Annotated in this window: 45 protein-coding genes and 1 tRNA gene (1 of these 46 only partly in view); 31 read left to right on the top strand and 15 right to left on the bottom strand. The window is 69.8% G+C overall.

The window, feature by feature from the left end; all coding sequences use genetic code 11:
• The 3 genes from AC5Y5E_RS28020 to AC5Y5E_RS28010 all read left to right on the top strand — a co-directional run.
• Positions 1-5,059 (top strand): SDR family NAD(P)-dependent oxidoreductase (locus AC5Y5E_RS28020; RefSeq protein WP_499906859.1); only part of this gene is annotated, 5,059 nt, incomplete at its 5' end.
• Between the two features lie 2 nt (positions 5,060-5,061).
• Positions 5,062-8,136, top strand: a complete 3,075-nt coding sequence (locus tag AC5Y5E_RS28015) for a type I polyketide synthase (RefSeq protein ID WP_499906857.1) — start codon at positions 5,062-5,064, stop codon at positions 8,134-8,136.
• A gap of 180 nt (positions 8,137-8,316) precedes the next feature.
• Positions 8,317-9,378: a type III polyketide synthase gene (locus AC5Y5E_RS28010; RefSeq protein ID WP_499906856.1), complete on the top strand. Its 1,062-nt coding sequence runs from the start codon at positions 8,317-8,319 to the stop codon at positions 9,376-9,378.
• Positions 9,379-9,393: 15 nt separating this feature from the next.
• On the opposite strand, the gene AC5Y5E_RS28005 is transcribed toward AC5Y5E_RS28010, so the two are convergent.
• From AC5Y5E_RS28005 to AC5Y5E_RS27975, 7 genes are all read right to left on the bottom strand, one after another.
• Positions 9,394-10,671, bottom strand: a complete 1,278-nt coding sequence (locus AC5Y5E_RS28005; protein WP_499906900.1) for a cytochrome P450 — start codon at positions 10,669-10,671, stop codon at positions 9,394-9,396.
• Between the two features lie 14 nt (positions 10,672-10,685).
• On the bottom strand, positions 10,686-12,458 hold the full coding sequence (locus tag AC5Y5E_RS28000) for an ABC-F family ATP-binding cassette domain-containing protein (RefSeq protein WP_499906855.1): 1,773 nt from the start codon (positions 12,456-12,458) through the stop codon (positions 10,686-10,688).
• 7 nt (positions 12,459-12,465) lie between these two features.
• Positions 12,466-13,179 carry a PAS and ANTAR domain-containing protein gene (locus AC5Y5E_RS27995; RefSeq protein WP_499906853.1) on the bottom strand — a complete coding sequence of 238 codons (714 nt, stop codon included), beginning with the start codon at positions 13,177-13,179 and terminating at the stop codon, positions 12,466-12,468.
• A 92-nt stretch (positions 13,180-13,271) separates the two neighbouring features.
• Positions 13,272-14,384 carry an enolase C-terminal domain-like protein gene (locus AC5Y5E_RS27990; RefSeq protein WP_499906851.1) on the bottom strand — a complete coding sequence of 371 codons (1,113 nt, stop codon included), beginning with the start codon at positions 14,382-14,384 and terminating at the stop codon, positions 13,272-13,274.
• 8 nt (positions 14,385-14,392) lie between these two features.
• Positions 14,393-14,836 carry a hypothetical protein gene (locus AC5Y5E_RS27985; protein WP_499906849.1) on the bottom strand — a complete coding sequence of 148 codons (444 nt, stop codon included), beginning with the start codon at positions 14,834-14,836 and terminating at the stop codon, positions 14,393-14,395.
• Positions 14,833-15,837, bottom strand: coding sequence for an SDR family oxidoreductase (locus AC5Y5E_RS27980; protein WP_499906848.1), 1,005 nt, complete (start codon positions 15,835-15,837; stop codon positions 14,833-14,835). The genes AC5Y5E_RS27985 and AC5Y5E_RS27980 overlap by 4 nt, the downstream gene beginning before the upstream one ends.
• 19 nt (positions 15,838-15,856) lie before the next feature.
• Positions 15,857-17,647 carry a glycoside hydrolase family 15 protein gene (locus AC5Y5E_RS27975; RefSeq protein ID WP_499906846.1) on the bottom strand — a complete coding sequence of 597 codons (1,791 nt, stop codon included), beginning with the start codon at positions 17,645-17,647 and terminating at the stop codon, positions 15,857-15,859.
• Positions 17,648-17,999: 352 nt separating this feature from the next.
• Between AC5Y5E_RS27975 and AC5Y5E_RS27970 the strand changes: the two genes are divergently transcribed.
• The 3 genes from AC5Y5E_RS27970 to AC5Y5E_RS27960 all read left to right on the top strand — a co-directional run bounded on the left by AC5Y5E_RS27970 (position 18,000) and on the right by AC5Y5E_RS27960 (position 21,653).
• Positions 18,000-18,332 carry a hypothetical protein gene (locus AC5Y5E_RS27970; protein ID WP_499906844.1) on the top strand — a complete coding sequence of 111 codons (333 nt, stop codon included), beginning with the start codon at positions 18,000-18,002 and terminating at the stop codon, positions 18,330-18,332.
• A gap of 94 nt (positions 18,333-18,426) precedes the next feature.
• The gene (locus AC5Y5E_RS27965; RefSeq protein ID WP_499906842.1) at positions 18,427-21,438 is read left to right on the top strand and encodes an acyl-CoA synthetase; all 3,012 of its coding nucleotides are present in this window, start codon (positions 18,427-18,429) and stop codon (positions 21,436-21,438) included.
• Entirely contained in the window at positions 21,438-21,653 is a 216-nt protein-coding gene (locus AC5Y5E_RS27960; protein WP_499906840.1) for a Trm112 family protein, read from the top strand. Before AC5Y5E_RS27965 ends, AC5Y5E_RS27960 begins: the two co-directional genes overlap by 1 nt.
• Here the strand turns inward: AC5Y5E_RS27960 and AC5Y5E_RS27955 are convergent.
• Genes AC5Y5E_RS27955 through AC5Y5E_RS27945 form a run of 3 tightly spaced genes read right to left on the bottom strand, consistent with a single transcriptional unit; the run spans position 21,619 to position 23,760 of the window.
• Positions 21,619-22,242: a TetR/AcrR family transcriptional regulator gene (locus AC5Y5E_RS27955; RefSeq protein WP_499906838.1), complete on the bottom strand. Its 624-nt coding sequence runs from the start codon at positions 22,240-22,242 to the stop codon at positions 21,619-21,621. The genes AC5Y5E_RS27960 and AC5Y5E_RS27955 overlap by 35 nt on opposite strands.
• Position 22,243: 1 nt before the next feature.
• On the bottom strand, positions 22,244-23,062 hold the full coding sequence (locus tag AC5Y5E_RS27950) for an ABC transporter permease (protein ID WP_499906836.1): 819 nt from the start codon (positions 23,060-23,062) through the stop codon (positions 22,244-22,246).
• Entirely contained in the window at positions 22,996-23,760 is a 765-nt protein-coding gene (locus tag AC5Y5E_RS27945; protein WP_499906834.1) for an ABC transporter ATP-binding protein, read from the bottom strand. The genes AC5Y5E_RS27950 and AC5Y5E_RS27945 overlap by 67 nt, the downstream gene beginning before the upstream one ends.
• Positions 23,761-24,012: 252 nt before the next feature.
• On the opposite strand from AC5Y5E_RS27945, the gene AC5Y5E_RS27940 reads away from it, so the two are divergent.
• Positions 24,013-26,253 carry an NHL repeat-containing protein gene (locus tag AC5Y5E_RS27940; protein WP_499906832.1) on the top strand — a complete coding sequence of 747 codons (2,241 nt, stop codon included), beginning with the start codon at positions 24,013-24,015 and terminating at the stop codon, positions 26,251-26,253.
• Here AC5Y5E_RS27940 and AC5Y5E_RS27935 read toward each other — a convergent pair.
• Complete coding sequence (locus tag AC5Y5E_RS27935; RefSeq protein WP_499906830.1) at positions 26,250-27,524, bottom strand: ammonium transporter; 1,275 nt, start codon at positions 27,522-27,524, stop codon at positions 26,250-26,252. The two genes, AC5Y5E_RS27940 and AC5Y5E_RS27935, sit on opposite strands and share 4 nt — an antisense overlap.
• A gap of 69 nt (positions 27,525-27,593) precedes the next feature.
• Here AC5Y5E_RS27935 and AC5Y5E_RS27930 point away from each other — a divergent pair, with 69 nt between their 5' ends.
• Positions 27,594-28,205 carry a DNA-3-methyladenine glycosylase gene (locus AC5Y5E_RS27930; protein WP_499906828.1) on the top strand — a complete coding sequence of 204 codons (612 nt, stop codon included), beginning with the start codon at positions 27,594-27,596 and terminating at the stop codon, positions 28,203-28,205.
• On the opposite strand, the gene AC5Y5E_RS27925 is transcribed toward AC5Y5E_RS27930, so the two are convergent.
• A complete protein-coding gene (locus AC5Y5E_RS27925; RefSeq protein ID WP_499906898.1) occupies positions 28,202-29,131 on the bottom strand; it encodes a bile acid:sodium symporter family protein in 930 nt (309 codons plus the stop codon). The genes AC5Y5E_RS27930 and AC5Y5E_RS27925 overlap by 4 nt on opposite strands.
• A 77-nt stretch (positions 29,132-29,208) precedes the next feature.
• Here AC5Y5E_RS27925 and tyrS point away from each other — a divergent pair, with 77 nt between their 5' ends.
• The 13 genes from tyrS to xerD all read left to right on the top strand — a co-directional run bounded on the left by tyrS (position 29,209) and on the right by xerD (position 42,167).
• Positions 29,209-30,483, top strand: a complete 1,275-nt coding sequence (tyrS, locus tag AC5Y5E_RS27920; RefSeq protein ID WP_499906827.1) for a tyrosine--tRNA ligase — start codon at positions 29,209-29,211, stop codon at positions 30,481-30,483.
• A gap of 43 nt (positions 30,484-30,526) precedes the next feature.
• Positions 30,527-30,886 carry a DUF732 domain-containing protein gene (locus tag AC5Y5E_RS27915; protein ID WP_499906825.1) on the top strand — a complete coding sequence of 120 codons (360 nt, stop codon included), beginning with the start codon at positions 30,527-30,529 and terminating at the stop codon, positions 30,884-30,886.
• Between the two features lie 45 nt (positions 30,887-30,931).
• Positions 30,932-31,723 (top strand): tetratricopeptide repeat protein, encoded by a 792-nt coding sequence (locus tag AC5Y5E_RS27910; RefSeq protein ID WP_499906823.1) that lies wholly within the window; start codon positions 30,932-30,934, stop codon positions 31,721-31,723.
• Positions 31,724-32,722, top strand: coding sequence for an HAD-IIA family hydrolase (locus AC5Y5E_RS27905; RefSeq protein WP_499906821.1), 999 nt, complete (start codon positions 31,724-31,726; stop codon positions 32,720-32,722).
• Positions 32,723-32,734: 12 nt separating this feature from the next.
• Positions 32,735-32,920: a hypothetical protein gene (locus tag AC5Y5E_RS27900; RefSeq protein ID WP_499883094.1), complete on the top strand. Its 186-nt coding sequence runs from the start codon at positions 32,735-32,737 to the stop codon at positions 32,918-32,920.
• 8 nt (positions 32,921-32,928) lie between these two features.
• Positions 32,929-33,738 carry a TlyA family RNA methyltransferase gene (locus AC5Y5E_RS27895; protein ID WP_499906819.1) on the top strand — a complete coding sequence of 270 codons (810 nt, stop codon included), beginning with the start codon at positions 32,929-32,931 and terminating at the stop codon, positions 33,736-33,738.
• Positions 33,735-34,655, top strand: coding sequence for an NAD kinase (locus AC5Y5E_RS27890; RefSeq protein ID WP_499906817.1), 921 nt, complete (start codon positions 33,735-33,737; stop codon positions 34,653-34,655). Before AC5Y5E_RS27895 ends, AC5Y5E_RS27890 begins: the two co-directional genes overlap by 4 nt.
• A gap of 7 nt (positions 34,656-34,662) precedes the next feature.
• Entirely contained in the window at positions 34,663-36,414 is a 1,752-nt protein-coding gene (gene recN / locus AC5Y5E_RS27885; protein ID WP_499906815.1) for a DNA repair protein RecN, read from the top strand.
• A 185-nt stretch (positions 36,415-36,599) separates the two neighbouring features.
• Positions 36,600-37,781, top strand: coding sequence for a putative cytokinetic ring protein SteA (gene steA / locus AC5Y5E_RS27880; RefSeq protein WP_499906814.1), 1,182 nt, complete (start codon positions 36,600-36,602; stop codon positions 37,779-37,781).
• 23 nt (positions 37,782-37,804) lie between these two features.
• Positions 37,805-38,749 (top strand): copper transporter, encoded by a 945-nt coding sequence (locus AC5Y5E_RS27875; protein WP_499906812.1) that lies wholly within the window; start codon positions 37,805-37,807, stop codon positions 38,747-38,749.
• A 112-nt stretch (positions 38,750-38,861) separates the two neighbouring features.
• Positions 38,862-40,616 (top strand): CTP synthase, encoded by a 1,755-nt coding sequence (pyrG, locus tag AC5Y5E_RS27870; RefSeq protein WP_499906810.1) that lies wholly within the window; start codon positions 38,862-38,864, stop codon positions 40,614-40,616.
• Positions 40,609-41,232 (top strand): NUDIX domain-containing protein, encoded by a 624-nt coding sequence (locus AC5Y5E_RS27865; RefSeq protein WP_499906808.1) that lies wholly within the window; start codon positions 40,609-40,611, stop codon positions 41,230-41,232. The genes pyrG and AC5Y5E_RS27865 overlap by 8 nt, the downstream gene beginning before the upstream one ends.
• Positions 41,229-42,167 (top strand): site-specific tyrosine recombinase XerD, encoded by a 939-nt coding sequence (gene xerD, locus AC5Y5E_RS27860; RefSeq protein WP_499906806.1) that lies wholly within the window; start codon positions 41,229-41,231, stop codon positions 42,165-42,167. Before AC5Y5E_RS27865 ends, xerD begins: the two co-directional genes overlap by 4 nt.
• 49 nt (positions 42,168-42,216) lie before the next feature.
• Here xerD and AC5Y5E_RS27855 read toward each other — a convergent pair whose 3' ends face one another.
• A complete protein-coding gene (locus AC5Y5E_RS27855) occupies positions 42,217-42,981 on the bottom strand; it encodes an O-methyltransferase (RefSeq protein WP_499906804.1) in 765 nt (254 codons plus the stop codon).
• Positions 42,982-43,168: 187 nt separating this feature from the next.
• Here AC5Y5E_RS27855 and AC5Y5E_RS27850 point away from each other — a divergent pair, with 187 nt between their 5' ends.
• The 10 genes from AC5Y5E_RS27850 (at position 43,169) to AC5Y5E_RS27805 (ending at position 51,026) form a co-directional block, all read left to right on the top strand.
• The gene (locus AC5Y5E_RS27850; RefSeq protein WP_499906802.1) at positions 43,169-44,032 is read left to right on the top strand and encodes a ParA family protein; all 864 of its coding nucleotides are present in this window, start codon (positions 43,169-43,171) and stop codon (positions 44,030-44,032) included.
• Complete coding sequence (locus AC5Y5E_RS27845; protein WP_499906801.1) at positions 44,029-44,829, top strand: segregation/condensation protein A; 801 nt, start codon at positions 44,029-44,031, stop codon at positions 44,827-44,829. Before AC5Y5E_RS27850 ends, AC5Y5E_RS27845 begins: the two co-directional genes overlap by 4 nt.
• Before the next feature lie 20 nt (positions 44,830-44,849).
• Positions 44,850-45,536, top strand: a complete 687-nt coding sequence (gene scpB / locus AC5Y5E_RS27840) for an SMC-Scp complex subunit ScpB (protein WP_499906896.1) — start codon at positions 44,850-44,852, stop codon at positions 45,534-45,536.
• Positions 45,536-46,279 (top strand): pseudouridine synthase, encoded by a 744-nt coding sequence (locus tag AC5Y5E_RS27835; RefSeq protein WP_499906799.1) that lies wholly within the window; start codon positions 45,536-45,538, stop codon positions 46,277-46,279. The genes scpB and AC5Y5E_RS27835 overlap by 1 nt, the downstream gene beginning before the upstream one ends.
• Complete coding sequence (gene cmk, locus AC5Y5E_RS27830) at positions 46,276-46,947, top strand: (d)CMP kinase (RefSeq protein WP_499906797.1); 672 nt, start codon at positions 46,276-46,278, stop codon at positions 46,945-46,947. Before AC5Y5E_RS27835 ends, cmk begins: the two co-directional genes overlap by 4 nt.
• On the top strand, positions 46,944-48,344 hold the full coding sequence (gene der, locus AC5Y5E_RS27825; RefSeq protein WP_499906795.1) for a ribosome biogenesis GTPase Der: 1,401 nt from the start codon (positions 46,944-46,946) through the stop codon (positions 48,342-48,344). Before cmk ends, der begins: the two co-directional genes overlap by 4 nt.
• Before the next feature lie 202 nt (positions 48,345-48,546).
• Positions 48,547-49,305, top strand: coding sequence for an SDR family NAD(P)-dependent oxidoreductase (locus AC5Y5E_RS27820; protein WP_499906793.1), 759 nt, complete (start codon positions 48,547-48,549; stop codon positions 49,303-49,305).
• Positions 49,306-49,318: 13 nt separating this feature from the next.
• Positions 49,319-50,149, top strand: a complete 831-nt coding sequence (locus AC5Y5E_RS27815) for a cyclase family protein (RefSeq protein ID WP_499906791.1) — start codon at positions 49,319-49,321, stop codon at positions 50,147-50,149.
• Positions 50,146-50,892 carry an IclR family transcriptional regulator gene (locus AC5Y5E_RS27810; RefSeq protein WP_499906790.1) on the top strand — a complete coding sequence of 249 codons (747 nt, stop codon included), beginning with the start codon at positions 50,146-50,148 and terminating at the stop codon, positions 50,890-50,892. Before AC5Y5E_RS27815 ends, AC5Y5E_RS27810 begins: the two co-directional genes overlap by 4 nt.
• A 60-nt stretch (positions 50,893-50,952) precedes the next feature.
• Positions 50,953-51,026, top strand: a tRNA-Pro gene (locus AC5Y5E_RS27805).
• 302 nt (positions 51,027-51,328) lie between these two features.
• Here AC5Y5E_RS27805 and AC5Y5E_RS27800 read toward each other — a convergent pair.
• Positions 51,329-51,811: a hypothetical protein gene (locus AC5Y5E_RS27800; RefSeq protein ID WP_499906788.1), complete on the bottom strand. Its 483-nt coding sequence runs from the start codon at positions 51,809-51,811 to the stop codon at positions 51,329-51,331.
• Positions 51,812-51,879: 68 nt separating this feature from the next.
• On the bottom strand, positions 51,880-52,461 hold the 3' portion of the coding sequence (locus AC5Y5E_RS27795) for a trypsin-like peptidase domain-containing protein (protein WP_499906786.1). It continues 2,883 nt past the right edge of the window; only the last 582 of its 3,465 coding nucleotides appear in the window; its start codon lies off the right edge, out of view; its stop codon occupies positions 51,880-51,882.

Raw genomic sequence — 52,461 nt, 5'->3', positions numbered from 1 at the left:
ACCCTGGCCGGCGGGCGACCGGCCGCGCCGGGCCGGCGTGTCGTCGTTCGGGATCAGCGGAACCAATGCCCACGTGATCGTCGAGGATCCTCCCGCGCTGGAAGGCGCTGCGGTTGAGCGGGATACGCCCCGGGACACCGTCGTGGTGCCCTGGGTGTTGTCCGCTCGTTCGCCCGAGGCGCTGGGGGTGCGGGCCAAGCGGCTGCTGGCGCGGGTCAGCGCCGACGAGGGTCTGGGCGTGACCGATGTCGGGTGGTCGTTGGCCACGACGCGCTCCACATTCGAACATCGCGCCGTGGTGGTGGGTGACGACCGCGAGACCATGCAGCTGAGCCTGGTGCAGCTGGCCGCGGGCGACCCCGGCCCGGATACGGTGGCCGGGCGGGCCCGGGCGGTGGGCAAGACGGTGTGGCTGTTTCCCGGTCAGGGCTCGCAGCGCCTGGGGATGGGCGCGGCGCTGTACCGGCGCTTCCCGGTGTTCGCCCAGGCCTTCGACGAGGCCGCGCAGGCGCTGGACGACCACCTGCGGTTGCCGCTGCGCCAGGTGGTGTGGGGCGATGACACAAACCTGTTGGAAAGCACCGAGTTTGCCCAGCCGGCATTGTTTGCCGTCGAGGTCGCGCTGGCCGCGCTGTGGCGGTCCTGGGGCGTGGTGCCCGACGTGGTGATGGGCCATTCCGTCGGGGAGATCGCGGCCGCCCATGTCGCCGGGGTGTTGTCGCTGGCCGACGCGGCCAAACTGGTGGCCGCGCGAGGCCGGTTGATGGGCGCACTGCCCGCCGGCGGGGTGATGGTCGCCGTGGCCGCCGGCGAGGCCGAGGTCGTGCCGCTGTTGACCGAGGGCGTCGGCGTGGCGGCGGTCAATGGGCCTAGCGCCGTGGTGATTTCGGGCGAGCAGGCCGCGGTGGACGCGGTGGCCGACCGGCTGGCCCGGCAGGGCCGGCGGATACACCGGCTGGCCGTCTCGCACGCCTTCCATTCGCCGTTGATGGAGCCCATGATCGAGCGGTTCGCGGAGCTGGTCGGCCAGGTGGCGCCGGCCGAGCCGCGGATCTCGTTGATATCCAACGTGACCGGTCAGTCGGCCGGTCCGGGGTACGGCTCGCCGGACTACTGGGTCGAGCATGTCCGCGCGCCGGTGCGCTTCGCCGACGGCGTCCAGCTGGCCGAGACGCTCGGGGCCGGGGTGTTCCTCGAAGTGGGTCCCGGCAACGCGCTGACGGCGGCCGTGGCGCAGTCGTTGACCACCGAGGCGCTCGCGGTGGTGAGCGTCGCCAAAGACCGGGCCGAGGTCGAGTCGCTGGTCACCGCGGCGGCACGGCTGTTCGCCGCCGGGGTGCGGGTGGATTGGGCGGCGACGTTCGCCGGCCTTGACCCGCAGCGCGTCGACCTGCCCACGTACCCCTTCCAGCGCCGCAGGTTTTGGCTGTCGGCGGAGATGGTGGGCTCTCGTGACGTCGACGGGCTGGGCCTGACCGGGACCGACCATCCCCTGCTGGGTGCCGTCGTGGAGCGGCCCGATTCGGGCGAGGTGGTATTGGCGGGCCGGTTGGCGCTGGCCGCGCAACCGTGGCTGGCCGATCACGCGGTGGGCGGAGTGGTGCTGCTGCCCGGGGCGGGCTTCGTCGAGTTGGTGCTGCGCGCCGGCGACGAGGTCGGCTGTTCGGCGATCGAAGAGCTGACGTTGTCGGCGCCCCTGGTGTTGCCGGCAACCGGCGGGGTCCAGGTGCAGGTGGTGGTGGGGGTCGCCAGCGAGTCGGGCTCGCGCAGCGTATCGGTGTATTCCTCTGGCCCGCAATCGGATTCGGGATGGATGCTGCACGCCGAGGGCGTGCTGACGACGAGGCCGGTGGGGCCGATCGTGGATTCCTCGGCGTGGCCGCCGGCGGGCGCGGTCGCCGTCGACGTCGGCGGCGCCTACGAGCGGCTGGCCGGGCGCGGCTACGGCTACGGCCCGGCGTTTCGGGGGCTGCGGAGCGTGTGGCGGCGCGGGACCGAGATCTTCGCCGAGGTCGCCGTGCCACAGGACGCCGGAGTGGCGTTGGGAGGCTTCGGGATTCATCCGGCATTGCTCGACGCGAGCCTGCACGCGCTGGGCATCGGCGGCGACCAGGCCCAGATCGTGCTGCCGTTCTCCTGGCAGGGTGTGACCTTGCACGCCGCGGGCGCGGCGCACGTGCGGGTCCGGATTGCGCCCGCCGGGCCGGGGGCCATGTCGCTGGAGATCGCCGACGCCGCGGGGCTACCGGTGTTGTCGGTGCGCGAGTTGGTGGTTCGCCCGGTGTCGCCCGAGCAGCTCGCGGCGGCGGCCCGTCCCGGCGGCGGCCTGCTCGAGGTCACGTGGTCCCCAATCTCGTTGGAAGGCGATACCGTCGGCCCGGCGGAGGTATGGGAATGTGCCGCCGGCAACGGGAATGCGATGGAGTCGGTGCACGCGGCCACCGCGGAGGCGCTGCAGGTGTTGCAGTCGTCGCTGGCCGCGGATCGAAGTGGCCCGTTGGCGGTGTTGACCCGTGGGGCCGTGGGGCTTTCCGGCGAGGACGTCACGGACCTGGCCGGCGCGGCGGTATGGGGTTTGGTGCGTTCGGCGCAGGCCGAACATCCGGGCCGGGTGGTCCTGGTCGATTCCGACGGGTCGCTCGACGTCGAGTCGGTGATCGGCTGTGGCGAGCCGCAATTGGTGGTGCGCAACGGCGCCGCCTACAGGGCGCGGCTGACCCCGGTGGACGCGGGCCCGGTGCTGGACCTTCCGGCGGGCGAATGGCGGCTCGCCGCCGGAAGCGGGGGCACGCTGGAGGACCTGGTGGCCGAGCCGTGCCCACGGGCGGAACTGGCCGCCGGCCAGGTGCGCGTCGAGGTCGCCGCGGTCGGCGTGAATTTCCGGGACGTGCTGGTGGCGCTCGGCATGTATCCGGGCGCGGCGCAGTTGGGCGCCGAGGGCGCCGGGGTCGTCGTCGAGGTCGGCCCGGAGGTGACCGGCCTGGCCGTCGGCGACGCGGTGATGGGGATCCTGGGCCTGGCGGGCTCCGAGGCGGTCGTGGATCAGCGGTTCGTGGTGCCGGTGCCGTGGGGCTGGTCGCTCACCGACGCCGCGGGTGCGCCGGTGGTGTTCTTGACGGCGCTGTACGGGTTGTCGGTGCTGGCCGGAGTGCGTGCCGGGCAGCGGGTGCTGGTGCACGCCGCGACCGGCGGCGTTGGCATGGCGGCCGTCCAGCTGGCCCGGCACTGGGGCGCGGAAGTGTTCGTCACGGCCAGTCGCGGCAAGTGGGACACGCTGCGCGCCATGGGGTTTGACGAGGACCACATCGGCGACTCGCGGTCGCTGGAATTCGAACGGAAGTTCCTGGCTACCACCGGCGGGGCCGGAGTGGACGTGGTGCTGAACTCGCTGGCCGGGGAGTTCACCGACGCGTCGCTGCGGTTGCTGGTGTCCGGCGGGCGCTTCATCGAGATGGGCAAGACCGATCTGCGGGACCCGCAGGCGATCGCGGCGCACCATCCCGGCGTGAAATACCGGGCGTTCGACCTGATGGAGGCCGGCCCGCAGCACATCCAGGAGATGTTGGTCGAGCTGGTCGGGCTGTTCGAGGCCGGCGCGTTGCGGCGGTTGCCGCTGACGGCCTGGGACGTGCGCCGCGCCGTCGAGGCCTACCGGTTCGTCAGCCAGGCCCGCCACATCGGCAAGGTGGTTCTGACCCTGCCCGACAGGCCGGGCGTCGGGCTGGCCGGCGGCACGGTGTTGGTCACCGGCGGCACCGGCACGGTCGGCGGGCTGATGGCCCGGCATCTGGTCAGCCGGTACGGAGTTCGCCATATCGTCTTGGCCAGCCGTCGCGGCCAAACCGCCGGCGGCGCCGACGAATTGGTGGCCGACTTGACGCGGGCGGGTGCCACGGTGCAGGTGGTGTCCTGCGACGTGAGCGATCGCGCGGCGGCCGCGGAGTTGTTGGCGGGGCTGTCCGAGCGGCCTCCGTTGAGCGCGGTCATCCACGCGGCCGGGGTGCTCGATGATGCGGTGATCGCTTCGTTGACGCCCGAGCGCATCGATACGGTGTTGCGGGCCAAGGCGGATGCGGCGTGGAACCTGCACGAGCTCACCCGGGACCTGAATCTCGCCGCGTTCGTGGTGTTTTCGTCGATGGCCGGGGTGGTGGGCGCCCCGGGTCAGGGCAACTACGCGGCGGCCAACAGTTTCCTCGACGCGCTCGCGGCGCACCGGCGCGCGCGCGGGCTTCCCGGGTTGTCGGTCGCCTGGGGGCTCTGGGAGCAGGATTCCGGCATGACGCAGCATCTCGGCGATCGCGACAAGGCCCGGATAAGCCGGGTGGGGCTGGCCCCGTTGTCCGCCGAGCAGGCGTTCGAGCTCTTCGACACCGCCCTGCTGGGCGAGCACCCCGTCGTCGTGGCCACCCGGCTCGACCGGGACGCGCTCGCCCGCAGCGGCGCGGCGCTGCCACCGCTGTTGAGCGCCTTGGCCAACCGTCCCGCCCGACGCGTCGTCGACCACGTCGAGATCGCGATGGCGTCGACGGGCCTGCGGGCGCGGCTGGCGGGCCTGACCCCCGAGCAGCGCCACCGCGAACTCGTCGATCTGGTGTGTGGCAACGCCGCGACGGTGCTCGGTCACAGCAGCACGGAGATCGACGGCGAGAGCGCCTTCCAGGATCTCGGGTTCGATTCGCTGACCGCCGTCGAGCTGCGCAACCGGCTCAAAAATGCGACGGGACTGACCCTTTCGCCGACGCTGATCTTCGACTATCCGACACCCGCCGCGCTGGCCGAGCAGCTCGACGCCCAGCTGGCCGCCGGCCCCAGCGCCGAGCAACCGGATTCGATGGCCCGCTTCAACGACGTCATCCGCGAACTGCAGTCGCTGATCGACCAACCCGACCGCGATCCCGAAGACAAGAAACGCATGACCGCCCGCATCGAGATGCTACTGACCCTCAGCACCGCCCAATCGGATCCCGCCGCGCACGACGACCTTTTCGACGACGACATCAAAACCGCCACCGAGAGTGAACTGTTCGCCATCCTCGACGAAGAATCCGGCCCCTGACCGTGCGACCGGCAGACGTAGCGATCATCGGGCTCGCCTGCAGGTTCCCGTCCGCCGCCAACCCCGCAGAACTCTGGCGGGTGCTGCGCGACGGACTGGAAGTCACTCGCGTCGCCGAGGGGCAAACCCGCCGAGAAGGGCTGCTGGACAACGTCGCCGAGTTCGACGCGGACTTCTTCAACGTGTCGCCGCGCGAGGCCGCCGCGATGGATCCCCGCCAGCGGCTGGCGCTGGAGCTCGCCTGGGAACTTCTCGAGGACGCGTTTTTCGTTCCGGAGACGCTGCGCGGCGAACGAATCGCCGTCTACCTCGGCGCGATGAGCGACGACTACGCGGTGCTGACGCTGGACACCGCCGACCATGTCGACCATCACTCCTTCGCCGGGATCAGCCGGGCGATGATCGCGAACCGGATCTCCTACGCCCTCGGTCTGTACGGCCCGAGCATGACGATCGATTCCGGTCAGTCCTCGTCGCTGGTGGCCGTCCATGCCGCGGTGCAAAGCCTGCGGTCGGGCGAATCGAAGCTGGCGATCGCGGGCGGCGTCCACCTGAACTTCGCCGGCGAGACGAGCCTGCTGGAACGGGAATTCGGCGCGGTGTCGGCGTCGGGCCACACCTACGCGTTCGACGCCCGCGCCGACGGGTACGTGCGCAGCGAGGGCGGCGGGTTGGTGCTGCTGAAGCCGTTGCACGCCGCCCTCGCGGACGGGGACCGCATCCGGGCGGTGATCCCCGGCAGCGCGGTCGGCAACGCCGGGCACACCGCCGCCGGACAGACCGCGCCGTCGGTCGCGGGACAGGCCGACGTCATCCGCCGCGCCCTGGGCGACGCGGGGCTGCACCCGGGCCAGTTGGAGTATGTCGAGGCGCACGGCACCGGCACCGAGATCGGCGACCCCGTGGAGGCGAACGCGCTGGGGGAGGCGATCGGCACGCTCCGGCACCATCCGCTGACGGTGGGGTCGGTGAAGACCAACATCGGTCACGCCGGTGGCGCCGCCGGCATCGCGGGTTTGCTCAAGACGGTGCTGGCTATCGAAAACGCCGCCATCCCCGCGAGCCTCAACTACGCCACTCCGAGAATCGATCTGGACGGCCTCGGGCTGCGCGTCAACACCGCGCTGACCGCCTGGCCGGCCGGGGAGGAACCGCGCCGCGCGGGGGTGTCCTCGTTCGGCATGGGCGGTACCAACGCGCACGTGATCGTCGAGGAGGCGCCCGCGCAGCCGCCCACCCCCGGGGCCGAACGCGAGAACGGGCCGACGGCGTGGGTGCTGTCGGGCCGTTCGGAGCGCGCGTTGGCGAACCAGGCCGCGCGGCTCGCTGCCCACGTGACCGGGGATGCGCGGCTCGACGCGAACGACGTGGCGTGGTCGTTGGCGACGACGCGCTCGGTGTTCGAGCATCGGGCGGCGCTGATCGGCACCGACCGCGAGACCCTGGCGGCGGCGCTCGCCGGAGTGGCGCGCGGCGAGCCGCGTCCCAACGCGATCGCCGGCCGGGCGCACGCTCCGGGCAAGACGGCGTTCGTGTTTCCCGGTCAGGGCGCGCAGTCGCTGGGCATGGGGGCCGAGCTGTACGCCCGGTTCCCGGTGTTCGCAGCGGCTTTCGACGAAGCCGCCGCGGCACTGGACGACCGGCTGCGCGATGTGATGTGGGGCGATAAGCCGAAGTCGTTGGACGACACCGAGTTTGCGCAGCAGGCCTTGTTCGCCGTCCAGACGGCGCTGGTGGCGCTGCTGCGGCACTGGGGTGTGGTCCCGGACGTCGTGATGGGCCATTCGGTGGGCGAGATCACCGCCGCCCATGTTGCGGGCGTGCTGTCGCTGCCCGACGCGGCGAAGGTGGTGGCGGCGCGGGGGCGGTTGATGGCCGGGCTGCCCGCCGGTGGCGCGATGGTCGCGATCACCGCCGGCGAGGCGGAGGTGGGGCCGCTGCTGACCGACGGCGTGGCCATCGCGGCGGTGAACGGCCCGGACTCGGTGGTGATCTCGGGCGCGGAGGCTCCGGTCGCCGCCATCGCCCAGACCCTGGCGGACCGGGGCCGGCGCTCCCATCGGTTAGCGGTCTCCCACGCGTTCCACTCGCCGCTGATGGAGCCCATCATCGACGCCTTCGAAGCCGCGATCGCCGACATCTCCCCGAAGGACCCTCGAATACCGTTGGTTTCCAATGTGTCCGGTCAGCTCGCGGAGCCCAGGTACGGGACCGCGCGCTATTGGGCCGAGCATGTGCGCCGTCCGGTGCGCTTTGCCGACGGGGTGCGTGCCGCGGAGGCGTCCGGGGCCGGCGTGTTCGTCGAAGTCGGTCCCGGCGGCGGCCTGAGCGCCGCCGCGGAGCAATCCCTGGCGACCGAGCATCCCGTCGCAACCGTCACGCTGGCCAAGGATCGCGCGGAGGTGGAGTCGCTTCTCATCGCGGCCGGCCGGCTGTTCACCACCGGCGTGCCGGTCGACTGGAGCGCGGTGCTGCGGCGCGGCCGGCGCGTCGCGTTGCCCACGTATGGGTTTGTGCGCCGAAGGTTCTGGCTGGGCAGCGGTACCGACGCGCCACGAACCATTCCCGACGAGTCGGCCGAGCGCCTGCGGCAACTGCCGCCCCGCGAGCGCCGGCGCCAGCTGACCGAGCTGGTTTGCGCCCATGCGGCGGCGGTGCTGGGACACTCGGACAGCCACGCGGTCGACCCGGACCGCGCCTTCCAGGATCTTGGGTTCGACTCCCTGACCGGGGTCGAACTCCGCAACCGCCTCAAGGCCGATACCGGGCTGGCGTTGTCACGCACGCTAGTCTTCGACTATCCCAATCCCGCGGCATTGGCGGACCACCTGGCTCAACAACTGCTCCGCGGCGGGCCGGAAGAGTCCGATGACGAAAAGGTTTGGTCGGCGCTGAGAAAGATTCCGCTTCATGAACTTCGCCGGACCGGATTGCTCGACAAATTATTGGCGCTGGCCGGCGACCCCGAAAAGTCGCTCGCCGATTCAACGGTCACCGACGATGCTATCGACTCGTTAAGCCCCGACGCGCTAATTGCGCTGGCGCTTGACGCAAACAAAGAAAATGACGCTCCGTGATGAATCCCTCACTGGCGGAACTGATTACGTGAACTGACGGCCCGAGTAATTTGACGTACGTTGAATATCAACGTCTTTGCGATACGGGGTCAAAGCCTTAGACTTTCCACGGTAACGAGCAGTTCTCAGCCCCGGGTGAAAGTGATGGCTTTCAACCGGCCATGACGAAAAGGGTGGGGCATGAGCGTTGTTGCGGGCGTGTTCGGCGCGCTGCCACCGTATCGGTATAGCCAGAGCGAGATCACCGATCTATTCGTCGAGTTTCCGGGGCTGAAGGAACACGAGGAAATCGTTCGGCGCCTGCACGCCGCCGCGAGGGTGAACAGCCGCCATTTCGTTCTGCCGTTGGAGCGCTATCCGACGCTGACCGACTTCGGCGAGGCCAACGCGATCTTCATCGACGCCGCCGTCGACCTCGGTTGCCAGGCGCTGCTGGGGGCGCTCGAGGAGGCCGGCATTCAGCCGGAAGACGTCGACATGATCGCCACCACGACGGTCACCGGGATCGCGGTGCCGTCGCTCGACGCCCGCATCGCCGGGCGCCTCGGCCTGCGCCCCGACGTGCGCCGGGTGCCGCTGTTCGGGCTGGGTTGCGTGGCCGGTGCCGCGGGCGTGGCCCGGTTGAACGACTACCTGCGCGGCGCGCCCGACGGCGTCGCGGTCCTGGTTTCGGTCGAGCTCTGTTCGCTCACCTACCCGGCCGTCAAACCGACGGTGTCCGGGTTGGTCGGCAGCGCGCTGTTCGGTGACGGCGCGGCCGCGGTGGTGGCGGTCGGCGACCGTCGCGCCGAGCAGGTTCGCGCCGGCGGGCCCGACATTCTCGATTCGCGCAGCCGCCTGTACCCCGACTCGCTGCAGATCATGGGTTGGAACGTCAGCTCCTCGGGGCTGCAGCTGGTGCTGTCCCCGGACCTTACGACGCTGATCGACCGCTACCTGGCCGACGACGTCAACGGATTCCTCGCGACTCACGGGCTCACCAGGGACGACATCGGCGCCTGGGTCAGCCATCCGGGTGGCCCCAAGGTCATCGACGCCATCACCAGGGCCCTCGAACTCGGGCCCGACGCCCTCGAGCTGACGTGGCGCTCACTGGGCGAAATCGCCAACCTGTCGTCGGCCTCGGTGCTGCACATCTTGCGCGACACCATCGCCAAGCCGCCGCCCAGCGGAAGTCCCGGGCTGATGCTCGCGATGGGTCCCGGGTTCTGTTCCGAGCTGGTGCTACTGCGCTGGCACTAGGCGAGCCGACGCGACTCACGGCACCAGGTCGACGACGTCGACGGCCAGTCCCGGCGCCGGCGACAGCGCGGCCAGGTTGTGCGCGCGGATCCGCTGCGCGGGTAGCCGCAGCGTGGTCCGGGCCACCAGCCTTGCGAGCATCACGGTCATCTCGGTGGTGGCCATGACCGCCCCGATGCACCGGTGCAGGCCGCCGCTGAACGGAATGAATTCGTGCGGTGCGGGTTTGCGGTAGCCCGGCGAGCCGGCATCCCAGCGCGACGGCCGGAATTCCGTTGGCTGCGGCCACAGCTCGGGCAGGCGGTGCGTGACGTACGGGCTGAAGATCAGCAACCGGCCCGCCGGAATGCGATGCCCGTCGAACGTCAGGTCGCGCATCACCTTGCGCGCGGAGATGACGCCGGGCGGGTACAGCCGCAGCGTCTCGTGCACGACGCCGTTGAGGTAGGTCAGCGCGTCCAGGTCGCCGGCGCCGGGGACGCGCGAGCCGAGCACCCGGCGCACCTCGTCGGCGGCGGTGTCCCACGCGCCCGGCAGGGACAGCAGCGTGTAGATCGCCCACGCCAGCGCGCCGCTGGTGGTCTCGTAACCGGCGGTGATCAGCGAGATCACGGCGTCACGAATCTCGTTGTCGCTCAACGCGTAACCCTCATCTCCGCGACCGTTGATCAGCATGGTCAGCATGTGGTCGTCGGGCCTGGGATCCGCGCGGGCGGCGCCGATCTGCGCGTCGACCAGGTCATCGATGCGTTGGCGGGCCGCCATCGCCCGACGCCAGGCGGGCGACCGCATCCGTCGCTGCAGCGCCACCACCTGCGGAAGCATGTGGGTCAGGTCCAGCAGGGGCTGCAGTTGCTCACCGAGGAAGTCGGAGTGGACGGCCATGCGTTGGCCGAACAGGCTTTCGGCGGTGCTGCGCCGGACCGCCGAGCGGCATTGCCGATAGATGTCCAGTCGCTGCCCGGGCCGCCAACCGTCGATGACGGCGTCGACGTTGGCGACCATGGTTCGCACGTAGTCCTGGATCTGCCGGTGACGCAGCCCGGGCGCGACGACGCTGCGCCGGCGCCGGTGGTCGTCGCCGTCGCTGACGATCAGCGCGGTGGGCCCGTCGACGATGGCCAGGTTCTCGAACGTCTCCCGCCAACTGAACGCGTCGGCGTTGGCAAACACAAACTTGTTTGCCTCGGGGCCCAGCAGGTAGGTGTAGCCGTGCCGGCCGACACCGGAGTTGATCACCGGTCCCCGCCACCGGTACAGCGCCAACAACGCCTCCCCGGGCGGGTAACGCACCGGCCGATAGGCGCTCATTCGAGCAACTCCGATAGCTCCAGCCAGCGGCTCTCCGTCGCGGCGACCTCACCCTCCAGGCCGCGCAGCTCTCCCGTCAGCCGCGACAGGCCGACGTGATCGGACTGGTCGTGCTCGGCGAGTTCGTGGTGCTTGGCCTCGATCCGCTCGGCGAGCCGGGCGAGCTGACGGTCGACCGAGGCCAGCTCCTTCTCGGCCGTGCGGCGCTCCGCTCCGGACATCCCCGAAATGGGCGCCGGCGCAGCCGAGGTCGAGGCCGCACCCGCCCGACCGGCCGCCAGCCGCAGGTACTCGTCGATGCCGCCGGGCAGATGCCGCAGCCGACCGTCCAGGATCGCGTACTGCTGATCGGTGACCCGCTCGAGCAGGTAACGGTCGTGCGAGACGACGATCAGGGTGCCCGGCCACGAGTCGAGCAGGTCCTCCACAGCGGTGAGCATGTCGGTGTCGACGTCGTTGGTGGGCTCGTCGAGCAGCAACACGTTGGGCTCACTCAGCAGCGTGAGCATCAGCTGCAGCCGGCGCCGCTGGCCCCCGGACAGGTCGCCGACGCGCGCGGACAGCTGCCCGCGGCCGAACCCGAGCCGCTCCAGCAGCTGGGCCGGGGTGACCTCCCGGCCGTCGACCTCGTAGCCGCCGCGCAGCCCGCCCAGCACGTCGGCGATCCGGTCGCCGGCCAGCGCGTCCAGCTCCTCGCCCCGCTGATCGAGCACCGCGAGCCGCACGGTCTTGCCGCGCTTGACGCGACCGGAATCGGGCGCCACGGTTCCGGCGATCAGTCCCAGCAGCGTCGACTTCCCGGCGCCGTTTGCCCCGACGATGCCGGTGCGTTCACCGGGCGCGATCCGCCATTCGACGTCGCGCAGCACCGGCCGGTCGCCGAACGAGACCGACACGTCGAGCAGGTCGACGACGACTTTGCCGAGCCGTGCGGTCGCCAGCTTGGCCAGCTCGACGGTGTTGCGCAGCGGCGGCACGTCGGCGATCAGCTGGTTGGCGGCGTCGATCCGGAACTTGGGCTTCGACGTCCGGGCCGGCGGCCCGCGCCGCAGCCACGCGAGCTCCTTGCGCATCAGGTTTTGCCGCTTGGCCTCGGCGGCGGCGGCCACCCGGTCGCGTTCGACGCGCTGCAGTACGTAGGCCGCGTAGCCGCCCTCGAACGGTTCGACGATCCCGTCGTGCACCTCCCACGTCGTGGTGGCGACCTCGTCGAGAAACCAACGGTCGTGGGTCACCACCAGCAGCCCGCCGCTGTTGCGCGCCCACCGCTCCCGCAGGTGGGTGGCCAGCCAGGTGATGCCCTCGATGTCCAGGTGGTTGGTGGGCTCGTCGAGGGCGATCACGTCCCATTCGCCGATCAGCAGTCTCGCCAGCTGCACTCGTCGGCGTTGCCCGCCGCTCAGCGTGGAAACCGTTGCGTCCCAGGCGATGTCGGAGACCAGCCCGCCCACCACGTCGCGCACCCGCGCGTCGCCGGCCCACTGGTGCTCCGGTTGATCGCCGACCAGCGTCCAGCCCACCGTGCGGTCCGGGTCCAGGGTGTCGGCCTGGCTGAGCGCGCTGACCCGTAGCCCGCTGCGGCGGGTGACCCGTCCGGCGTCGGGCCGCAGCCGGCCGGTCAGCAGGCCCAGCAGGCTGGACTTGCCGTCGCCGTTTCGCCCGACGATGCCGATGCGCGCGCCGTCGTTGACGCCCAGTGTCACCGACTCGAAGACGACCTGAGTCGGATATTGCAGACGTATGCCCTCGGCTCCCAGTAGGTGCGCCACCGGGCAATTATTCGAGGGTCAGCAGCGCGTGATCGACGTGGGTCCGCGTGTCGGGCGACGCCTTGCCGGCGACGGCCTCCAGGAAGCGGGCGGCGAGGTCGCGGACCTTGAGGTTGGTTTCCTGCGACCGCCAGGCCAGGATGTCGAACGCGCGATCCGCCGAGATGCCGTAGGCGCTCATGAGCACGCCCTTGGCCTGCTCGATCCGGGCGCGGGCGTCGGCCACCGCCTCCAGGACGTTGGTGATGTCGGAGTGCAGCGAGTCGGTGACGTCGACGTAGAACCCCGACGTGCCGACCAGCGCGCCGGTGTCATCGAGCATCCGGTCGCCCGCGACGACGACGCAGCGGGTGTGCCCGGCGCTGTCGATGATGCGGTGCCGGCTGCTGAACGGCTTGCCGTTGACGACACGGTCCAGGACGGCGGCGACGCACTCGCGGTCCTCGGGGTGCTTGTGCTGCAGCAATAGTTCGGTGGTGGGCTCGACCTGCCCCGGCTCGTAGCCGTGCATGCGCGCGACGGCATCCGACCATTCCCAGCGCTGGCCGTCCAGGAAGAACCGGAACCTGCCGACCCGCTGCGGCTCGCCCAGGCCCAGCACCAGGTCGAGCGCGCCCAGCCCGCGGTCCTGTACCACCTCGGACATCACCGCTTCGGGCGGCGAGCTGCCGTCCCGCCCATTGCGACGCTGACCGGTGTCGTCTTCGAAGTTCACAGCCATCGCCCGTCTCCCCGGAATTCCTGCGGTTTTGCCTTATCGATGCCCGTTTTCGGGCACGTTCAAGCATGCCGCGGCGGCCCAAATCCCCGCGGTCAGTTCACCCGGTACGGCTCGGCGTCGCCGTGTTTGAGCTCCAGGCCCAGCCCGGGCCGCTGCTGATCCGGCCGCAACGCCCCGCCGTCGGGGGACAGGGCGCCGTCGAACAGCATGTGCTCGATGCGGTGGTGGTCGTGGAAGTACTCCAGGTGGCGCAGGTTGGGAATCGCGGCGGCGACGTGGGCGTGCAGGTTGGGCGCGCAGTGGCCCGACACGTCGACGTGGTAGGCGGCGGCGACGGCCGCGGCGCGCAGGAAATCGCTGATGCCGCCGCAGCGGGTGACGTCGATCTGCAGGCAGTCGACCGCATCGGCCGCCAGCATCCGGCGGAAGTACGTGAGGTCATAGCCGTATTCGCCGGCGGTGACGTCCGGCGTCACCTGGTCGCGCACCTCCCGAAGCCCGGCGAGGTCGTCGGAGGACACGGGTTCCTCGAACCAGGTGACGTCGTGGTCGGCCATGGCGTGGGCGACCCGGATCGCCTGCTTGCGCCGGTAGCCGCCGTTGGCGTCGACGTAGAGTTCGGTGTCCGGCCCGATCACGCTGCGCGCGAAGGCTATTCGATCCAGGTCGCGGCGCTCGTCGGAACCCGACGACTCGCCGATCTTGATTTTGACGCGCGGGATCTTCCAGTCATCGACCCAGCGCTCGAGCTGGGCGCGGGCGGCGTGTTCGTCATAAGTGGTGAAGCCGCCGCTGCCGTAGATCGGCACCTCGGGATGCGCCACGCCGAGCAGCCGGCACACGGGGATGTCGAGCAGCTTGCCCTTGAGGTCCCACAGCGCGGTGTCGACGGCCGAGATCGCGCAGGACGCCAGGCCCGGCCGCCCGCTGTTGCGGACCGCCCGGACCATCGAGTCCCACGCGCCGGCGATGTCGAGGGCGCTGTGTCCCTTGACCGCGCTGGCCAGCGGCCCGGTGATCAGCTGGCGGCAGGCGCCGGCGGCGTAGGTGTAGCCGAGCCCGCGCCGGCCGCCCGCGACCACCTCGGCGACGATCAGCGTGGTCGACGACCAGGCCAGGGTGCCGTCGGCTTCCGGCGCATCGGTGGGGATTTCGTACACCTGCGCGGTGACCTCGTCGACGCAGGCGTCCAGGTGCGTTGGCATGGCGCCCCCTAGGTGGGCAGGACGGCGGCGGGCAGGGTGCGCCGGGCGATCGGCGCGGCGATCCGATGCCGAAGGCGGGCGAGCGCGGCGAGCCGATCGTCGGTCGGGGACTCCGCGAGGGCGGGCGCGCGCCGGGCCTCGGCCGCCCCGGCTACCGCGAACACCCCGGCGACCGCGGCGCTGAGCAGCGTCAGCCGTCGCGACCGGCGGTCGATGGCAGCCCAGGCCAGCATCGAGACGGCGTGCACGAAATCCACCTCCGCACCCAATGCCAGGCACGCGGCGTCGGGCCGAACGTCGGTGACCGCCGCCTGCGTCAACAGCCGCGCCCCCAGGATGCGGGTCACCGCTCGCTCCCGGCTGGTCGCGGGCTTGCCGGACGCCCGCCGCAGCAGCGGACTCGGCGCGGCGAGGAGCACTAAGCCGTAGACGGTGCGCGCCCAGGCGGTCATCGCGCCCGCCGCAGCGCCAGGAGCGCGCCCAGCCCGACTCCCAGCGCGCCGCCGGCGACGGGATGGCGGGAGAGCCAGGCCTCCGGGCTGTGTGCGTGAGCCTGGTCGTCGAACTCGCCGCGCGCGCCGTGGTCGCTGCCGGGCTCCTCATCGACGGGTTGCCAAAGATTATGCGGCCGTTGGCCATTCGTGCGCTCCTCGGTCTGCTGCGAGTCGTAGCCGGTGCGGCCGAGATAGCGATCCAGCAGCGGGGCGAGGAACTTCTGCCCGATCAGCGTGACCGCGGTGCTGTCGCCGACCCAATACTGTTTGCGCTCCGGGTGATCGGCGGCATAGACGACGCCGCGCGCCGCGACCTCCGGCTGATAGATCGGCGGCACCGGCTGGGGATGGCGCGGCAGCCGGGACAGCACCCAGGAGAACTGGGGGGTGTTGACCGCGGGCATCTGCACCAGGGTGATCTTCACGTTGGAGCCCTCGTGCAGCAGCTCGCAGCGCACCGATTCGGTGAACCCGTTGACGGCGTGCTTGGCGCCGCAATAGGCCGACTGCAGCGGGATCGACCGCTCGCTGAGCGCTGAGCCGACCTGCACGACGGTGCCGCGATCCCGCGGCCGCATCTTGGCCAGCGCCACCATGGTGCCGTGCACGTAGCCGAGGTAGGCCACCTCGGTGACGCGTTTGAATTCCGCGGCGCTGATCTCCCAGAACGGCGCGAAGACGGAGGTGAACGCGACGTTGACCCAGGTGTCGATGGGCCCGAACGTCAATTCGGCCTCGTCGGCCGCGGCGGCCACGGCCGAATAGTCGGCCACGTCGGTCGGGATAGCCAGCGCCTTGCCGCCGCCGGCCTCGACGTCGCGCGCCGCGCCCTGTAGCCCGGCGGCACCACGGGCGAGCAGGGCGACGTTCGCGCCGCGCCGCGCGAACAGCTGGGCGGTGGCGCGGCCGATGCCGGCGCTGGCCCCGGTGATAACGATTGTTTTTGAAGTCGCTGTCATTGTCCGAATCTCCTTTCGTTCAGTCGGGGTGGACGGCCGCCTCGGCCAGGGTGGCCGTGCATTCCAGCAGCAAGGCATGCGCGAACGCCTGCGGCAGGTTGCCGCGGAGCTGGCGCTGCCTGACGTCGTATTCCTCGCACAGCAACCCCGGCGGGCCGCAGGCGGCGCGGTTGCGTTCGAACCAGCGCATCGCGCAATCGGCGTGGCGCAGCTGGTCTTCGGCCAGCGCCATCATGAATCCGCACAGCAGGAACGCCCCCTCGGCGTCGCCGAGCTCACGCTCGTCGTGCCGGAAGCGGTAGACGTAGCCGTCGCGGGCCAGTTCCCGGCGAACGGCGTCCAGCGTCGCCCGGGTGCGGGGGTCGTCGGCCGGCACCGCGCCGCGCACCGGCGGCAACAACAACGACGCGTCGACTCCGGTCAGCCGCGGGCTGCGCTGCCAGTAGCCGCGCGGGTGCACGCAGCTGGACGCGGTGTCGGCGAGGACCGCGTCGGCCAGCGAAGCCGAGCCGGCGACCTCGGGGCCCGCGCCGGCCGCCTTCGCGATGGCGCGCAGCCCGGCCACGCACGCCAGGCGGGACTGCGTCCAGCGCTCGTCGTCGATTTCCCAGACACCGGCATCCGGTTCGCGCCAACGCTTTTCGATCGCGGCGATGGCGGTCTGGGCGGCGCGCCAACCCTCGGCGTCGAGCCGGTCGGCGCTGGCCGCACGGGCCAGCAGCTGCAGTGCCTCGCCGAAGACATCGAGCTGGAATTGCTGGTTGACCCGGTTGCCGACCTTGTCGGCGCCGCCCGGGTAGCCGGGCAGGTCCAGGGTCTCCTCGCCGGGCACCGAACCGCCGGTGACGGTGTAGGCGGGTTTGAGGTGCGGACCGTCCTCGAGCAGCCGGGCCCCGACGAACTCGACCGCCTGGTCGAACAGTTCGGTCGCGCCGACGGCGCCCGCGGCCAGGCCGGCGTACACCTGGTCGCGGATCCAGGCGTAGCGGTAGTCGTAGTTCTGGTTGGTGTGCGCCCGTTCGGGCAGACTCATCGTGGCGGCGGCGACCATGCCGCCCCCGCTGCTGGTCAGCCCGCGCAGCACGGCGTAGGAGTGGCGCGCGTCGCGGGGCGCGATGGTGCAGTCCAGCCCGGGCACGCTGCGGTGCCACGCGGCCGCCGTGGCGTCCCAGGCGATGTCGGGGTCGGGCGGCCGGTCGGGGAGCGCGCGTTCGGAGAGCTCCAGCACCAGGTCGTGGTGCCGGCCCTCGTCGAGGGTGATCTCGGTGGTCAGCAGTTCGCCCCGGCCGTGCGCCGACCGCGGGGTGCGCGCGTCTGCGCCGCCCGACCACCGCCACCGCAACGGCCCCGACCGCCCGCTCCAGAACCCGTCGTCGCAGCGGAGCTGGCCGGGACCGTGGCGGCCGAACCCGGCGCTCGGCGCCAGCAACGCCCGCAGGCGCGACTTCCCACGGCAGCCGATCAGCCGCCGCAGCAGCACCACCCGGTCGGGTTCGCCGGGGAAGGCCAGCGCCTCCCGGCACTCCATGATGGCGTCGCGGGTGATCCAACGGCTGCGCCAGATCAAGGTGCCCGGCTCGTAGTAGCCGCCCCACACACTGCGCACGTCGGTCGGGGTGATCGCGTAAACCCCGTCGCCACCGATCAGGTTGGAAAACACCGCGTCGCAGTCCCACCGCGGTGCGCACAACCATGCGACGTCGCCTTGCGGTCCGATCAGCGCGCCGCGTTCGCCGTCGGCCAGCATCGCGTATTCGCGCAACACCCGGGGCGGGAAGGCCGCCTCGACGTCGATCGTCTGCTCAGCCACGGAACCCAGCAGTCCTGACCATCGAGCCACCTCCAAAAAGCAAGCACGGTCCGCCGTACCCGGAGAACGGGTTGAGCGCCCAGCTGCGTCTTTCAACCGAGGCGGCCCCGACGACACGCGCACATGCGTCGCGACCCTTGCGCCTCGGAAAGGTACCCGGTTTCAAGGTGGGTTAACCATCGGATTTTGGCCGCGCCGGGGCTCACGTCGCTCCGGTTACCGGCGTTGGGGCGCAACGCAATTCGCCGCTGCCAACTTCTCGTCGCGGCCCGTCGAGACGGCGGGCGGCCTCCGGGTCCCGTTTCGACTCCGCCAACCGGGTCAATCCTCTCCCTCTGGGAAGGACCGGATGATGGGCAGTGCAAATAATGGGCTTCAGGCCGAGCCTTATCTGAAGGTGTGGGGCGCCGAAGAAGCATTCCGCAGCGGGCAGCGAGCGGAACGGGCGCGGCGGGACGCGAGCTCGGCACAGCGATCCGCGGCTCACAGCATGGACAAGTCCGCGGACAGCCACGAACGGACCGCGAAGGCCTACGAGGAAGCGGCCAAACACAGCGTTCTCGCCAAGGACGAATACCGGCAACACGCGGCTCGCCACCGCGATTACGCGCGGGAGGATCGCCGGATGGCCGAGCGGCTGCGGCGCATGGCGGAGAGCGGCTGGGCCGGAGACGCCGACGACTGACGCTGCGGCGCGCGGCAACCCGGGGTTAGGCGCGGACATCGCCGCGCGCGGCCCTCGTCGGCAAACAGGCTGACCACAACAGCCGAGGGGGCTGATGTGCCATGATGGCGGGGCTGTCAAGAGTCAGGGAGCGGCGGTGGATCTCAATTTTTCGATGGTCACGCGCCCGGTCGAGCGTCTGGTGGCCACGGCACAGAACGGGTTAGAGGTCTTGCGGCTGGGGGGCCTGGAAACCGGCACGGTGCCGTCGCCGTCCCAGATCGTCGAGAGCGTGCCGATGTACAAGCTGCGTCGGTATTTCCCGCCGGACAGCCGGCCGGGGCAGCCGCCGGTCGGCCCGCCCGTGCTGATGGTCCACCCGATGATGATGTCCGCGGACATGTGGGATGTCACGAAGGAAGACGGCGCGGTGGGGATCCTGCACGCCGCCGGGCTGGATTGCTGGGTCATCGACTTCGGGTCGCCGGACAAGGTCGAGGGCGGCATGCGCCGCAACCTGGCCGACCACATCGTCGCGCTCAGCCAGGCCATCGACACGGTCAAGGACGCCACCGGCAGTGACGTGCACCTGGTCGGGTACTCGCAGGGCGGCATGTGGTGCTATCAGGTCGCCGCCTACCGTCGTTCGAAATCCCTCGCCAGCATCGTGGCGTTCGGGTCGCCGGTGGACACCCTGGCCGCCCTGCCGATGGGCATCCCGGCAAACTTCGCCGCACCCGCCGCCAACTTCATGGCCGACCATGTCTTCAGCCGGCTGGCCATCCCGAGCTGGATGGCGCGCACGGGTTTTCAGTTGATGGACCCACTCAAGACGGCCAAGGCCCGGGTGGACTTCGTGCGCCAGCTGCACGACCGCGAGGCGCTGCTGCCGCGCGAACAACAGCGCAGGTTTCTCGAGCGCGAGGGCTGGATCGCGTGGTCGGGCCCGGCGATCTCCGAACTGCTCAAACAGTTCATCGCGCACAACCGCATGATGACCGGCGGCTTCGCGATCAACGGCCAGATGGTCACGCTCACCGACATCACCTGCCCGGTGCTGGCCTTCGTCGGCGAGGTGGACGACATCGGGCAGCCCGCCTCGGTGCGCGGCATCCGCCGGGCGGCGCCGAACGCCGAGGTCTACGAACGCCTGGTCCGCACAGGCCATTTCGGCCTGGTCGTCGGGTCCCGCGCGGCGCGGGAGAGCTGGCCCACCGTCGCCGAATGGGTCCGCTGGCTGTCGACGGGCGGGGACAAGCCGAGCGGCATCGACCTGATGGCCGATCAGCCGGTCGAACACACCGACAGCGGTGTCGCGCTGAGTTCCCGGATTGCGCACGGCCTCGGGGAGGTCTCCGAGGCGGCGCTGGGGGCGGTGCGCGGCGCGGCCGGCACGGTCGTCGCCGCCAACAAGTCCATGCGCACCCTGGCCGTCGAGACCGCCCGCACGCTGCCGCGGCTGGTCCGGCTCGGACAGATCAACGACCACACCCGCATCTCGCTGGGCCGCATCATCGAGGAGCAGGCGCAGAACGCCCCGCAGGGCGAGTTCCTCTTGTTCGACGGGCGCGTACACACCTACGAGGCCGTGAACCGGCGGGTCAACAACGTCGTCCGCGGCCTGATCGAGGTCGGGGTGCGGCAGGGCGACCGCGTCGGCGTGCTGATGGAGACCCGCCCCAGCGCGCTGGTCGCCATCGCGGCACTGTCGCGGCTGGGCGCCGTCGCGGTGGTGATGCGGCCCGACGCCGACCTGGCCGCATCGGTGCGACTCGGCGGCGTCAGCGAGATCCTCACCGACCCGACCAACCTCGACGCCGCGCGCGACCTGCCGGGGCAGATCCTGGTGCTCGGTGGGGGCGAGACGCGCGACCTGCACCTGCCGCACGACTCCGACGTCATCGACATGGAGCAGATCGATCCGGACGCGGTCGCGCTGCCGGCCTGGTACCGGCCCAACCCCGGATTGGCCCGCGACCTGGCGTTCATCGCGTTCACCGCGGCCGGCGGCGAGTTGGTGGCCAAGCAGATCACCAACTACCGCTGGGCGGTGTCGGCCTTCGGGACCGCCTCCACGGCCGCCATGGACCGCCGCGACACCGTGTATTGCCTGACGCCGCTGCACCACGAGTCCGCCCTGCTGGTCAGCCTGGGTGGCGCGGTGGTCGGCGGCACCCGGATCGCGCTGTCGCGCGGGCTGGACCCGAAGCGGTTCGTCCAGGAAATCCGCCAGTACGGCGTCACGGTGGTGTCCTACACCTGGGCGATGCTGCGCGACGTCGTCGACGATCCCGCCTTCGTGCTGCACGGCAACCATCCGGTGCGCCTGTTCATCGGCTCGGGCATGCCGACCGGTTTGTGGGAGCGGGTGCTCGACGCGTTCTCGCCCGCCAACGTCGTCGAATTCTTCGCCACCACCGACGGACAGGCCGTGCTGGCCAACGTGTCCGGGGCGAAGATCGGCAGCAAGGGCCGCCCGCTTCCCGGCGTGGGGCGCGTCGAGCTCGCGGCCTACGACGCCGAACACGACCTGATCCTCGAGGACGACCGAGGCTTCGTGCAGGTCGCCGAGCCCGTCCAGGTCGGGGTGCTGCTTGCCCAGTCCCGCGGGCCCATCGACCCCAGCGCGTCGGTCAAGCGCGGGGTCTTCGCGCCGTCCGACACCTGGATCTCCACCGAGTACCTGTTCTACCGCGACGGGGACGGCGACTATTGGCTGGCCGGCAGGCGCGGCTCGGTCGTCCACACCGCGCGCGGGCCGGTGTTCGCCGAACCGGTCACCGACGCGCTGAGCTGCATCAACGGCGTGGACCTCGCGGTGACCTACAACGTGCCGATGGGCGACCGCCAGCTGGCGGTCGCGGCGGTGACGCTGCTGCCCGGGGCCAGCATCACCGCGGCCGACCTGACCGAGGCCGTCGCGAAAGTCCCCATCGGGGTGGGGCCCGACATCGTGCAGGTGTGCCCCGAGATGACGCTGAGCGCCACCTACCGGCCCACCGTCAGCGCCCTGCGCGCGGCCGGCATCCCCAAGTCGGGACGCCAGGCGTGGTATTTCGACGCGAACAGCAACGAGTTCCGCAAGCTGACTCCCGGGGCGCGGTCCGCGCTGAGCGGCGCCCAGTGATGCTCGACGACGTCCTGCTCAGCATCCTGGTGTGCCCGGCCGACCGGGGTCCGTTGGTGCTCATAGGCGATGAACTGCTCTACAACCCGCGGCTGCGGCGCGCCTACCGCATCGAGGACGGCATCCCGGTGCTGCTGATCGACGAGGCCAGCGACGTCGACGACGACGAGCACGAACGGCTCATGGCACGAGCCCGTCCGTCAGCTCCCCGGTGAGGTAGCGCTGCAGGTTCGGCGCCATGGTCCGCGCGATCTGATCGGCGGGCAGCGACGCGAACGGCTCGAATCCGAGGATGTAGCGCGCCATCACCACGCCCACCAACTGCGACGCGACGAACTGGATGCGGATGTGACCGGTGCCGGGCGGGTCGTCGACGCGCGGGCCCATCTCCACGGCGATCACGTCCTGGATGAATGAGCGGAAGAGGTTGACCTCCGAGCCGGCCAGGATCGACCGCAGCGTGGCGATGAACGCCGCACCGATCTCGGAGTCCCACAGCTGCAACAACATTGACGGCAGCGTGTAGCCGAGCTCTTCGATCGGCACCTCTTTCAACCGGCCGATGACGTCCATCGGGTCGATCGGGATGTGCACGGCCGCGGCGAACAGCTTCTCCTTGGTGCCGAAGTAGTGATGCACCAACGCCGAATCGACGCCGGCGAGCGCCGCCACCGCGCGAATCGACGTGTTGCGGATCCCGTTGCGCGCGAACAACTCCCGGGCACTGGCGAGGATCCGATCGCGGGTGTCCGAGCCACCCGCCGGCCGCCCCGGGCGTCTGCGCCCGGTGTTGGTGGCCGTCACCCTAGCTTGTCCGCCGCCGCAGCGTCGCCGCCGCCAGGCACAGCGCCGCGAGCGCGAAACCCATCACGACGACGATGTCGCGCACCGCGATGAAGGTCAGTTCGCTGTGCGCGCCCACCTGCTGCAGCGCCTCGAGCGCGTAGCTCGCCGGCAACACATTGCTGATCCACTGCAGCCAGTGCGCCATCAACGCGCGCGGCACGATGATGCCGGCCAGCAGGAATTGGGGGACCATCACCAGCGGGATGAATTGCACGGCCTGAAACTCGGTGCGCGCGAAGGCGCTACACAGCAGGCCCAGTCCCACGCCCAGCACCGCGTTGACGATCGCGATCACGAACACCCACACCGGGCTGCCCGCGGTGTCGAAGCCGAGCAACCAAAACGACACGATGCAGGCCAGGATCGCTTGCACCGCCGCGGCGATCGAGAACGCGGTGCCATAGGCGATCAGCATGTCGAGCCGGCGCAGGGGAGTGGTCAGGATGCGCTCCAGTGTCCCGGAGGCCCGTTCGCGCTGCATGGTGATCGAGGTGATGATGAACATCACGAAGAGCGGGAACAGGCCCAGCAGGATCAGGCAGGCGTTGTTGAACGGTGACGGCATGCCCGGCCGGTGCGGGGCGTTCTCGAACATGAAGTACATCAGCGTGATGACCAGGATCGGCACGAACAGGATCAGCGCGACGCTGCGGTGATCGGCGGCCAGCTGGCGCAGGATGCGCGTCGTGGTGGCCGCGTAGCCCTTGAGCCCTAACCGGCCTGGAGCTTCGTGCTGCGCCTGATGATGGACAGAAACGCGTCCTCCAGTGACGGACATCCGGTGTCCTCTCGTAGTCGGGTCGGGGTGGTGTGCGCGACGAGGTGGCCCTCGCGCATCAGCAAGAGGTCGCCGCAGTGGTCGGCCTCGTCCATCACGTGGCTCGAGACCAGCAGGGTGGTGCCGGTGCGGGCGAGCTCGGTGAACTGCTCCCACAGGTCGACGCGCAGCACGGGGTCCAGGCCCACGGTCGGCTCGTCCAGCACGAGCAGCTCTGGCCGGCAGACCAGCGCGCACGCCAGCGACGCGCGGGTGCGCTGGCCGCCGGACAGGTTGCCGCAGAAGGCGGTTCGATGGTCGGTCAACCCGACCCGCTCGATGGCCGCGTCGGCGGCGCGGTTGTCGAAGCCGTACAACGCGGCGAAGTAGCGGACGTTGTCCACGATCCGCAGATCGTTGTAGATGGTCGGGTCCTGCGGCATGTATCCGACGCGGCGGCGCAGGGCCGGGCTACCGGCCGGGCGGCCCAGCACCGTGACGGTGCCCGACTTGACGATCTGGGTGCCGACGATGCAGCGCATCAGGGTGGTCTTGCCGCAGCCGGACGGCCCGAGCAGCCCGGTGATCGTGCCCTTGGCGATCGTCACCGAAAAGTCGTGCAGCGCGGGGCGTTTACCGCGGACGACGCGCAGATGCTCGATGTTGACCGCGGGGGCGTGGCCCTTCGCCAATAATTCATCACTCGATGAACTCATCACGTGATGAATACTCCGCTCCTGATGGGTCGATGTCAAGGCCGGCTTCGCCGCCGAACGTGCAATCCACGACGCGACACGCCGCCGTGCCGTCGTGGATTGCACGCTCGGTGGCGCCGCTTAACTTCTCCACCTCGCGGTGGGACGATTTGCCTGCGCAGTTTGGACCCTGGGATCGGTAGCGAAAGCAGACACAAGAATTTCGCAACGGGCCGGCGCTAACGTCCGGCCGTCGGGCCGCGGAAAGGAACCGCCATGGGCAAGTTGCTGACGGATCACGGCGATCCGGAGAAACGCATCGCCGATCTGGAGCATCAGCTTGCCGAGCGGACCCGCGGCGCCGAAGCGCCTCCGGCTACCGCGCACGACCCGGGTCCGTCGCGCCGTTTCGAGGCAGCCGCCACCCCGCCCAGCACCAAGCAGATGATGAAGTACACCTATCTGGTCATGTTCGGAGGCATGGCGGCGCTCGGCCTGATCTATATGGCGCTGTTTCTGGTTGGCGCCATCGTGGGCGCGGACAACGTGATGAAGGTCGGCGGCTTCGTGGTGTTCCTCGGATTCTTGCTGCTCGCCATGCCGGCCTTCGGCCTGTTCCAGCGGCGGATGAATCGGAAGAAGACGGTCCTCGTCGACGTCGGCAGCGGCGGCCTGACCGTCAGTTCACGGCCGGGGGAGTTCTTTTCGTTCGGCGATGCGCAGCTGGGCGCGTGGACCCTCGCGGGGTATGGCGGCACGGCGAAAGGCACGGCGCTGCACCTGCGAAGCGGCCGCGACCGCTTTGTCATCGGCGGACAAGATCATCGCGTGGCTCCCGAACCACCATTGGACGCAGCGCCGGTGGACAGCGTGGACGCGACGATGTGGCCCGAGGAGTTCGATGACCTTCTCACCACGGTCGGCCGCCCGCGCGGGCTCGATGCGCGCGCAACGGTATCGGGGCAGCCGATTCGCTGCCCGCTCACGCCGAACCCCGCGCGGATGTACTCGACGTCGTTCTTCGGGATGTTCAAAAACACCGCAACGGCGCTGAGGATGAACGCCAACCCGCCGCAGCCGACGCTGGCCATCGACGTCGGCGACGACGGGATTTCGGTCACCGACCTGACGAGCAACGCGCGCGTCGCCTCGGCCCCGCTTGCGCAGGTGATCGCGACGCCGGTCGCGAGCACCCGTTCGGCCCCCTACGTGGGCGCGCTGACAACCGCCGTTCTGGTTGTGCGAGTGGGCAATTCGCAACCACTGACCATCGCGTGTCCCGACTATGCCGGCCCCCCGCAGGCCCGTTGGAGCGGCATGACCAAGCTGACCTACCGGTTCGCTTGGCGCGGCACCGTGACTCCGGCGGATGAAGCGGAGTTTGTTGTCTCGGACGCGGATTGGCTGACGCTCGTCGAGAAATTCGGCTTGGCTTCGCAACTGGAGGACAGGGCCAGGGCCGGCGCGGCCCCGGCGTCGGTCGCGGCCCCGCTGGCCCGTCCCAAACGCAAGCTCTGGATCTATGGCGTCATCATCGCCGCGATCATGTTCGTCGTGGCCCCCGCGATGATGATTCTGGCCGGCAACATAAACAGCGGTCATCAGAACAAAGAAGATCAGCTGAAGGCGGACCAGGAACGGCCGTTTGCGCTGCCGTTCACCGGCCTGCGCCTTCCGCACGGTGTGGCCGTGGACCCCGCCGGCAACGTCTACGTCGCCGAGACGCGCACCAATCAGGTGCTCAAACTGGCGCCCGGGTCGAACACCCAAACGGTGCTGCCATTCACCGGCCTCGACCTCTTCGACGACGGCGTCATCGACGGTTCCACCGCCGGCGTGGCGGTGGACGCCGCCGGCAACGTCTACGTCGCCGACTCAGGCAACGGTCGGGTGGTGAAGTTGGAGGCCCGGTCGGGCACCCAGACCTCGCTGCCGTTCAGGACCCTGCGATCTCCCCACGGTGTCGCGGTGGACGCGGTCGGCACCGTGTACGTCGTCAACTACTCCGACGGTCAGGTCGAGAAGCTGGCGGCCGGGTCGCGCACCGAGACCATACTGCCGAAGCTCGACCAACACAGTTTTACCGGTGACGTGGCCGCGGACACGACCGGCAACGTCTACGTCAGCTGCAGCCACGGACGAAGCAGCCGCAGTTGCGTGATGAGGCTGGCGCCCGGGTCGAACACCTGGACCGCATTGCCGCAAGCACGCGACAACTCCGGCAACACTTTCAGCACCGGCGAGCAGGATCTCGCGGTGGACGCCTCCGGCAACGTGTACATGATCACGTCCAGAACCGTGCTGAAGTTGGCGCCCGGGGCGGACAACTGGACTCCGCTGCAAGGGACGCCCCCTTTCGTGGACCCCATGGGCCTCGCGGTGGACCCCAGCGGCACCAACGTCTACGTCACCGATCATGTGGGCTCCCGCGCCGTGGGAGGTGGATCTTGGTTCGGCATATGGCCGATGGGACCGGATGACGCTCACGGTCTCGTGCTCAAGCTGCCCGTGGGCTAGCCGACCGATCCAGCCCCCGGGCGACGCAGCGGCTGATGTCCGTGCACGCCTTCGGCATAGGCCGTCTCGGCGTGCTGGGTGAGGTCGACGCCGGTTGTCTCGTCTTCGGGGCTGAGCCTGAACCCCATCACCCGGTCGATGACCTTCGCGAGCACGAATGACGCCGTGAACGCGTAGAGCGCCACCACGACGATCGCAAGCGCCTGCTTGCCCAGCTGGGCGAAGCCGCCACCGTAGAACAGGCCCTGCGGGCCGGACGTCATGACCGCCGTCGCGAGCAGGCCGATCAACGACACGCCGACCACGCCGCCGACGAAGTGCACACCCACCACGTCGAGCGAATCGTCGTAGTTGAAACGGAATTTCGCCGCCACCGCGAATGAGCACACGACACCGGCCGCGAGGCCGACGACCGCCGCGCCGAGCGTGTTGACGGTTCCGCACGAGGGTGTGATGGCGACGAGGCCGGCGACCACACCGGACGCCGCCCCGAACGTCGTGGGCCTGCCGTCGCGGATCCGTTCCACCGTCAGCCAGCCGAGCATGCCGAGGCACCCGGCGACGAGCGTGTTGAGGAAGATGGCCGCGGCGGTTGCGTTGGCGGCCAACGCCGATCCAGCGTTGAACCCGAACCAGCCGAACCACAGCAGCCCGACCCCGAGCAGGACGAACGGCAGGTTGTGCGGCCGCATGGCGTCCTTCTTGAAGCCGATGCGGGGCCCGAGCACCAGCGCCAGGGCCAGTGCGGACGAACCGGACACGATCTCGACGACCAGCCCGCCGGCGTAGTCGAGCACGCCCAGCTTCGCCAGCCAGCCACCGGGTCCCCAAACCCAATGCGCGACAACCGAATACACGACGATTGTCCAGACCGTGGCGAACGCCATCCAGGCTGCGAACCTCGCGCGGTCCGCAATCGCGCCGCTGACCAGCGCGGCCGTGATGATCGCGAACGCCAGCTGGAAGGTGGCGTACAGCAATTCGGGGACCGCCCCGTGGACGGTTTCGGGGCCGATGCCGAGCATCCCGAGATGATCGAGGTTTCCCACCAGCCCGTGCGCCCCGTCCGGGGAGAACGCGACGGTGTAGCCGAGCAACAGCCACGCCACCGTGACCAGCGGGATGGAGATGAAGCTCATCATGATCATGTTGAGCACGCCGGTGGTGCGGACCATGCCGCCGTAGAAGATCGCCAGGCCGGGGGTCATCAGCAGCACTAACGCGGTGCTGGCCAGCAGCCACGCCGTCGCAGCGGGGTCGATCGCATGCATTGTTCGGTCTCCTTCGACACGATTTCGGCCGGGATATTGCCATGTCGGGCGTGTCGGTAGGTTCGGTGGGTGGTCGCAGGGGAGCTGTCGGTGGATCCGGTCGCCGCCGCGCATCGGCTGCTGGGCGCCACCCTCACCGGCAGGGGCGTGCGGGCCGTCGTCGTCGAAGTGGAGGCCTACGGCGGGGTTCCCGACGGCCCCTGGCCCGACACCGCGGCCCACTCCTACCGCGGCCTGTCCGGCCGCAACGCCGTGATGTTCGGCCCGCCCGGGCGGCTCTACACGTACCGCAGCCACGGGATCCACGTCTGCGCCAACGTCTCGTGCGGGCCGGACGGCACCGCGGCGGCCGTCCTGCTGCGCGCCGCGGCCCTCGAGGACGGCGTCGACGTCGCGCGCGCCCGCCGCGGCGAGCTGGTCCGCACCGCGGCGCTGGCGCGCGGTCCGGGGAATCTGTGCTCGGCGCTGGGAATCACCATGGACGACAACGGAATTGACCTATCTGATCCCGACGGCCCGGTGACCCTGGAACTGAACGCCCCGCTGACCGCCACGTCGGGCCCCCGCGTCGGTGTCAGCCAGGCCGCCGACCGGCCGTGGCGGCTGTGGCTCCCCGGAAGGCCGGAGGTATCGGCGTACCGGCGCAGCCCCCGGGCACCCGCGCCCGGGACCAGTGACTAGACCGCGGCGGGGGAGGCCACGCGAAACGCGGGGTCCACGCGGCGCGCGACGAGCACGAACGTCACGGCCAGCAGCGGCGCGACGGCGCTGTATACCGCGGCCGGCGTGGCCATTACGGCGCTGTTCAGCAACTGCGGGCTCAGCGCAATGCCCATCGCGACGACGGCGTTGTGCATGCCGACCTCCAGGCTGACGGCGACGGCCTGCCGCGGGGCCAGCCGCATCAGGCGCGGCGCGAGGTAGCCGACCGTCAGGCTGACGGCGCAGAACACCACGACGGCACCGCTGAGCAGGCCGATGTTGTGCCAGAGCGTGGTTCGCCCGCCGGCGATGGCCGCGACGATGGCGAGCACCAGCAGCGTGAGCGCCAAGACGCGGACCGGCTTCTGCATGCGCCGGGCCAGCTCGGGGAAGCGGTGGCGGATGGCGACGCCGATCGCGATGGGCACCAGCACCAGGCCGATCACCGCCAGGAACTTGTCCAGCTGGAGCGGGAGGAACCGGCCCTCGCCGAGGAACCACGTCATCGACACCGCCAGGATCGCGGGCAGGGCGACGATCGACAGCACGGCGTTGATTGCGGTCAGGGTGAGGTTTAGTGCCAGATCGCCGTTGAACAGGTGGCTGAGGATGTTCGACATCGTCCCGCCGGGGGTCGCGGACATCAGCATCAGCCCGACCGCCAGGTGCGGTTCGAGATGGAACGCCTCGGCGATCACCAGGCACAGGGTCGGCAGCAGCAGCGACTGACACAGGAGCGCAACCGCGAGCGGTTTGCGCATGGTGGTGGCCCGCTTGAAGTCGGCGACGGTGAGCGTCAGCCCGAGGGCGAGCATGATGATCGCGACGACCAACGGCCAGTATCGGTTGTCCATGACGCTCCGCGTGGTTGGTGCGCGTACGGGGGAAAGCGATGGCGCGGCGATGCGCCGCGTAGTTAGCTTGCCTTATATAGCCGCGCAGGAGCGAATCGAGGCCGCCGCAGCGACTAAAGTCGTGCGCGATGTCTTCCGGGATCCTTGACGAGCTGGCCTGGCGCGGGCTGATCGCGCAGTCCACCGACCTCGACGCGCTGGCCGCCGAAGCGCAGCGCGGGCCGATGACGGTGTACGCCGGGTTCGACCCGACCGCGGCGAGCCTGCACGCCGGGCACCTGGTGCCGCTGCTGGCGCTGCGCCGCTTCCAGCGCGCCGGGCACCGGCCGATCGTGCTCGCCGGTGGCGCCACCGGCATGATCGGCGACCCGCGCGACGTCGGCGAGCGCAGCCTCAACGCGGCCGACACCGTCGCCGCGTGGACCGAGCGCATCCGCGGGCAGTTGGAACGCTTCGTCGACTTCGACGCCTCGCCGACCGGCGCCGTCGTCGTCAACAACCTGGACTGGACCAAAGGCCTGTCGGCCATCGAGTTCTTGCGTGACATCGGCAAGCACTTCTCGGTCAACGTGATGCTGGACCGCGACACCGTCCGGCGGCGCCTCGACGGGGAGGGCATCTCCTACACCGAGTTCAGCTACATGCTGTTGCAGGCCAACGACTACGTCGAGCTGCACCGGCACCACGGCTGCACGCTGCAGATCGGCGGCTCGGATCAGTGGGGCAACATCATCGCCGGGGTGCGCCTGGTCCGCCAGAGGCTCGGCGCGACGGTGCACGCGCTGACGGTCCCGCTGGTGACGGCCGCCGACGGCACCAAGTTTGGCAAGTCCACCGGCGGCGGCAGCCTGTGGCTGGACCCGGAGATGACCAGCCCGTACGCCTGGTACCAGTACTTCATCAACACCGCCGACGCCGACGTGATCCGCTACCTGCGCTGGTTCACCTTCCTGTCCGCCGACGAGCTGGCCGAGCTGGAAGCGGCGACGGCCGAGCGCCCGCAGCAGCGCGCCGCCCAGCGCCGGCTGGCCCGCGAGCTGACCGTCCTGGTGCACGGCGAGGCGGCCACCGAGGCGGTCGAGCACGCCAGCCGGGCGCTGTTCGGGCAGGGCGAACTCGACCGGTTGGACGAGGCCACGCTGGCCGCGGCGCTGCGCGAGACGTCGGTCGCCGAGCTCAAGCCCGGTAGCCCAGACGGGATCGTCGACCTGCTGGTGGCCAGCGGCCTGTCGGCCAGCAAGGGTGCCGCGCGCCGCACGATCGGCGAGGGCGGCGTGTCGGTCAACAACGTGCGCGTCGACAGCGAGGAGTGGGCGCCGCGGCCGTCGGACTTCCTGTACGGCCGGTGGCTGGTGCTGCGCCGTGGCAAACGCAACGTCGCGGGCATCGAACGCGTCGCCTAGTCGTTATCGTGTCGTGTCGCCGACGTGACCTCGGCTGACCAGGGTGGTCACGGTGACTAGGGCGACGCGGGTGCTGCGAGCGGTGGGGGTGGGCGCGGGCCTGGCCGGCTTGACCGCGGCGCTGGCGGCACCCGTGCACGCGGACCTGATGGGCAACGCCTTCCTGCGGGCCCTCGCGAACGCCGGCGTCCCGGTTTCGCAGCCGGACAGCGCGACGGCGCTCGGCAAGTCGGTCTGCCCGATGCTCGTGCAACCCGGCGGCTCGTTCGACTCGGTGATCGCCACAGTCGGCGACGGACACGGAATGTCCCACGACGCGGCGGGCGTGTTCACCATCGTCGCGATCGCGACCTATTGCCCGGCGGTGCTGGCCCCGCTGCTGACGGACCGGCCGCCGGCCTAAACGGCCGTCACCGCGCGCTCGACGGCCGCCCGTATCCTGTGCAGCGTGGTCGACGACAGGCAGGGGCGCGGCGGTAGGCGGGGACCGCGCACGGAGCGCCCGGGTTCCTGGTCGGGTCCGGGCCGCGCTCGACCGGCGCAGCCGCGCACCGCGGACAAAGAGGACCGGGCCACACACGACGGCCCGCCGATACCGCCCGGCGTGGATGCCAAGCAGCTGGCGCCCGACATCCGCGGCGAACTGAGCACGCTGGACCGCGCCACGGCCGACGCGGTGGCGCGCCACCTGGTCGCCGCCGGCGAGCTGCTCGACGAGGACCCCGAGGCCGCGTTGAAACACGCCCGCGCGGCGCGGGCCCGGGCCAGCAGGATCGCCGCGGTCCGCGAGGCCGTCGGAATCGCCGCCTACCACTGCGGGGACTGGGCTCAGGCGATTGCCGAACTGCGCGCCGCGCGCAGGATGGGCAGCAAGTCGTCGTTGCTCGCGCTGATCGCCGATTGCGAACGCGGGCTTGGCCGTCCGGAGCGGGCGATCGAATTGGCGCGCGGCGAGGAGGCGGCCCAGCTGTCCGGCGACGACGCCGACGAGTTGCGCATCGTCGCCGCCGGCGCCCGCGCCGATCTCGGGCAGCTGGAGCAGGCGCTGACCGTGCTGTCCACGCCGCAGCTGGACACGAGCCGCAGCGGCTCGACGGCGGCGCGGCTGTTCTACGCCTACGCCGACACGCTGCTGGCGCTCGGCCGCAACGCCGAGGCGCTGGAATGGTTCCTGCGCTCGGCGGCCGCGGACATCGAAGGCGTCACGGACGCCGAAGAGCGCGTCGGCGAGCTTGCGTAGATGAAAACCATTGCGCAGCAATACGATTGCCTGCTCGTCGACCTGGATGGGACCGTCTTTCGCGGCGCCCAGCCCACCGAGGGTGCGGTCCAGTCGCTGGACGAGGTCAACAGCCGCAAGCTCTATGTGACCAACAACGCCTCCCGCAGCGCCGACGAGGTGGCGCTGCACCTGCGCGAGCTCGGCTTCACCGCGACCGGGACCGACGTCGTGACGAGCGCCCAGAGCGCGGCGAAGCTGCTGGCCGACCAGTTGGCGCCCGAGTCCCGCGTGCTGATCGTGGGAACCGACGCGCTGGCCAACGAGATCGCCGCCGTCGGGCTGCGCCCGGTGCGCCGCTACGACGACGAGCCCGTCGCCGTCGTGCAGGGCCTGTCCACCACCATCGGCTGGCCGGACCTCGCCGAGGCCGCCCTGGCCATCCGCGCGGGCGCGCTGTGGGTGGCGGCCAACGTCGACCCCACCCTGCCCACCGAGCGCGGCCTGCTGCCCGGCAACGGCTCGTTCGTGGCCGCGCTGCGGGCCGCCACCGGCGCCGAACCGCGCGTCGCCGGCAAGCCGGCGCCGCGGCTGCTGCAGGACGCGGCGGCCCGCGGCGACTTCCGGGCGCCGCTGGTCGTCGGCGACCGGCTGGACACCGACATCGAGGGCGCCAACGCCGCCGACCTGCCCAGCCTGATGGTGCTCACCGGGGTCAACACGGCCAGCGACGCGGTGTTCGCCGACCCGGCCCGCCGGCCCACCTACATCGCCCACGACCTGCGCTCGCTGCACTCCGACGGCGAGCTGCTCGCGGTGGGGCCGCAGCAGGGCTGGCACGTCGAGGTCGGGGAGCAGGCGGTGACGGTCAGCGCCAACGGCGCCGACGAGGGGGACGGGCTGTCGATCGTGCGCGCCGTCGCGCATGCGGTGTGGGGCGCCGTCGCCGCTGGGGCCGTGCGCATCGAGGCCGCCGACGCGCGCGCCCGGGACGCCCTGCGGCGCTGGTCCCTGGACTAGCGTAGGTACGCGATGAATATCGATCCCGATCAGCTTCGCGCTGAAATAGACGCCCTGGTGGCCCAGCTGTCCGATATCGGGGATCCGGAGAACTCCGAACACGAGCCGTCACTCGCCGAGCTCGAAGAGATAGCGCGGCGCCTCTCCGAGGCGCACGACGTGCTGCTGGCCGCGCTGGAGTCGGCGGAGAGGGGCTGAGTGCGGCCGTGGCACGACGTGCCCGCGTTGACTCCGAGCTCGTCCGCCGCGGGCTCGCCCGATCCCGCCAGCAGGCCGCGGAGTTGATCGGCGCCGGCAAGGTGAGCATCGACGGGATGCCCGCCCGCAAGCCCGGCACCGCCGTCGACGTCACCGCCGCCCTGACCGTCGCCGGAGAGGGCGAGCGCGGCTGGGTGTCGCGCGGGGCGCACAAACTGATCGGCGCCCTGGACGCCTTCGGCATTCCCGTCGCGGGCCGCCGCTGCCTGGACGCCGGCGCGTCGACCGGCGGGTTCACCGAGGTACTGCTGGATCGCGGGGCGACCGAGGTGGTGGCCGCGGACGTCGGCTACGGCCAGCTGGCCTGGTCGCTGCGGTCCGATTCCCGGGTGATCGTCGTCGAGCGCACCAACGCCCGTGAATTGACGCCGGAGGTCATCGGCGGGCCGGTCGACCTGGTGGTGGCCGACCTCTCGTTCATCTCGCTGGCCAGCGTGTTGCCCGCGCTGATTGGATGCGCTTGGCCCAGCGCGGATATCGTTCCCATGGTGAAGCCGCAGTTTGAGGTGGGCAAGGGCCAGGTCGGCGCCGGCGGGGTCGTTCGCGACCCCGGCTTGCGGGCCGACGCGGTGCTGGCCGTCGCGCGGCGGGCCGGGGAACTGGGCTGGCAGACCGTCGACGTCACCGCGAGCCCGCTGCCGGGCCCGTCGGGCAATGTCGAATACTTCTTGTGGCTGCGGGCCGAGACCGATCGGGGGCTATCTGCTGATGGGCTGGTGGACGCGGTGCGGCGCGCGGTGGACGAGGGCCCGCAATGACCGTTGAGCGCACGGTGCTGCTGGTGGTGCACACCGGCCGCGAGGAAGCGACCGAGACCGCCCGCCGCGTACAGAAGGTGTTGGGCGACAACGGCGTTGGGCTGCGGGTGCTGTCCGCCGAGGCGGTCGACAGGGGACCGCTGCACCTGGCCCCCGACGACATGCGAGCCATGGGCGTCGAAATCGAGGTCGTCGACGCCGAGCCGTCGGCGGCCGAGGGCTGCGAACTGGTGCTGGTCCTTGGCGGCGACGGCACCTTCCTGCGCGCGGCCGAATTGGCCCGCAACGCCGGGATCCCGGTGCTGGGTGTGAACCTGGGCCGCATCGGCTTCCTCGCCGAGGCCGAAGCCGAGGCAATCGACCGGGTGCTGGAACACGTGATCGGCCGCGACTACCGGGTGGAGAACCGCCTGACGCTGGACGTCGCGGTGCTGCACAAGGGTCACGTCGAACACGGGTGGGCGCTCAACGAGGTCAGCCTGGAAAAGGGCCCCCGGTTGGGCGTGCTCGGCGTGGTCGTCGAGGTCGACGGCCGCCCGGTGTCCGCGTTCGGCTGCGATGGCGTGTTGGTGTCGACGCCGACCGGCTCCACCGCCTACGCGTTCTCGGCAGGCGGGCCGGTGCTGTGGCCCGACCTGGAGGCAATCCTGGTGGTGCCCAACAACGCTCATGCGCTGTTCGGCCGGCCCATGGTCACCAGCCCCGAGGCCACCATCGCGATCGAGACCGAGGCCGACGGGCACGACGCCCTGGTGTTTTGCGACGGCCGCCGCGAAATGCGGATCCCGGCCGGCAGCCGGATCGAGGTGACCCGCTGCGACACCCCGGTCAAGTGGGCGCGGCTGGACAGCGCGCCGTTCACCGACCGCTTGGTGCGCAAGTTCCGGTTGCCGGTGACCGGTTGGCGCGGAAAGTAATGACCGGGTGCTCACCGAGATACGCATCGAGTCGCTGGGTGCCATCAGCGCCGCGGTCGGGGAATTCGACCGCGGCCTGACGGTGCTGACCGGCGAGACCGGCACCGGCAAGACGATGGTGGTGACCGGGCTGCACCTGCTCGGCGGGGGCCGCGCCGACCCGAACCGGGTCCGGTCCGGTGCCGACCGCGCCATCGTCGAAGGCCGTTTCAGCACAACCGATCTCGACGACGAGACGGCGGCGCAGCTGGACGCGATCCTGGAAGACCTGGGCGCCGAGCGCGACGAGGACGGCAGCGTGATCGCATTGCGCTCGGTCAGCCGCGACGGGCCGTCGCGCGCCTCCCTGGGCGGGCGCAGCGTGCCCGCCAAGTCGCTGGGCGATTTCACCACCGGACTGCTCACCCTGCACGGGCAGAACGACCAGCTGCGCCTGATGCGGCCCGAGGAACAGCGCGGCGCGCTGGACCGCTTCGCGGAGGCCGGTCCGCCGTTGGAGCGGTACCGCAAGCTGCGTGAGGCCTGGCTGACGGCGCGCCGCGACCTCATCGACCGCCGCGACCGCGCTCGCGAGCTCGCGCAGGAGGCCGACCGGTTGCAGTTCGCGCTGAACGAGATCGACGCCGTCGACCCGCAACCCGGGGAAGACGACGCGCTGGTCGCCGACGTCCTGCGGCTGTCCGAACTGGACACGCTGCGCGAGGCCGCCGCCACGGCGCGCGCCGCGCTGTCGGCCGACGACGGCGACGGTCTCGGCCAGGGCGCGATCGACAGCCTCGGAAAGGCAAGGGCCGCACTCGAATCCACGGACGACGCGACGCTGCGGGCGTTGGCCGGCCAGATCGCCCAGGCGCTGACGGTCGTTGATGATGCGGCCCACGAACTCGGCGGCTTCCTCGACGAGCTGCCGGTCGACGCCAGCGCGCTGGAATCCAAGCTGGCCCGGCAGGCCCAACTGCGCACGCTCACCCGCAAGTACGCCGCCGACATCGACGGGGTGCTGCGGTGGGCGCGCGAATCGCGCGAACGGCTGGCGCAACTCGACGTCTCCGAAGAGGCCATCACCGCGCTGGCACGCCGCGTCGACGAGCTGGCGCGCGAATTGGCCGACGCCGCAGTCGATCTCAGCAAGGTTCGGCGCAAAGCCGCCAAACGGCTGGCCAAAGCGGTGACCGGGGAGCTGTCCGGGCTGGCGATGGCCGACGCCGAATTCACCATCGACGTGGCCACCGACGTCGCGACCGACCCGGACGATCCCGCCACCCTGATGCTGCCCTCGGGCGAGGCGGCCCGCGCCGGCGGCGACGGCATCGACCAGGTCGAGTTCGGCTTCGCGGCGCACCGCGGCATGACGGTGCTGCCGCTGGCCAAGAGCGCGTCGGGCGGCGAATTGTCCCGGGTGATGCTGGCCCTGGAGGTGGTCCTCGCCGCCTCGGCGGCCGGCACCACCATGGTGTTCGACGAGGTGGACGCCGGCGTCGGCGGGCGGGCCGCGGTGCAGATCGGTCGGCGGCTGGCGCGGCTGGCCCGCACGCATCAGGTCATCGTGGTCACGCACCTGCCGCAGGTCGCCGCGTACGCCGACGTGCACCTGGTGGTGCACGGCGCCGGACCCAAGGGCACCAGCGTGGTGCGCCGGGCGAGCGGCGACGACCGGGTGGCCGAGCTGGCGCGGATGCTCGCGGGCCTGGGCGACTCCGCCAGCGCCCGCGCGCACGCCCGCGAACTGCTCGAGACCGCCCAGAACGAGCAGGACTGAGGGCGGCCTCCCCGCGAGTGTCCGTGTTTGTACGTCGACACGCCGCAAAGCGCGTACAACTGCGCACCCTCGGCGCGACCAACCCGTTGTGAGGCTGTTACCAATGTGACGCTAGATAACTTATGAGGCTAATGTTACGGCGCGCCTCCTCGCCTCACCCTGGCTTCGCGGACAGAATCGCCCCCATGAAGATGTCAGCGCTGCTTTCGCGTAACACGTCCCGGCCGGGCCTCACCGGCACCGCCCGGGTCGACCGGAACATCGACCGCCTGCTGCGCAGGGTGTGTCCCGGCGACATCGTGGTGCTCGACATCCTGGATCTGGACCGCATCACCGCGGACGCGTTGGTGGAGGCCGACATCGCCGCCGTCGTCAACGCGTCACCGTCGGTGTCGGGTCGCTACCCGAACCTCGGCCCGGAGGTGCTGGTCAACAACGGCGTCACGCTCATCGACGAGACCGGGCCCGACGTCTTCAAGAAGGTCAAGGACGGCGCCAAGATTCGGCTCTACGAGGGTGGCGTGTATTCCGGTGACCGCCGGCTGGTCCGCGGCACCGAGCGCACCGACCACGACATCGCCGACCTGATGCGCGAGGCCAAGAGCGGCCTGGCCGCCCACCTGGAGGCGTTCGCCGGCAACACGATCGAGTTCATCAAGAGCGAGAGCCCGCTGCTGATCGACGGCATCGGCATCCCCGACATCGACGTCGACCTGCGCCGGCGGCACGTGTTGATCGTGGCCGACGAGCCCAGCGCGGAGGACGAGCTGCGCTCCCTCAAGCCCTTCATCAAGGAGTACCAGCCGGTGCTCATCGGGGTCGGCACCGGCGCGGATGTGTTGCGCAAGAACGGTTATCGCCCGCAGATCATCGTCGGCGATCCCGAGCAGATCAGCACCGACACCCTCAAGTGCGGCGCCCAGGTCGTGCTGCCCGCCGACGCCGACGGCCACGCGCCCGGCCTGGAGCGGATCCAGGACCTCGGCGTCGGGGCGATGACGTTCCCGGCCGCCGGGTCCGCGGTCGACCTGGCGCTGCTGCTGGCCGATCACCACGGCGCCGCGTTGCTCGTGACGGCCGGCCACACCGCGAACATCGAGACGTTCTTCGACCGCAACCGCACCCAGAGCAACCCGTCGACGTTCTTGACCCGGCTTCGGGTGGGGGAGAAGGTGGTCGACGCCAAGGCCGTTGCGACCTTGTACCGCAACCACATTTCCGGGGGCGCCATCGCGCTGCTGGCGCTGACGATGCTGATCGCCGTCATCGTCGCGCTGTGGGTGTCGCGCACCGACGGCGTGGTGCTGCACTGGATCACCCACTACTGGAACCACTTCATCAACTGGACGCAGCACTTGCTCACCTAGCTTTTCGACGAACGGTGCGTTAAATGATCTCGTTACGCCAACACGCGCTATCCCTGGCCGCGGTCTTCCTGGCGCTGGCCGTCGGCGTGGTGCTGGGGTCCGGATTCCTGTCCGACACCCTGCTGTCCAGCCTGCGTGACGAGAAACGCGACCTGTACACACAGATCAGCGGGCTCAACGATCAAAAGAACGTGATGAACGAAAAGCTCGCCGCGGCAAACAATTTCGATAACCAGCTGGCCGGCCGGATCGTGCACGACGCGCTCGGCGGCAAGTCGGTGGTGCTGTTCCGCACCCCGGACGCCCGCGACGACGACGTCGCAGCGGTCGCGAAATTCATCGGCCAGGCCGGCGGAACCGTCGCCGGAACGGTCTCGCTGACCCAGGAGTTCGTCGACGCCAACTCCGCGGAGAAGCTGCGGACGGTGGTCAACTCGTCGATCCTGCCCGCCGGGCAGCAGTTGAGCACCAAGCTCGTCGACCAGGGTTCGCAGGCCGGCGACCTGCTCGGGATCGCGCTGCTGATCAACCCCAACCCAGCCACCCCGCCCATTGACGAGCCGCAGCGCGACACCGTGCTGGCGTCGCTGCGCGACACCGGCTTCATCACCTATCAGCCCGCCGACCACCTCGGCGCGGCCAACGCCGCGCTGGTCGTCACCGGCGGCGCGCTGCCCCAGGACGCCGGCAACCAGGGCGTCAGCGTGGCCCGGTTCTCCGCCGCGCTGGCCCCGCATGGCTCGGGCACCCTGTTGGCGGGTCGCGACGGCTCGGCCACCGGAGGCGCCGCGGTCGCCGTCACCCGCGCCGACGCCGGCATGTCGTCGGCGGTCAGCACCGTCGACGACATCGACGCCGCGCCCGGACGGATCACGACGGTCCTGGGCCTGCACGATCTGATCAACGGCGGCCACATCGGCCAGTACGGCACCGGCCACGGCGCCACGTCCATCACCGTGCCCCAGTAGCGGGCGGCGTGTTCCCCGCGACAGACGGTCGCGGATGTTAGGGTGGATTTCCGTGGGTCGGCAGGCCCAGCTAGTTAAATCCAAGCCCTGCCCGTCTTCACGGAGGTCGCCAGTGCGCAAGCACCCCCAAACCGCCACCAAGCACCTCTTCGTCAGCGGTGGGGTTGCTTCCTCGCTGGGCAAGGGGCTCACCGCCAGCAGCCTGGGGCAGCTACTGACGGCCCGCGGGTTGCACGTCACGATGCAAAAGCTCGACCCCTACCTCAACGTCGATCCGGGCACCATGAACCCGTTCCAGCACGGCGAGGTGTTCGTCACCGAGGACGGCGCCGAGACCGACCTCGACGTGGGCCACTACGAGCGGTTCCTGGATCGCGACCTGTCCGGGTCGGCGAATGTGACCACCGGGCAAGTGTATTCAACCGTCATCGCCAAGGAACGTCGCGGTGAGTACCTCGGTGACACCGTCCAGGTGATCCCGCACATCACCGACGAGATCAAGCGGCGCATCCTGGCCATGGCCCAGCCGGACGCCGACGGGCGCCGCCCGGACGTCGTGATCACCGAGATCGGCGGCACGGTCGGCGACATCGAATCACAGCCCTTTCTGGAAGCCGCGCGGCAGGTCCGACACGACGTCGGCCGGGAGAACGTCTTCTTCCTGCACGTGTCTCTGGTGCCGTACCTGGCGCCCTCCGGCGAGCTCAAGACCAAGCCGACGCAGCATTCGGTGGCGGCGCTGCGCAGCATCGGTATCACCCCGGACGCGCTGATCCTGCGGTGCGACCGTCCGGTTCCCGAGCCGCTGAAGAACAAGATCGCGCTGATGTGTGACGTCGACATCGACGGCGTCATCTCCACCCCGGACGCGCCGTCGATCTACGACATCCCGAAGGTGTTGCACCGCGAGGAGCTCGACGCGTTCGTGGTGCGCCGGCTCAACCTGCCGTTCCGCGACGTCGACTGGACCGAATGGGACGACCTGCTGCGCCGGGTGCACGAGCCGCACGAGACGGTTCGAATCGCGTTGGTGGGCAAGTACGTCGAGCTGTCCGATGCCTACTTGTCGGTCACCGAGGCGCTGCGCGCCGGTGGGTTCAAGCACCAGGCCAAGGTCGAGATGGTGTGGGTGCCCTCGGATGACTGCGCGAATCCCGGTGAGGCCGCGGCCGCGCTGGCCGACGTGCACGGGGTGTTGATTCCCGGTGGTTTCGGCATCCGCGGGATCGAGGGCAAGATTGGCGCCATCCGGCACGCCCGGGGGCGCGGGCTGCCGGTGCTGGGGCTGTGCCTCGGGTTGCAGTGCATCGTGATCGAGGCCGCGCGCTCGGCCGGTCTCACGGAGGCCAACTCGGCCGAATTCGAGCCGGGCACACCCGATCCCGTGATTTCCACGATGGCCGACCAGGAGCACATCGTCGCCGGCAACGCCGACCTCGGCGGCACCATGCGGCTCGGAGCTTATCCCGCGGTGTTGGAGCCGGATTCGATTGTGGCCCAGGCGTACGGCGCGACGGAGGTGTCCGAGCGGCACCGGCACCGCTACGAGGTCAACAACGCCTACCGCGACAAGATCGCCGAAAGCGGCCTGCGCTTCTCGGGCACCTCGCCCGACGGCCACCTCGTCGAGTTCGTCGAATACCCGCCCGAGGTGCACCCGTTCATCGTCGGCACCCAGGCCCACCCCGAGCTCAAGAGCCGGCCCACCCGGCCGCACCCGCTGTTCGTCGCGTTCGTCAAGGCCTCCCTCGACTACAAGGCGGGCGAGCAGCTCCCAGTGGAGATCCCCGAGCAGCATTCGCCCAACGGCACCCAGCATCGAGACAGCGTCCAGCGGCCGCTACCCGAGCCCGCAACCCGTGGCTGAGCACGTCTTCGAGACGGCGTCATCCGAAACGCTGCACACCGGAAGGATTTTCGCGCTGCGCCGCGATCAGGTCCGGATGCCCGGCGGCAAGCTCGTCACCCGTGAAGTCGTCGAGCACTTTGGCGCCGTCGCCGTGGTGGCGATGGACGACGACGGCAACATCCCGATGGTCTATCAGTATCGGCACGCGTTCGGCCGGCGGCTGTGGGAGCTGCCCGCCGGGCTGCTCGACGTCGGCGGCGAGCCGGCGCAGCTGACCGCCGCCCGCGAACTGCACGAGGAGGCCGGCCTGAAGGCCGACACCTGGCGGGTGCTCGTCGACCTCGACTCCACGCCCGGCTTCAGCGACGAATCGGTGCGCGTCTATCTGGCCACCGGGCTCACCCAGGTGGACCGGCCCGAAGCGCACGACGAAGAGGCCGACATGACGCTGCAGTGGTATCCGCTGGCAGACGCCGTCGACAAGGTGCTTCGGGGCGAGATCGTGAACGCCATTGCGGTGGCGGGGATTTTGGCCGCGCACGTCGTCAACACCGAGTGCATGCCGACCCGCCCGCCGGACTGCCCGTGGATCGACAAGCCGACCGCGTTCGTCGCGCGAAAGGCCGCGCAATGACGGCGGCGCTGGACACCCAACTGCAGGGCTACCTCGACCACCTGACCATCGAGCGGGGCGTGGCGAAAAACACGCTCACCTCCTATCGCCGCGACCTGCGCCGCTATTCGAAGCACCTGTCCGACCGCGGAATTCACGACCTGGCCAAGGTCGGCGAGGATGACGTCAGCGAGTTCCTCGTTGCGCTGCGCCGCGGCGACCCCGAGGCCGGGACGGCGGCGCTGTCGGCGGTCTCGGCGGCGCGGGCGCTGATCGCGGTGCGCGGCCTGCACCGGTTCGCCGCCGCCGAAGGCCTCGCCGAGCTGGACGTGGCGCGGGCCGTGCGGCCGCCGACGCCCGGCCGTCGGCTCCCCAAGAGCCTGACCATCGACCAGGTGCTGGCGCTGCTGGAGGGCGCCGGCGGTGACGGCCCCAGCGATGGCCCGCTGACGCTGCGCAACCGCGCGTTGCTGGAGTTGTTGTACTCCACCGGATCTCGGATCTCCGAGGCCGTCGGCCTGGACGTCGACGACATCGACACTGAGGCCCGCTCCGTGCTGCTGCGCGGGAAGGGCGGCAAGCAGCGGCTGGTGCCCGTCGGGCGCCCCGCCGTGCAGGCGCTGGACGCGTACCTGGTGCGCGGCCGCCCCGACCTGGCGCGCCGCGGACGCGGGACGCCGGCCATCTTCCTCAACGCCCGCGGCGGCCGGCTGTCGCGGCAGAGCGCGTGGCAGGTGCTGCAGGACGCCGCCGAGCGCGCCGGGATCACGTCGGGTGTGTCGCCGCACATGCTGCGGCATTCCTTCGCCACGCACCTGCTTGAGGGCGGCGCGGACGTCCGCGTCGTGCAGGAGCTACTCGGGCATGCCTCGGTGACGACGACGCAGATCTACACGCTGGTCACCGTGCACGCGCTGCGCGAGGTGTGGGCCGGGGCGCACCCGCGGGCTACCTAATTTCCGCCGAACGTCGACTTGTTGGGCCAATCCGCCCGGAATCCCGACATCAACTCGACGCTGGGCCCAGGTATTCCGACTCCAGCACCAGGTCGGACACCATTGACTGGTACTCGACGTGCGTCTTGTGCTCGACGGTGTTCCAGCCCTTGCCCTGCTGCTGACGCATGTATTCGCGGTACTTCGGCGCGCCGGGGATTCGCACGTTGTCGGCCACGACGATCGCGCCCGGATGCAGCCAGCCCCGGTCGACGATGCTCATCAGGTCGCCCAGGTAGGCGTTCTTGTCGTGGTCCAGAAACACGAAATCGAGTGCGCCGGAAGCGAATCCGTGCTCACCCGCCAGCGCGTCGAGGGTGCGCCCGCCGTCGCCGATGGTGCCGACGACGCAGGTCACCCGGTCGGCCACGCCGGCGTGCTCCCAGATCCGGCGGGCGTTGGCGGCGTTGGCCTCGGCGAGCTCGACGGAATACACCTTGGCCTTGGGGGCGGCGCGGGCGATCCGCAGCGCGCCGTAGCCGCAGTAGGTGCCCAGCTCGAGCGCCAGCGCGGGATCGGCGCGGCGCACGGCCGCGTCGAGCAGCAGCCCCTTCTCGTCGCCGATGCTCATCAGCATCGACTTCTCGTAGGCGAACCTGTCCATGGCGGCCAGCACGTCGTCGATGTCGCCGGCGCGGGCGTTCCGCAGCACGTATTCGGCGGCGGCCGCCTCTCGGCCGTCACCGATCTGGCCGGTCGTGGTGATGTTGCGCACGCCGGCGGCCATCCGCCACACCGACCAGCGCAGGATGGGCAGCCGTCGCTTGAGGTCCATGTAGAACCACGATAGCGACCTCCCGAATGTTGCTGGTGTGACTGAAGTTAACTCCCATTACGGATGAGCGCTCGACCAGCGATTTTCGCCCATATTGGCTGGTGACTCGCCAGCGCGGCGCCCGGTTTAACTGCGCGGAGCCGTTAGACTTTCGATCGATGTTCACCTCCCGAACACGCCGGGCGTGATGACCGAGCACCCGGAAAACGGCGTCGAGATCGGCTTGACGGGACGCCCGCCAAGGGCGATCCCCGAGCCGGCCCCGCGCACCTCGCACGGCCCGGCCAAGGTCGTCGCGATGTGCAACCAGAAGGGCGGCGTCGGGAAGACCACGTCGACCATCAACCTGGGCGCCGCGCTCGCCGAGTACGGCCGCCGCGTCCTGCTGGTGGACATGGACCCGCAGGGCGCCCTGTCCGCAGGCCTGGGCGTGCCGCACTACGAGCTGGAGAAGACCATCCACAACGTGCTGGTGGAACCGCGGGTGTCGATCGACGACGTGCTGCTCAAAACCCGGGTCAACCACATGGACCTGGTGCCCAGCAACATCGACCTGTCGGCCGCCGAGATCCAGCTGGTCAACGAGGTGGGCCGCGAGCAGACCCTGGGCCGCGCGCTGTATCCGGTGCTGGACCGCTACGACTACGTGCTGATCGACTGCCAGCCGTCCCTGGGCCTGCTGACCGTCAACGGGCTGGCCTGCGCCGACGGCGTCGTCATCCCCACCGAGTGCGAGTACTTCTCCCTGCGCGGTCTCGCGCTGCTCACCGACACCGTCGAGAAGGTGCGCGACCGGCTCAACCCGAAGCTGGAGATCAGCGGCATCCTGCTCACCCGCTACGACCCGCGCACCGTCAACGCGCGCGAGGTGATGGCCCGTGTCGTGGAGCGCTTCGGCGACCTGGTGTTCGACACCGTGATCACCCGGACCGTCCGGTTCCCGGAGACCAGCGTGGCGGGCGAACCGATCACCACCTGGGCGCCCCGGTCGGCCGGCGCCATCGCGTACCGCTCGCTGGCCCGCGAGTTCATCCACCGATTCGGCGCGTGAACTCAACCGCCAACGGTGAGGCGCCACCCCAGACCGGCTTCCAGGTCCGCCTCACGAACTTCGAGGGGCCGTTCGATCTGCTGCTGCAGCTGATCTTCGCCCATCGCCTCGATGTCACCGAGGTCGCGCTGCACCAGGTCACGGACGACTTCATCGCCTACACCAAGGAGATCGGGTCCCAGCTGGGGCTGGAGGAGACCACCGCGTTCCTGGTGATCGCCGCGACGCTGCTCGATCTCAAGGCCGCGCGCCTGCTGCCGGCCGGGCAGATCGACGACGAAGAGGACCTGGCGCTGCTGGAGGTGCGCGACCTGCTGTTCGCCCGGCTGCTGCAGTACCGGGCGTTCAAGCACGTCGCGGAGATGTTCGCCGAGCTGGAGGCCGCCGCGCTGCGCAGCTATCCGCGCGCGGTCTCGCTGGAGGACCGGTTCACCGAGCTGCTCCCGGAGGTGATGATCGGCGTCGACGCCGAACGGTTCGCCCAGATCGCCGCGGTCGCGTTCACCCCGCGGCCGGTGCCGACGGTGTCCCTCGGACACCTGCACGAGCTGGCGGTCTCGGTTCCCGAGCAGGCCAAGAAGCTGCTGGAGATCCTCGAGGCCCGGGGCAGCGGCCACTGGGCGACGTTTTCGGAGCTGGTCGCCGACTGTGAGGCGCCGATCGAGGTGGTCGGGCGCTTTCTCGCGCTGCTCGAGCTGTATCGGAGCCGGACGGTAGCATTCGACCAGTCAGAGCCGCTTGGCGTGCTCCAAATTTCGTGGACCGGGGAACGGCCGGCAGAAGTGCGTGACGAATGACTGAAGATTTGCCCGAAGAGCTGACCGACGAGCTGCCCGAAATCGATCTGGGGATCGAGATCGCCGAGGCGGCGCCGATGGACGCCGACGAACTCGGGTCCGTGCTGGAGGCGCTGTTGCTGGTGGTGGACACCCCGGTCACCGTCGAGGCGCTGGGCGCGGCCACCGGGCAACCCGTCTACCGGATCGCGGCCAAGCTGCAGCAGATGTCCGAGGAACTCGCCGAGCGCGACAGCGGCATCGATCTGCGGCAAAACAGCGAGGGCTGGCGGATGTACACCCGTGCCCGGTTCGCGCCCTACGTGGAGAAGCTGCTGTTGGACGGGGCGCGCTCCAAACTCACCCGCGCCGCGCTGGAGACGCTGGCCGTGGTCGCCTACCGCCAGCCCGTGACCCGCGCGCGGGTCAGCGCGGTGCGCGGCGTCAACGTCGACGCCGTCATGCGCACCCTGCTGGCCCGCGGTCTGATCACCGAGGCCGGCGTCGACGACGACACCGGCGCGACGACGTTCGCCACCACCGAGCTGTTCCTGGAGCGCCTGGGATTGGAGTCGCTGGGCGACCTTCCCGACATCGCGCCGCTGCTGCCCGACGTCGACACGATCGAGGACCTCAGCGAATCCCTGGACAGCGAGCCACGTTTCATCAAACTCGCGGGCGGTTCGGCCTCCGAGCAGTCGCTGTCCTTCGATGTGGACAAGGATTGATGGCGGAGACTGAAGGGGTCCGGCTGCAGAAAGTCTTGTCCCAGGCCGGAATTGCCTCGCGGCGGGCGGCCGAGAAGCTGATCATCGACGGCCGCGTCGAGGTGGACGGGCAGGTGGTGACCGAGCTCGGGACGCGGGTCGACCCGGACGCCTCGGTGATCCGCGTCGACGGGGCCCGGGTGGTCGTCGACGACTCGATGGTGTACCTGGCGCTGAACAAGCCGCGTGGCATGCACTCGACCATGTCCGACGAGCGTGGCCGGCCGTGCATCGGCGATCTGATCCAGCGCCGGGTTCGGGGCAACAAGAACCTCTTTCACGTCGGGCGGCTCGACGCCGACACCGAGGGGCTGATCCTGCTGACCAACGATGGCGAGCTGGCGCACCGGTTGATGCATCCTTCGCACGAGGTGCCCAAGACCTACCTGGCGACGGTGGCGGGGACCGTGCCGCGCGGGCTGGGCAAGAAGCTGCGCGCCGGAATCGAGCTGGACGACGGCGTGGCGCGCGTCGACGACTTCGCGGTGGTGGACGCCATCCCCGGGAAGACGTTGGTGCGCTTGACATTGCATGAGGGGCGCAACCGGATCGTGCGCCGGCTGCTCGGGGCCGCCGGGTTCCCGGTGGAGGCGCTGGTGCGCACCGACATCGGCGCGGTGACGCTGGGCGACCAGCGTCCGGGCAGCATCCGCGCGTTGCGGCGCGACGAGGTCGGTGCGCTCTACAAGGCGGTGGGCTTGTGACGGGCGTCGTTGTGGCCATCGACGGGCCGGCGGGGACCGGAAAGTCCTCGGTGTCGAAGGGTGTGGCGCGGGCGCTGGGCGCCCGCTACCTGGACACCGGGGCGATGTACCGGATCGTGACGCTGGCGGTGCTGCGCGCCGGGGTCGACCCGGGTGATGCCGAGGCGGTTGAGGCGGTCGCGTCGGGTGTGCCGTTGTCGGTGGACGATGAGCACTACTTCCTTGCCGGAGAAGATGTTTCGGTAGAGATCCGCGGCGACGAGGTGACCCGGGCGGTCTCTGCGGTGTCGGCGGTGCCGGCCGTGCGCGCCCGGCTGGTGGAGTTGCAGCGGGCCCTGGCAGAGGGGCCCGGCAGCGTGGTCGTCGAGGGACGTGACATCGGGACCGTGGTGTTGCCCGAGGCGCCGGTGAAGATCTTTTTGACCGCGTCGGCCGAGACGCGGGCGCGACGCCGCAACGATCAGAACGTCGCGTCGGGGTTGGCTGATGACTACGAGGGCGTGCTGGGCGACGTGCGCCGTCGCGACCACCTCGACTCCACCCGGGCGGTGTCGCCGCTGCGCGCGGCCTCCGACGCTGTCGTTGTCGACACCAGCGACATGAGCGAGGCGCAGGTGATCGCCCACTTGCTCGAGCTGGTGCGGCAGAAGAGCGGGGCGGTGCGATGACGTCCGACGGCACTTGGTCCGACGAAAGCGATTGGGAGCTCACGGATTCCGACCATTCGGATATCGAGGAGGCCGGGCCCGCGCCCGTCGTCGCGGTGGTGGGCCGGCCCAACGTCGGCAAGTCCACTCTGGTCAACCGGATTCTCGGGCGGCGCGAGGCGGTGGTGCAGGACGTCCCCGGGGTCACGCGCGACCGGGTGTCTTACGACGCGCTGTGGACCGGGCGCCGGTTCGTCGTGCAGGACACCGGGGGATGGGAGCCCGACGCCAAGGGCCTGCAGCAGCTGGTGGCCGAGCAGGCGTCGGTGGCCATGCGCACCGCGGACGCGGTGATCCTGGTGGTGGACGCCACCGTCGGCGCCACCGCGGCCGACGAGGCCGCCGCCCGCATCCTGCTGCGCTCGGGCAAGCCGGTCTTCCTGGCCGCCAACAAGGTTGACAGCGAGAGGGGCGAGGCCGACGCCGCCGCGTTGTGGTCGCTGGGCCTCGGCGAACCACACGCGATCAGCGCCATGCACGGCCGCGGTGTCGCCGATCTGCTCGACGAGGTGCTGGCCAAGCTGCCCGAGGTGTCCGAGGCGGCGCCGGCGGCGGGCGGTCCCCGACGCGTGGCGCTGGTCGGCAAGCCCAACGTGGGCAAGAGCTCGCTGCTGAACAAGCTTGCGGGAGACCAACGTTCGGTGGTACACGACGTCGCCGGCACGACGGTGGACCCGGTGGACTCGCTCATCGAATTGGGCGGCAAGGTGTGGCGGTTCGTCGACACCGCCGGGCTGCGCCGCAAGGTAGGCCAGGCCAGCGGCCACGAGTTCTACGCCTCGGTGCGCACCCACTCGGCCATCGACGCGGCCGAGGTCGTGGTCGTGCTGATCGACGCCGCCGAGACGCTGACCGAACAGGACCAGCGGGTGCTGTCGATGGTGATCGAGGCCGGCCGCGCGCTGGTGCTGGCCTTCAACAAATGGGACCTGGTCGACGAGGACCGCCGCGACATGCTGGAGCGCGAGATCGACCGCGAACTTGCGCAACTGCGCTGGGCGCAGCGGGTCAACATCTCCGCCAAGACCGGCCGCGCAGTGCAGAAGCTGGTGCCGGCGATGGAGACGGCGCTGGAGTCCTGGGACAAGCGGATCTCCACCGGCCAGCTGAACACCTGGATCAAGGAGGTCGTGGCGGCCACGCCGCCCCCGGTGCGTGGCGGAAAGCAGCCGCGCATTCTCTTCGCCACCCAGGCCACCGCCCGCCCGCCGACGTTCGTGCTGTTCACCACCGGCTTTCTCGAGGCCGGTTACCGGCGCTTCCTGGAGCGGCGGCTGCGCGAGGCGTTCGGGTTCGAGGGTTCGCCGATTCGCATCAACGTGCGCGTGCGCGAGAAGCGGGGAGCCAGGCGGCGCTGAGGGCCAGCGGGGTCTCTTCGGACCAAGCGGCGATTCTCGAAAGCGATAGCGCCCGCGATATCACCGTGCTCCTAATCCTGCGATGTGGGATGTGAAAGCTACATCACAGGAACAATCGTTGACTTCGCCTGCCGCTCCGCTCTAACGTCTCTCGTATATCGGGTTGAAATACCCGCATCGTAGGAATTACGGAGAGACAGCGATGAAGCTGTTCAGCGTCGAGGACAAGTCAATCCTGATCACCGGCGCGACCGGCGCCCTCGGCAGCGTCGCGGCGCGGGCCCTGTCCGAGGCCGGGGCCCGGCTGACGCTGGCCGGCGGCAACGCCACCGGACTGGACGAACTCGGCATCGACGATGCCGCGATAGTCGCCCGACGCCCTGAATGCGCCGCGGACGCTCAAGAGATGGTGGAGGCGGCGGTCGCCCGGCATGGCCGCCTCGACGGGCTCCTGGTGGCTTCGGGCATGAACCACGTCGCGCCGATCACCAAGATGGCCGTCGAGGATTACGACACGGTGATGGCCGCCAACGCTCGCGGCGCCTGGCTGGTGTGCCAGGCGGCGGGGCGGGTACTGCTGGACCAGGGCGCCGGCGGCAGCGTCGTCCTCGTCTCGTCGGTGCGGGGCTCCCTCGGCCACCCCGCCGGCTACAGCGCCTACTGCCCGTCCAAGGGCGCCACCGACCTGCTGGCCAAGAGCCTTGCCGCCGAATGGGGCCCGCGCGGCATCCGCGTGAACGCGCTTGCCCCAACGGTTTTCCGGTCAGAGTTGACCGAGTGGATGTTTGCCGACGACGAGAAGGGCCGGCAAACGCGCGAGGCGATGTTCGCCCGAATCCCGTTGCGCCGCTTCGCCGAGCCGGACGACTTTGTCGGCGCCCTGATCTATCTGCTGAGCGATGCGTCGAGCTTCTTCACCGGCCAGGTGATGTATCTCGACGGCGGCTACACCGCGTGTTGATTGAAAGGAAACCATGAGTATCAGTTGGCCTCTCGGTGAAGCCGAGTCGAAGTTGGAGTTCTACGACCTGTCCCACCCATGGGGGCACGGGGTGCCGGCGTGGCCCTATTTCGAGGACGTGAGGATCGAGCGCCTGCACAACATGGCGAAAAGCCGGGTGCTGACCCAAAAGATCACCACCGTAATGCATTCCGGTACCCACATCGACGCGCCCGCGCATGTCGTCGAGGGCACGCCGTTTCTGGATGAGATCCCGCTGAGCGCGTTCTTCGGCACCGGCGTCGTCGTCTCGATCCCGAAGAAGAAGTGGGAGGTCGTGACGGCGGAGGACTTGGAGAAGGCCACGCCGCAGATCCGGCCCGGCGACATCGTCATCGTCAACACCGGCTGGCACCACACCTACGCCGACAGCGCCGAGTACTACGCCTACTCGCCGGGCTTCTACGAGGAGGCCGGGGAGTGGTTCGCGGCCAAGGGCGTGAAGGCCGTCGGCACCGACACCCAGGCGCTGGATCACCCGATGGCCACCGCGATCGCCCCGCACGGCCCGGCCGAGCACACCGGTGGGCTACTGCCTTGGGCGGTAAGGGAATACGAGGAGGAGACCGGCCGTCGCGTACTCGACGACTTCCCGGAGTGGGAGCCGTGCCACCGCGCGATCCTGTCCAAGGGCATCTACGGCTTCGAAAACGTCGGGGGAGACCTGGACAAGGTCACAGGCAAGCGCGTCACCTTCGCCGCGTTCCCGTGGCGCTGGTTGGGCGGCGATGGCTGCATCGTGCGGCTGGTCGCGATCGTCGACCCCACCGGGACCTATCGCCTCGAGACCGGCGAGGCGGCGTGACTTCCGACGGCGGCGTCCAGGTCATCGCGCGTGCAGCCGACATGCTGCGGCTGCTGCAGGCCCACCCCGGCGGGCTGAGCCAGGCCGAGATCGGCGAGCGGTTGGGCATGGCGCGCTCCACGGTCAGCCGGATCCTGGGGGCGCTGGACGACGAGGGTCTCGTGGCCGCGCGGGGGGCCCGCGGCCCGTATCGGCTCGGGCCCGAGATCGCGCGCATGGCCGCCACCGTGCGGCTGGGCGTGGTGATGGACGTGCACCCGTTCATGGAAGAGCTGTCGCGCGAGCTGGAGGAGACCGTGGACCTCTCGATCCTCGACGGCGATCGCGCGACGTTTGTCGACCAGGTCGTCTCGCCCCACCGGCTGCGGGCGATCAGCGCTGTCGGGGAGTCGTTCCCGTTGCACTGCTGCGCCAATGGCAAAGCGCTGCTTGCGAGCCTGCCGCCCGAGCGGCAGGCGCAGGTGGTGCCGAACCGGCTGGCCCGGCTAACCGACAACACCATCACGACGCCGGCGGCGCTACGCAAGGAACTCGAACGCGTCCGTGAGGACGGTGTCGCCTACGACCGCGAGGAGCAGACCGAAGGCGTCTGCGCGGTGGGTGCCGTGCTGCCTGGAGTGGGCGAGCAGGTGGTGGCGGTCAGCGTGCCCGTGCCTGCGCAGCGGTTCTACCGCCGCGAATCCGAACTTGCCGAGGCGCTGCTGGCCTGGGTGGAGAAGACTCGCAGGTCGCTCGGGCGTTAGCAGGGTGGCGGGTCGTCTGAGGTAGGCTGTCGACCTGCTGCCGGTGATCCCGGCGGCATCCGGGCTGTGGCGCAGTTTGGTAGCGCACTTGACTGGGGGTCAAGTGGTCGCAGGTTCAAATCCTGTCAGCCCGACGTTTTGTCGGCCCTGTAGTGTCGCAGTCCCTGCGAGCACCAGCGATGATGTCCTCATCTGTCCGGGTCGGGCTGCCGACGGCGGGGCCTGAAATTTTAAATGAAAGTCCGACGAGATTCCGACCGGGATAGAGACGCTGATTTGCACGGGTGTCCAAGCTGTGCGCTCATTAGGGACCGCCCCCAGGCGACCGGCAATCAAGAGAACCTGGTCGCGCCCAACGTCAGACTGGAACACTTGTTGTTCTAGACCGGGTATCGCGGATCCGGTGCGAGGTGCACCAATCCAGAACGTTGTGATTTTATTTGGTATTCGCGCTGTCCGGGCCCAACCACGGAATCACCACCATCCCCACACCGAGGACCAACGCCTTGAGGCCGCCCCCGGGCCAAAGTGAATCGAAGGGGCTGCCAGGCAACGCTATGACCCAGGCGATAAATGCCAACGGCGCGACACAAATTTGGTACCACGGCATATTGCTTCGCTCTAGCCGTACATTCAGATTTTTAGCCCTCGTTCGAGCACCTACATATGTCGCGCAAGGCGCAAGCACACCGAATATCCCCACGACGATCCAGGGCCAATGCGCGCCTGAAGGGATTAGGGCAACTGCCAGGGTGTAGCCCGCAACCACATCGGCGGGTATGTATGCCAGGACACGCCCAATAAACTGTTCAGCCTGCTTTTCAGGCGGGTTTCTTACCAAATCGGCTTCCTCAGAGCCAAACACCCACCCTTCATTATTGCGTAGAGAGCTGTATCCGAGGCCAAGCGCAGTCATCATTTCCTCTCTTTGCAGCTTTAATCACCTATATTGCTGCCGTCTTGGCTCGCCGTTGTGTCGCTCGAAACCTAGACGCTTGATGTCACTGACTGTCGACCAGTGTGTTCTGGGGCGTTAAGCTTCGCGGCGGCCCGCGCGACTAGCTCGCGGATGGCGGGATTTCCATGATTACCGTAGGCGCCAATGATCTGTTTGTAGGCCGTGTCGGCAGACTGGCCTAGTCCAGCTAACACGACGCTCTGGAGGGTCTGCGCCATTGCGACGTGCTGCTGCGACGTAGGGTCAGAGCGCGTTCCGTAGAGATCGACAACGTTTTGATAGCTCTGGACGGCGGCGGCAAATTGGCCAAGTTCAGCCTGCACGACGCCTTTGTTGGTTAGCGCTACCGCGACTTGTTCCTGTAGCCCAGGATCGGAATCATTTTCGTAGCGATCGAATACTTGTTGGAAGATCTTTGCCGCATGGGCGTGCTCTTCGAGCATGCCGCGTATGAAACCCTGGTTGTTCAGTGCGATCGCAACTTGCAAGCGTAGCGCTGGGTCAGAGGCGTTAGCGTGACTTTCAATGACGATTTGAGAGACGCCCAATGATTCTTCGAACATGTGTAGAGCACGAAGTACCGCACATAGCTGAACCCTCTTGGTGGCTAA

Source organism: Mycobacterium sp. NGS54, from assembly GCF_059812465.1.
Note: the sequence above shows the minus strand (reverse complement) of the source record. Positions and strands in the feature narration are given on the sequence as shown.

What these genes read in the sequence shown, in the direction of transcription:
- AC5Y5E_RS28010 (WP_499906856.1), top strand. Translation starts at nt 8,317, where the DNA reads ATGAGCGTTGTTGCGGGCGTGTTCGGCGCGCTGCCACCGTATCGGTAT.
- AC5Y5E_RS27995 (WP_499906853.1), bottom strand. Translation starts at nt 13,179, where the DNA reads ATGGCTGTGAACTTCGAAGACGACACCGGTCAGCGTCGCAATGGGCGG.
- AC5Y5E_RS27990 (WP_499906851.1), bottom strand. Translation starts at nt 14,384, where the DNA reads ATGCCAACGCACCTGGACGCCTGCGTCGACGAGGTCACCGCGCAGGTG.
- AC5Y5E_RS27985 (WP_499906849.1), bottom strand. Translation starts at nt 14,836, where the DNA reads ATGACCGCCTGGGCGCGCACCGTCTACGGCTTAGTGCTCCTCGCCGCG.
- AC5Y5E_RS27980 (WP_499906848.1), bottom strand. Translation starts at nt 15,837, where the DNA reads ATGACAGCGACTTCAAAAACAATCGTTATCACCGGGGCCAGCGCCGGC.
- AC5Y5E_RS27970 (WP_499906844.1), top strand. Translation starts at nt 18,000, where the DNA reads ATGGGCAGTGCAAATAATGGGCTTCAGGCCGAGCCTTATCTGAAGGTG.
- AC5Y5E_RS27965 (WP_499906842.1), top strand. Translation starts at nt 18,427, where the DNA reads ATGTGCCATGATGGCGGGGCTGTCAAGAGTCAGGGAGCGGCGGTGGAT.
- AC5Y5E_RS27960 (WP_499906840.1), top strand. Translation starts at nt 21,438, where the DNA reads ATGCTCGACGACGTCCTGCTCAGCATCCTGGTGTGCCCGGCCGACCGG.
- AC5Y5E_RS27950 (WP_499906836.1), bottom strand. Translation starts at nt 23,062, where the DNA reads ATGTCCGTCACTGGAGGACGCGTTTCTGTCCATCATCAGGCGCAGCAC.
- AC5Y5E_RS27940 (WP_499906832.1), top strand. Translation starts at nt 24,013, where the DNA reads ATGGGCAAGTTGCTGACGGATCACGGCGATCCGGAGAAACGCATCGCC.
- AC5Y5E_RS27935 (WP_499906830.1), bottom strand. Translation starts at nt 27,524, where the DNA reads ATGCATGCGATCGACCCCGCTGCGACGGCGTGGCTGCTGGCCAGCACC.
- tyrS (WP_499906827.1), top strand. Translation starts at nt 29,209, where the DNA reads ATGTCTTCCGGGATCCTTGACGAGCTGGCCTGGCGCGGGCTGATCGCG.
- AC5Y5E_RS27905 (WP_499906821.1), top strand. Translation starts at nt 31,724, where the DNA reads ATGAAAACCATTGCGCAGCAATACGATTGCCTGCTCGTCGACCTGGAT.
- AC5Y5E_RS27900 (WP_499883094.1), top strand. Translation starts at nt 32,735, where the DNA reads ATGAATATCGATCCCGATCAGCTTCGCGCTGAAATAGACGCCCTGGTG.
- AC5Y5E_RS27890 (WP_499906817.1), top strand. Translation starts at nt 33,735, where the DNA reads ATGACCGTTGAGCGCACGGTGCTGCTGGTGGTGCACACCGGCCGCGAG.
- steA (WP_499906814.1), top strand. Translation starts at nt 36,600, where the DNA reads ATGAAGATGTCAGCGCTGCTTTCGCGTAACACGTCCCGGCCGGGCCTC.
- AC5Y5E_RS27875 (WP_499906812.1), top strand. Translation starts at nt 37,805, where the DNA reads ATGATCTCGTTACGCCAACACGCGCTATCCCTGGCCGCGGTCTTCCTG.
- xerD (WP_499906806.1), top strand. Translation starts at nt 41,229, where the DNA reads ATGACGGCGGCGCTGGACACCCAACTGCAGGGCTACCTCGACCACCTG.
- AC5Y5E_RS27855 (WP_499906804.1), bottom strand. Translation starts at nt 42,981, where the DNA reads ATGGACCTCAAGCGACGGCTGCCCATCCTGCGCTGGTCGGTGTGGCGG.
- AC5Y5E_RS27850 (WP_499906802.1), top strand. Translation starts at nt 43,169, where the DNA reads ATGACCGAGCACCCGGAAAACGGCGTCGAGATCGGCTTGACGGGACGC.
- AC5Y5E_RS27835 (WP_499906799.1), top strand. Translation starts at nt 45,536, where the DNA reads ATGGCGGAGACTGAAGGGGTCCGGCTGCAGAAAGTCTTGTCCCAGGCC.
- der (WP_499906795.1), top strand. Translation starts at nt 46,944, where the DNA reads ATGACGTCCGACGGCACTTGGTCCGACGAAAGCGATTGGGAGCTCACG.
- AC5Y5E_RS27820 (WP_499906793.1), top strand. Translation starts at nt 48,547, where the DNA reads ATGAAGCTGTTCAGCGTCGAGGACAAGTCAATCCTGATCACCGGCGCG.
- AC5Y5E_RS27815 (WP_499906791.1), top strand. Translation starts at nt 49,319, where the DNA reads ATGAGTATCAGTTGGCCTCTCGGTGAAGCCGAGTCGAAGTTGGAGTTC.
- AC5Y5E_RS27800 (WP_499906788.1), bottom strand. Translation starts at nt 51,811, where the DNA reads ATGATGACTGCGCTTGGCCTCGGATACAGCTCTCTACGCAATAATGAA.